Below are 53,956 nucleotides of genomic sequence, written 5' to 3'. Positions count from 1 at the left end.
TGTGCAGTGTAGTAACATAGTATACAACAGTGCAAAGACATAGTATACAGTTTTATGATAAAATAAATGGCAAGAAAATAGCAAATGAAGGAGCTGTTTTTATGCCGTGGGAGTGTAAAACTGTGGAAAAACAAAGATTAGAATTTGTTACAAAAGCATTAGAAACAAATAATTTTAGTGCTCTATGTCGGGAATATGAAATCACACGCAAAACCGGTCGCAAGTGGGTTGATAGATTTAAACAGGGACTGCCCTTAACTGATATGTCACGCAGACCATTATGTTCTCCTAACAAAACGCCTGACGACATTGAAGAATTAATCGTTTCTGTTCGTTTCGATAACCCGGGTTGGGGTGATGATAAAATTAAAATTTTTCTTGAAAATCAAGGGTATAAAAACATTCCTTGTCCAAGAACCATTACTAACATTCTTCATAAACACCAACTCATATCTGAAGAGGAATCTCTCAAAAGAAAGCCTTTTAAACGCTTTCAGAAAGAACATTGCAATGATATGTGGCAAACTGATTTCAAGGGAGAGTTTTTAACTGCCGATAATCGTTATTGCTATCCATTGACTATTCTCGATGACAGCTCACGATACTCAATCAAAATAGCATGCTTTCCTAACACTAAAAATGTCGTTATTAACGCTTTTAAGCAAGCTTTTTATGAGTTTGGTATGCCATCAAGCGTACTTTCTGACAATGGTTCTCAGTTTGCAGGTTTTAAACATGGATTTACTATGTTTGAAAAATTCCTTATGAACAATGACATTCTTCCCATACATTGCAGAATTAAACATCCGCAAACACAAGGAAAAATTGAACGGTTTCATGGCAGTATGAAAAGAGAACTTTTAAATCATAATCTATTCAAGAACTTGGATTACGCTGACAAGGCTCTGCAAGAGTGGCGAACTAAGTATAATTGCCTGCGACCTCATGAAGCACTTGGAAACAAATGTCCTGCCGATGTCTATACTCACAGCGAAAGGATTTTTGCTGACAAGGTGGAGCCGTTTGAATATGAACCCGGCTTTAAAGCCATAAAAGTAAATTCGTGGGGATATGTCCGTTTTCAGAATTTTCAATTATATCTTAGTGAAACTTTCATCAATGATTATGTTCAATTCAGACCTAATCCAAACAATGATTCATTTCTTGTTTGCTATCGCAATTTTGTTATTGCTGAGTATGACTCGTCATCTGGCAAGCGTATTCACCGCAAGATTTCAAGACTGTGAATTTGTATACCATGTCCTTGCACAGGTGGTTACCATGTTGCACTTGACATGATATCCGCCCCTACAAAGTTACTGTACAAATAATCACAAAAATACGCTCGTGCATACTTTGTTTTTGATATTATAAAGCTGTCTGTACGAATTTGGTACAGCGATTCACCGTTAAATTTAATAATAGTAATATCCTGAATTGGAAAGTCCGTTGAAGATACTGATACCGCAGGCTGCAAGTATAATTGAAATAACTACCACAAGCACAACTCCGATAAGAGCCAGGATAAGAGCGGCTCTTGCGTAGTTTTTGAGTGACTTCTTTGTTGATGAGCTGAACGCCCAGACAAAGAGCATAATGAGGTTTACAATCGGCAAACAGGTTAAAAGCATAACGCCGATCCAACCGCCTATGCTTACAGGCTGAGTATCCGGAGTACCGTATGGCGGTGCAACGGGCGGTACAGGCTGTGAGTTGTATGTCTGCTGATACTGCGTGTTGTACTGCTGATTATAGCCGTTGTTATAGCTCTGATATTGATTGCCGTACTTGCTTTGATTTGCGCCGTAATCATTGTTCGGTGAGTTTGTAAACTGCTGACCGTATGAAGTTTTGTTAGGCTGCGGTTGCTGATAATAAGTTTGATTTGGCTGACCGTACTGCTGAGAATACGGATTCTGCTGTGACTGACTGTCGGCAGTCGGCTGTGCGTTATCAACCTCAGGCTGTGCAGTCTGCACATTCTCGTAAGGGTTCTGTGCAGCATCTTCGGTTGAAGCATTTTCAACCGGCTGTGTTTCAGTCTCTGGAGTCTGCTCAACAGGTGTTCCGCAGTAAGTACAGAACATTGCTCCGTTGTCAATTTCGTGATTGCAATTTTTACATACCATATATAATCGCTCCTTGCATAATATTCTATAAATAGTATGCTATCATTTTACACTATTTGCCTTACAAAATCAACAACATTCCACGCAATAATTCAATAATATTACAAAAAGCGACAGTTTTACGGCTGTCGCTTTTTATTACACTCCCCTTTTCATAAGCTTGTGGGGAATTATTTTATTTTCTTTGAGTGACGCTTTTACATCTATAATGCGCTGATTTGACGAGCCTCTGAACGCAAGGCTTATATCGTGAAGAGCCTCAACAAATTCACCGTCAACAAGCACATCAATCATTGAAAGCATTTCATCTGTACATTCACACCTTGCTCTGCTGTCGGAAAGAAGCTCCTTGTCAAACAAATAGCCCGAATAACACCAAATTGTTTTGTTCGGAAACTGTTTCCTGACACGCTTTAAAAACGGCACTAAGGCTCTTTGATTTGAAGGTTCAAAGGGTTCTCCGCCGAGCAATGACAAGCCGTCAATATATGACGGTTCAAGCTCTTTGAGAATTTTATCCTCAACCTCTTTTGTAAAAGGTTCGCCGTAATCAAAACTCCATGTCTGCGGATTAAAGCAGTTTTTGCAATGATGCGTACAGCCGGATACAAAGAGCGATACTCTTACTCCCTCACCATTTGCAATATCGCAGAGTTTAATTTCTCCGTAATTCATCAAAGGTGAAGCACCCTTTCCTCAATTTCCTGAGTTCTGCCCTGATTCCAGAACTGAGTTCCGATATATCCACAGGTTCTTCTTGCAACATTCATCTTATCCTGATCGCGGTTGCCGCAGTTAGGACACTCCCACACAAGCTTGCCGTCATCGTGAACGATCTTGATTTCTCCGTCATAACCGCAAACCTGACAGTAGTCGCTCTTTGTGTTAAGCTCTGCATACATAATGTTATCGTAAATGAACTTGATAACCTGTAAAACAGCGGGAATGTTATCCTGCATGTTCGGAACTTCAACATAGCTGATTGCACCGCCCGGTGACAAAGCCTGAAATTCCGATTCAAGCTTCAGCTTGCTGAATGCGTCAATATTCTCGGTAACATGAACATGATAGCTGTTAGTAATGTAATTTTTATCTGTTACGCCCTTGATAATGCCGAAACGCTTTTGAAGACACTTTGCAAACTTATATGTTGTGCTTTCAAGAGGAGTACCATAAAGGCTGTAGTCAATGTTTTCAGCCTTTTTCCACTTTGCACAATAGTCGTTTAGCTTCTGCATAATTTCAAGACCGAGTTCTTTGCCCTCTTTTTCTGTGAGCTTTTTGCCGATAAGGCTGTAAACGCACTCCCAAAGACCTGCATAACCGAGTGAAAGCGTTGAATAACCGCCATGGAGAAGCTTATCAATCTTCTCACCCTTTTTAAGTCTTGCCAGCGCACCGTACTGCCACAAAATAGGAGCGGCATCCGAAAGAGTGCCTGTAAGACGCTCGTGACGGCACTGCAGTGCTCTGTGGCAAAGTTCCATTCTCTCGTCAAAAATCTTCCAGAATTTATCAAGATCCTTTCCTGCGCTGAGTCCGATATCAATAAGATTTACAGTCACAACACCCTGATTGAATCTGCCGTAATATTTCGGCTTGCCGTTTTCGTCAACATAAGGAGTAAGGAAGCTTCTGCAACCCATACAGGTAAAGCAATGACCCTCACCGTTTTTATCAATTTTGCTTTGGAGCATAACCTTCTCCGAGATATAGTCGGGAACCATTCTCTTTGCGGTACACTTTGCGGCAAGCTCTGTAAGATACCAATACTTGCTGTCCTCTGTTATGTTATCCTCCTCAAGCACATAAATAAGCTTTGGAAACGCAGGTGTAATCCACACACCCTTTTCATTTTTTACGCCCTTGTGACGCTGTTTGAGTGTTTCTTCGATAATCATGGCAAGGTCGTGCTTTTCCTGCTCGTTTTTAGCCTCGTTAAGATACATAAACACGGTTACAAACGGAGCCTGACCGTTTGTTGTGAGCAAAGTAACAACCTGATACTGAATGGTCTGAACACCACGGTTTACTTCTTTGCGAAGTCTTTGCTCAACGATATCGTTGATTTTCTCTTCTGTGGGATGAACACCGAGTTCTTCGATTTCCGCAAGAGTTTCTCTGCGGATTTTCTCACGGGAAACCTGAACAAACGGTGCAAGATGAGCAAGGCTTATGCTCTGACCGCCGTACTGGTTGCTTGCAACCTGTGCAATAATCTGAGTTGCAATGTTACACGCCGTTGAAAAGCTGTGCGGTCTTTCAATAAGCGTATCGCTGATGACCGTGCCGTTCTGGAGCATATCCTCAAGGTTTACAAGGTCGCAGTTGTGCATATGCTGTGCAAAATAGTCCGAATCGTGGAAGTGAATAATACCTTCCTTATCAGCCTCAACAATATCAGCCGGCAAAAGCATTCTCCTTGTAAGGTCACGGCTGACCTCACCTGCCATATAGTCACGCTGAACGCTGTTTACAGTCGGGTTCTTGTTTGAATTTTCCTGCTTTACTTCTTCGTTGTTGCACTCAATAAGCGAAAGAATCCTGTTATCGGTAGTGTTTGCCTTACGAACAAGCGAGCGGTTGTAGCGGTAACGCACATATCTTCTTGCAAGCTCAAACGCACCCTTTGCCATTAGCTGATCCTCAACCATATCCTGAATTTCTTCAACGGACACTGCTCTCCTGATTTTGTTGCACTTATATTCAACATAGTCGGCAACATCCTCAATCTGTTCGTCTGTAAGGAACTTGTGTTCCCCCGAACCGTTAGCTTTCTTAACGGCATTGATAATTTTTTCAATGTTGAAATCTTCTTCTGAGCCGTTACGCTTAATAATTCTCATAATCCTTCCCCTTTTTATTATTTTGCGGTACTTCCTTGGTAAAAATATCCTATATCTGTTAATCCGAATAAAAAAATAAATTTTTCAATAATGCCGTTTAAAAAATGCGTTGTGTAATAAAATTGCAAGGAACCAAACTTCCCTTGCGATGTAAGACCAATTATACAATAATTGCAATATAAATACTGTTGCACAGGCAACAATTATGTGATATACTATACTATATCTTGTGGCAAGACAAAAAACGCCACACATTATGGAGTGTTGCAAATGATAGAAGAAATAGGCGGTGCAAGGCTTAAAAAATCAGATTTCATCGGGATAAACGAGTGTTTTAAACCTATTGAAAGAGAGTATAAAAGGGGTGAAATCATAACTACATATTCACCCGAAAATGACACAATTTGCATCATAAAAGAAGGAACTGTTTATCTGACAACCGACAATGCCGAAAATCAGCGGAGAATTATTTCTTTTTATGAAAAGGGCGACATAATCGTCACCTGCATTGTACCCGAATCAGACAACAGAATTTTTTATCTGAGTGCCAAAACAAACTGCAAAATTGATTTCGTGAAATACTCAAAATTTACAGCCTGTTGTGAAAAGCATTGCAGTAAACACCAGCGGATTATAAGTGCATACATCAAAAAATCTCATAAAAAAAGTCTTGCTCACACAGACATTCTCTGTCAGCAGACGCTGAGGAGCAAGCTTTTGACTTTTTTTGAATACATTAAAACCGAAAAAGGAAAAAACACCTTTTATCTTCCTCTCCCTCTTTCCGACCTTGCAGATTACCTTTCTGTTGACCGAAGTGCAATGATGCGTGAAATAAAAAAGATGAATGAGGAAAATATTATAATCTCCGAAAAGCGAAAAATCACAGTCATTGAAGATTTGTCAGAATGACATATGACATATATATGTATAAAAAAACATAAAAAACAAAAAATATAAATGCGTGATTTCGCCGTTTTGAGCCTGCAAAAAACTTGCAGGCTTTTTTTGTACACAACAATTAATATTGTAGTATAAAAACACCTTGCAGTCAACACGCTAAAAGAATTATAGTCAAAATAATTAATTTGACTGATTTTGAATGGAGATAATCAAAAACACCAATTTTAATTGCAAAAACGGTAAAATTATACTGTTTTTAAATAACGCTCGACACTTTTTTGTTAGCTAATTTTGCTGTCTTTAATTTTTTTGAATTTTTTTGACCGATTTTGCTTGACTTTTAAGAAACGGGTGTTATAATATAGTCAAGAGGTGAGGATAATGCTTACACAGGACAGATATCGTGCAATACTTGATTTGCTCGAAGAAAAAAATTCGGTCACGGTGTCGGAATTAACAAAGTTGCTTGACTCATCCGAGTCAACAATAAGAAGAGATCTTTCCGCTCTTGATGAGATGGGAAAGCTCACCAAAGTTTTCGGCGGTGCAACTTCAATCACCAGAAACGAGGGTATTTTTGAAGATGCGGTAAGCAATCGTGAAACCGTTATGAGCGATGAAAAAGATCTGGTTGCAGAATACTGTGCAAAGCTTATCCATGACTCTGACTTTGTTTATATTGACGCAGGAACAACAACATTAAAGCTTGTTGACCACATTACAAATACAAACGCAACATATGTTACAAACGGCATAACACACGCCAGAATGCTTATCCACAAGGGTATGCAGACATATATAGTAGGCGGAAAAATAAAACCGCTTACCGAGGCTGTTGTGGGTGCCGAAGCAATAAAAAGCATAAACTGCTTTAACTTTACAAAAGCTTTTATGGGAGCAAACGGAATTGACATCAGTTCGGGATTCACAACACCTGACATTGAAGAAGGTCATATAAAGGAAACGGCAATCAACAAATCTTATATGGCATTTGTTCTTGCAGACCATTCAAAATTTCGCAGGGTGTATCCTGTAACATTTGCCCCTCTGCAAAAATGTTGTATAATCACCGACAAACTGCCTACGCCGGACTTTTCGCAGGTAACGGTGATAAAGGAGGTAAAAAATGATTTACACCGTAACGCTTAATCCGTCAATTGACTACATTGTCAGACTTGATTCGCTTGTTCCGGGAATAACAAACCGAACAACCGCCGAAGAATATTACTACGGAGGTAAGGGAATCAATGTTTCATGCGTACTTGCAGAGCTTGACCTTGAAAGTACGGCATTCGGATTTGTTGCAGGCTTTACGGGTGACGCCATTGAAAAGGGTATTCGCAACGACAGGATTATCACCGACTTTATTAAGCTTGAAAGTGGAATTTCAAGAATCAACATAAAAATCAAAGCCGGCGTTGAAACAGAAATCAATTGTCAGGGACCTCACATAAGTGAAGGCGAACTTGAAAGGCTGTTTTCAAAAATCGACAGAATATCCGACGGCGACACAATCGTAATTGCAGGAAACATTCCGAATACGATGCCTGATGATGTTTATGAAAGAATCCTTGAAAGAATCAAGGGCAAGGATGTACGAATTGTAGTTGACGCAACAAAAAAACTTTTACTCAACGCACTCAAGTACAAGCCGTTCCTCATCAAGCCGAACAGACAGGAACTTTCCGAAATGTTCGGAGTTGAAATCAACACCGAGGATGATATTGAAAAGTATGCAAAAGAGTTGCAGAAACTCGGTGCAAAAAATGTTTTGATTTCACTCGGCGGTGACGGAGCAATGCTCATTGACGAATTTGGAAAAAGACACAAAGCAGGAGTCCTCAAAGAAAAGGTAATTAACACAGTCGGTTCGGGAGACTCAATGGTAGCAGGCTTTGTGGCAGGATATGAAAAGACAAAAAGCTACCCCTATGCGCTGAAATTGGGCAGTGTGTGCGGAAATGCAACGGCATTTCTTGACGGACTTGCCACAAAAGAAAAAATAAATGAATTGCTTGCAAAATTTTAATTAAAAAGGAGAGAAAAATATGCGTATCACAGATTTATTAAAAAAATCGGGTATTGCTCTCGGCGTTAAAGTTGCCGACAAGAGCGAAGCAATTGACAAACTTGTTTCATTACATGAAAAGTGCGGAAACCTCAAGGATGTTAAAGCCTACAAAGAGGGAATCCTCAACCGTGAAGAACTCGGCACAACAGCTGTAGGTATGGAGGTTGCAATTCCCCATGCCAAGAGCGAAGCTGTAAAAGCTCCCGCCCTCACGGCTATCACAGTTCCAGACGGTGTTGATTATGACTCGCCCGACGGTAAGCCCTGTAAGCTGCTCTTTATGATTGCCGCAACAACAGACGGTGATGTTCATCTTGAAGTTCTTGCAAGACTTATGCAGCTTTTGATGCATGAAGATTTTACCGCAAAGCTTAAAGCCGCAAAAACTCCGGAAGAATTCATCTCGATTATTGACGCAAGAGAAAAAGAGAAGTTCCCCGATGAACCAAAGGCAGAAGTTCCTGCAAAGAAGGGTTACAGAGTTCTTGCTATCACAGCTTGTCCAACAGGTATTGCTCATACTTATATGGCGGCTGAATCACTCCAGAAAGCCGGCGACAGCCTTAACATTCCGATTAAGGTTGAAACAAACGGTTCAGGCGGTGCAAAGAATGTGCTTACCGAAGAAGAAATTGCAAACTGCGACGGTATCATCATTGCCGCTGACATCACAATAAATCTTGCCCGTTTTGACGGCAAGCCCGTTTTACAGTGTGCCGTTTCAGACGGTATTCATAAGCCGGAAGAGCTTATCAACAAGATTGTAAACAAAGAAGTTCCCGTATATCATCACAAAGGCGGTTCTGCAGATGCTCCAAGGAAGAGAGGCGGCGCTTACGGTCACCTTATGAACGGTGTATCACATATGCTCCCGTTCGTTGTAGCAGGCGGTATCTTCATTGCAATCGCATTCCTCATTGATATTGCATGCGGTGTTAACGCACAGGAGGTTGGCAGTGCATTCGGTACGGTAACTCCTGCAGCCGCATGGTTTAAAACACTCGGCGGTGTGGCATTTAACCTTATGGTTCCTATCCTTTCAGGCTTTATCGCAATGTCAATTGCAGACCGTCCCGGTCTTCTCGTTGGTCTTGTAGGCGGTTTCCTTGCAACATCAGGCGCAACCTTTATGGATCCTGCCGCTGCAGAAACAGTTCCGTCAGGCTTCCTCGGCGGCTTGCTCGCAGGTTTCGTAGGCGGTTACTTAATGCTCGGTATTGAAAAAATGTGCGATAAGATGCCTAAGGCTCTTGAGGGTATCAAGCCCGTTCTCATCTATCCGCTTCTCGGACTCGGCGGTATTCTCGTTGTAATGTGCGCAGTCAACCCGTTCATGGGTATGATTAACTCAGGTATGTCAAACGGCCTTAACGCTATTGCCTCTAACCCTGCAATGATGGTTCCGCTCTGTGCGCTCCTCGCAGGTATGATGTCTATCGACATGGGCGGTCCTTTCAACAAGGCAGCTTATGCATTCGCAACACTTAACCTTGCAAACGCAGACGATCAGGCATACATCATTATGGCAGCAGTTATGATCGGCGGTATGGTTCCTCCAATCGCAGTCGCTCTTTCAAACACATTCTTCAAGAATCGTTGGACAGATGAAGAAAGAAAGAATGCTCCCGTAAACTATATAATGGGACTTTCATTCATCTCAGAAGGTGCAATTCCTTACGCAGCAGGTCATCCGCTTCAGGTTATCCCTTCATGTATCGTTGGTTCTGCAGTAGCAGGCGCACTTTCAGCTCTCTTTGGCTGTAAGCTTATGGCTCCTCACGGCGGTATCTTCGTATTCGCAACAATGCAGGGTACATGGTATTTCTACCTCCTTGCTCTTGCAATCGGTGCAGTAGTTTCAATGTTTATGCTTGCACTTCTCAAAAGACCGATTAAAAAATAATTAATTTGCTATTACCCGTTTTTTGAAATGTTTTGTTCCTCGGCACCGGTGTAAAAGCCGGTGCCACCCCTCAAAACTCAAAGAACTTTCACGACATTAGATTCAAAACTTCAAAACACAAATTTATTTTATAAAGGAGATTTTATTATGGTATCAAAAGAACTCGTACTCACAAATGCGCAGGGATTCCATATGCGTCCGGCATCGGTTTTTGCAACAGCTATGGGCAAATACAGCTGTGATGTAACAATCAAATTCAACGGCAATCAGTACAACGCAAAGAGCCTTCTCAACATTATTGCAGCCTGCATCAAGTGCGGCAGCGACATTGAGATTGTTTGCGACGGAGCTGACGAAAACGAAGCGCTTGCAGAAGCAACACAGCTCATAGAGAGCGGTCTTGGCGAGTAAGACAACGGACAAACAGTTACAAGAGGTGAAGATTATGCTACACGGAACAGCTGCATCCGAGGGTATCGGAATCGGTAAGGTAATGCTTATTGAAGAACATTCGCTTGAATACACTCCACGAACCGTAACAGATACCGAAGCAGAGTCACAGCGTTTTAAGACAGCAGTTGACGCTTTTTGCTACAACACTGAAAAACAGGCAGAAAATCTTCGCAGTTCAGCCGGTGAAAAAGAGGCAGAAATTCTTGCAGGTCACATTCAGATTATCAGAGATCCGTATCTCAGCGGTGAAATTGAAAAGCTGATTGCAGACGGTCAATGTGCAGAATCTGCCCTTGAGCATATGTGCGATATGTTTATTGCAATGTTCTCGGCAGCTGACGATGAGCTTACAAAACAGCGTGCGGCTGATGTCAGAGATATCAAGAGCGGTGTTCTCGGCATTCTTCTCGGAGTAAACGAAATTAAAGTAAGTGACGCGCCAAAAGGCACGGTGCTTGTTGCAAGAGAGCTTACTCCTTCTGTTACGGCAGGTATTGTAAAAGAAAACATAGCAGGCATTATTACTGAAACAGGCGGAACAACTTCCCACTCTGCAATTCTTGCAAGAGCGCTTGAAATTCCTGCCGTACTCAGTGTTGAGGGTGTCGCATCAAGCCTGAAAAACGGCGACACAGTTGTAGTTGACGGCAGTGAGGGTGCTGTAATTGTTAATCCGGATGATAACACAGTTGCAGAATACTCCAAAAAGCGTGACGCTTTTCTTGCAGAACGCAAAGAGCTTGAAAATTACAGGGGACGAGAAACAAAATCCGCAAGCGGAGAAGTTTATGAACTTTTCTGCAACATAGGAAAACCTGAAGACGCTGTCAAGGCAGTTGACGCAGACGGCGAGGGTGTCGGACTTTTCAGAACAGAGTTTCTGTTCATGGACAGAACTTCAATTCCGACAGAGGACGAACAGTATGAGGCCTACAAAAAGGCGGCTCTTATCTTAAAGGGCAAGTCGCTGATTATCAGAACACTTGATATCGGCGGTGACAAGGACATTCCGTACCTTGGACTTAAAAAAGAAGAAAATCCGTTCATGGGATTCCGTGCAATCAGATATTGCCTTAAAAACCGTGAACTTTTTAAATCACAGATTAAAGCCATTTTGCGTGCAAGCGCATTCGGTGACATCAAGATTATGTTCCCGCTCATCACAACTATGGATGAACTTCGTGAGGGCAAAAAGCTTGTTGCAGAATGCAAAGCCGATTTACGCAATATGGGCATAAATTTCAACGAAAACATTCAGGTTGGTGTTATGGTTGAAACAGCGTCTGCGGCAGTTATCGCAGATATGCTTGCAAAAGAGGCAGACTTTTTCAGCATCGGCACAAATGACCTCACAGGCTACACAATGGCTTGTGACAGAGGCAACAACGATGTGTCTTACCTCTCTTACTCTCCCCTTCAGCCAAGCGTTCTCAGAATGATTAAACGCACAATTGAGTGCGGTGTTCAGAACGGCATTTCAGTCGGAATGTGCGGTGAGGCTGCCGCAAACAAGCTGATGATTCCGTTGCTTATTTCATTCGGACTCACAGAATTCAGCGTTTCCGCTCCGTCAGTTCTCAATGTGAGAAAAATAATTTCCACATGGACAAAAGAAGAGGCAGACAAAGTTACCGCAAAGGTGCTTGAAATGAGTACACAGCAGGAAATTGTCGAATACCTCAAATCGGTTGTGTAAAGCAACCAAGTTAATATGCGTTAACCTCAGTTAAATAATTTGCAAACACGATTAATCCCCGTCGGAAATTCCGGCGGGGATTTGTCTTTTGATGTATTAACTTAGTTTTCCTCTTCAACACTATCCCTTTTTGAAAAAACGCAACCGCAGTAGTTCTGGCGGTAGAGGTCATATTCTTTTGAAAGGATGATTGAACGCTTGTAGCCTTCACGCTTTTTGAAGTCGCTGTACAGCCACGGAACACCGTACTTCTCGGCAAGCTCCGCACCGATTGAATTGAGCAACTGCGCATTTTTCAGCGGACTGATTGTAAGCGTGGTTGTAAAATAATCAAAGCCGCGTTCCTTTGCGTAGCGTGCAGAGGATTCAAGTCGCAGTCTGAAACATTTTTCACACCGCTTTCCGCCCTCGGGTTCATTTTCAAGGCCTTTGACATAATCAAAGTAATCCTTGGGCAAATATTCGCCCTCGACCACCTTTACAGGATGTTCAAACGGCATAAGCGACACAAGACGCTTTTCTTCGTTCAGGCGGTAATTATACTCATCCGCAATCGAAATATTCGGATTGTAAAAATAGACTGTGATATCAAAATATTTTGAAAGATACTCAAGGCAGTATGACGAACACGGGGCGCAGCACACATGCAAAAGCAGCTTTGGGACTTTTCCCTCCCCCGTTATTTTGTCAATCACCCTGTCGAGTTCTTTCTGATAATTTATCTTGTTCATACTATTATATAAATTTGCAAATGTAGTCAAAAAGTTCTTCGGCTGTGTCTGCAACAAACGGCGCGCCGGCGTTCATAAGCTCGTTTTTGCCTCTGAATCCCCATGAAACACCTGCCATTTTTATGCCTGCATTGTTTGCCGTAAACACATCGACATCGCTGTCGCCGACATAGAAACATTCTTCGGGAGTTACACCGCTCATATTGAGGAGTGCAAGCAGAGCATCAGGCTCGGGTTTTGTCTTGTACTGCGGTTTCTGCCCCCATGCCTGAGTAAACTTGTGATTTGGGAATGCTTTTTTTAGCATTTTATCAACAAATTCATCGGGTTTGTTTGACAGCACACCCGTTTTAATACCTTTTTGTGCAAGCTTTTCAAGCATTTCTGCACAACCGTCATATGCGGCAGTGTGGTCGTTGCAATGGACGGCATAGTGTCTGTCGTAATCAGCCTTGACCTTTTCAAAAAGCTCGTGGTCGGTCCACGCATCTCCCATCGCCCTTCTGATGAGCATTTCTCTGCCGTTTCCGACATATGTTTTATAATTTTCAACAGGCTTTTCCTCAAGCCTGTTAAGCTTCAAGCCATAATTCACGCTTATAGCAAGATCGGTAAGAGAATTTATAAGTGTGCCGTCAAGATCAAATACTACCATTTTTACCATAAATATCACCTTAGTTTAATCCTTTTTCCTGTTCAAAAAGTATCGCCCTGCATGGCGCCGCCTCAAGACCGCCGAGCTTAATCGGGAAAGCGCACAAATCATATTCGCCGTCATCAACCCCCGAAAGATTGAGATTTTCAAGCACGGCGATTTCTGCTCTGCCCAGTTCACGGTGCGTTTTTACTTCATCAAACGGCGGAGCGATTGACTCGGCGTCCGTACCGACAAGCACCACTCTGCTTTGTGCAAGTACAATTGCGGCAGAATGTGAAAGATAGGTATCGCCGTTCCCCCTGAACAGTATCCGCTTTCTGCAATACGGCAACAGCTTGTCCATATCTTCGCCCGTCAAAACGCCCTTGACCGTTATTACGGTGCATTTTCCGTAGAAGGTGTTGAGCCTTAAATCGGTTATCCCTTTGCCGTCAGGGCAAAAGTGGAGCGGAGCATCAATATGTGTTCCGGCATGAACACACATCGAAATCTGCGAAAGATTGCATTCTTCATCATCCATACTTCTCAGCGGAGTTACAACCGTTTTCGGATCTCCCGGATATACCTCGGTTGTAAGAGTATCCTTTGAAATATCATGAATATACATATATCTTTCGCCTCTTTTCTTTTGAACATTCCTTGTAACACTTCACTGGGATTATTATAACACACATTATTACACTTTGCATCTTTATCGGCAAAATTTCCTTGTTTTATGACAAAAAATAACCTCGCAGGGGATTCCCTGCGAGGTAAAATGTAATTTCAGATTAAATCAATCAAAATTATTCAGCACTGGCAATAGGTGAACCTACATTACCTGTGTTGTTGTAACCCTTAACAACATACTTCTGAACAATTGTTGAGTCCTTAACAGAAATTCTGCCGTCTTCGTTAGCGTCGCAAACCTTGGAAGCGTCTGTGCTTAAAAGACCGATTGCAATTCTCTGAATCATTGTAGCGTCTTTAACTGTGATTGAGAAGTCACCGTCAGCATCGCCGAGAAGCGGAACACGATCGCCTTCAATTGTAATATTAGCCTTAGCGCCCTGCTTTGAAGGATAGTCAAAGCCTGAAAGGTCAAGTGTAAGTGTTACATCAATTGATGAACCCTCTGCATAACCGAGAGCTACAGTATCGAGAACCATATTCTCACCGTTGTATGTAAGGTCGAAGTCCTTACCGACAGGAGCACTGTTCTCTGTTGCCGGAAGACCCCAGTTAGCAGCCCATGAACCGTTAGCAGCAAACTTAAATTCATAGTTATCTGACGACGTTACACCCTTATATGTAATCTTGTAAACCTTGTCAGAAACCATTTCCATCTTGTTTGACTCAGCGTCTACCTTCCAGTCCTCGCCGTTGAGCCAGCTCTGGAAACCGTTACCAACTGGTAATACATAATCAACCTTAAGTTCTTTAACGATTTTAACACTGTCACCTGTTACATTGATTTCATTTGTAGCAGGATTGTATGTTACTGTTACATCGCAAGCAGCTGTTACATCGAATGTGAGGTTGTTTTCTGTGTTATCGTAACCGATCCAAGTCTGATTCCAAACTGTGTCGCCTGTTTCAGGATCTGTACCGTTAGCTACATTCTTAACAACCTTAACCTGATAGCTATCGCCGGCAGGTGTTGCAGCGAATGTCTTTGAATACATATCGCCGTCTTTTGTCATAACATTCTGAGCACCGTTTACAGGGTCACCAATCCACTTAAGACCGGCAAATTCTTCTGCACCGGCTACTACATAAATAGGATCTGTTGTTGTAACAGCTTCTGTTGTAGGCTCTGTAACAGGCTCTGTTGTAACAGGCTCTGTTGTAACAGGTTCTGTTGTAGGAGCTTCTGTCGGCTCTTCTGTAGCAGGCTCTGTTGTAGGAGCTTCTGTCGGCTCTTCTGTAGCAGGCTCTGTAGTTGTTGGCTCTTCTGTAACAGAAGGATCAACACCGAGAAGTGTAGCAATTGTTGAAAGAGGAGCACAATCAGGATATGCTTCAGGATCAGCAAGCTGTGTTGCATATACTTCAGCATAAGTGTTGTAAACATCCATCGGCTCAGCTTCAACCTCTGCACAAATATTAGCTACAGTTTCGGGAGTGTAGTGGTTAGGATTCTTAACAGCCCAGTTAAAGAGTGCCTGTGCAACCATTTCAGCTCTTGAAAGGTAAACAGGGAATCTGCCCTTTGTAACCTTACCTGTTGATGTGATTGCAGCCTTAGGACCGTAGTTGTCACTGTTATTTCTCCATGTTGCACCGTCATCAAGCTTTGATGAGTCCTCTGTGTTCTCAACCTTACCGCCTGTGAGGTAAACTGTGTCGCCAAGACAAGGCTTGCCGAGTGTTATGTTACAAGTCTGGTGAGTTGTTTTTTTGGTGTCTTTTGTTGAGAAGATTACAGCATAGTCAGCATTGTCCTTAAGACCGCCGTGGAGCGTACCGTCTTCATTCTTGATCTTTGCTGTATCAAAGTAGTAAAGACCTGTCTCCTTGTCTTTAGCGCACTTCTCAGGCGGTGTCTGCCAAGATGTTTCAGGGAATTCATCACCTGCTATTGCATAAAGATGGCAATAAACGTTCTTTGTAGTACCCCATTCTGCAGGGGCAGTACTTACATCGAAATAAATTTTTGTGTCGGTTTCTTCAGCTGATGCAGAAAAAATGGTCAAACCTGAAAAACAGGATACTGCCATAAGAACTGCAAGTACCAAACTGAGAACCTTGGATGATTTTTTCATCGCTAATTCCTCCTTTTTTGTTACTCAAATTTTGAGTAACTACATTATATATCAAAACGATTACATTTACAAGTGTTTTTTGGCAAGTTTGTAAATTTTTTTCAAATTATTATTTTCAGACCGCAACAAATGCTGTGACGAAGTCTTTTTACTTGACAACAGTTGCAAATAATTGTATTATTTTAGTGGTTATTTTTATCTATCCGCAAAGAGAGGTTAAGTTATGGAAAACAGCAAAAAAACCATGGATAAAATCGTTGCTTTGTGTAAAAACAGAGGCTTTGTTTATCCGGGTTCTGAAATTTACGGCGGTCTTGCAAACACTTGGGATTACGGTCCGCTCGGTGTTGCACTAAAAAACAATATTAAAAATGCCTGGCTCAAGAAGTTTGTTCAGCAGAACAAGTACAATGTTGGTCTTGACTCAGCAATCCTTATGAATCCGCAGACATGGGTTGCATCAGGTCATCTCGGCGGTTTCTCAGACCCGCTTATGGACTGTAAGGAATGTAAAACCCGTCACCGTGCCGACAATCTTATTGAAGATTTTGACGGCACAAATGTTGCAGGCTGGACAAACGAAGAAATGATGAATTACATCAAGGAAAAAGAGATTCCGTGTCCTAACTGCGGCAAGCACAACTTTACCGACATTCGTCAGTTCAACCTTATGTTCAAAACATTCCAGGGCGTTACAGAAGACAGCAAAAATGAAATTTATCTTCGTCCCGAAACTGCTCAGGGCATTTTCGTGAACTTCTCTAACATTCAGAGAACAAGCCGTAAGAAAGTTCCTTTCGGCGTTGCACAGATCGGTAAATCTTTCAGAAACGAAATCACACCCGGTAACTTCATTTTCCGTGTTCGTGAGTTTGAGCAGATGGAGCTTGAATTCTTCTGCAAGCCGGGCACTGACCTTGAATGGTTTGAATACTGGAGAGGTTTCTGCCGTGACTGGCTCTATTCTCTCAATATTAAGGAAGAAAATCTCCGTCTTCGTGACCATGCAAAAGAGGAGCTTTGCTTCTACTCAAAGGCAACAACAGACTTTGAATATCTCTTCCCGTTCGGTTGGGGCGAGCTTTGGGGCGTTGCCGACAGAACAGACTATGACCTTACACAGCACAGCAAAACAAGCGGCAAAACGCTTGAATACTTTGACCCGACAACGAACGAGAAGTACATTCCGTATGTTATTGAGCCGTCGCTCGGTGTTGAGCGTCTTTTCCTTGCTCTTGTTGTTGAGGCTTACGATGAAGAAGTTATTGATGAAAAGGATACACGAGTTGTGTTAAGACTTCATCCGACCCTTGCTCCGTACAAAGCTTGCGTTCTTCCGCTTTCAAAGAAGCTCAACGAGCAGGCAGGAAAGGTTTATGAGCAGCTTTCAGCTGACTTTATGACCGATTATGACGATGCAGGCTCAATCGGCAAGCGTTACAGAAGACAGGATGAAATCGGTACTCCGTTCTGTATCACATATGACTTTGAGTCTGTTGATGACGGTTGTGTTACCGTTCGTGACCGCGACACAATGCAGCAGGAAAGAGTTGCAATCGACAAGCTCAACGATTATATCGCTGAAAAGATTAAGTTCTGATTTTAATATGATATCAAAAGGACATTCCAAATGGAATGTCCTTTTTTTGCGTAGGGGCGGCTCACCGTATAAGAACAGCGGATAACCTTAAAATTCGGGTTATCCGCTGTGTGTTTTATTCAATATAATAATCTGAATTCAATCAAATTACTTTGAGAGGTTTGTGAGAACCTTTTTGATTCTCTCAACAGCCTCAATCGTGTTTTCTCTGTCACCGAATGATGTAAGACGGAAGTAGCCGGCACCGTTTTCGCCAAAGCCCTCACCAGGAGTACCTACAACATTTGCCTCGTTGAGGAGGAGGTCAAAGAATTCCCAGCTGCCCATATTGTTCGGACACTTGAGCCAGATATAAGGTGAGTTCTTGCCGCCTGTGTAGTAGATGCCGAGTTCATCAAGAGCAGATGCGATAATTCTTGCATTTTCCTGATAGTAAGAAATGTTCTCCTTGATCTGCTTCTGACCTTCTTCGCTGAATACAGCGGCAGCAGCACACTGAACAGGCCATGAAACACCGTTGAACTTTGTTGCCTGACGGCGGTACCATGTTGCATAGATATTGTGACCGTCACGCTCAAGCTCCTTAGGAATTACCGTGTAACCGCATCTTGTACCTGTGAAACCTGCTGTCTTTGAAAGTGAGCACATTTCAATTGCACACTTTCTTGCACCTTCGATTGCAAAAATTGAACGAGGGAGATCCTCTGTGATGAATGCCTCATAAGCTGAATCGTAGAGGATTATTGCATCGTTTTTGAGAGCGTAGTCAACCCAAGTCTTGAGCTGTTCGGCATTGTATGCAGAACCTGTCGGGTTGTTAGGTGAGCAAAGGTAGATGATGTCTGCCTTTACATTTTCATCAGGGAGAGCGGCAAAGCCGTTTGCCTCATTTGATGCGGCATAAACGATTTCTCTGCCTGCCATAATATTTGAGTCAACATATACGGGGTAAACAGGATCGGTTACGAGAACAATATTATCCTTTGAGAAGATGTCGCCTATGTTGCCGCAGTCAGACTTTGCACCGTCTGATACAAAGATTTCGTCAGCGCCTACTGCAACACCAAAGCTCTTGTAATAATCTGAAATAGCCTGTCTGAGAAACTCGTAGCCCTCATAATCGGGATAACCCTTGAAGGTTTCCTTGTGAGCAAGATCCTCTGCGCCCTTTTTCATTGCCTCAACAACAACAGGAGCAAGCGGAAGGGTTACATCGCCAATACCAAGCTTGATAACCTTTTTATCGGGATGAGCCGCAATATATGCATTTGTCTTTTTTGCAACATCTGCAAAAAGATAGTTAGGAACGAGATTGTCAAAATTTCTGTTAATCTTCATTAAAATCAGTCCTTTTGTCTGTAAGTTAAGTGGAATATAAATTATTTTTCAAGTGATGCCTTAATAAATTCTCTGAAAAGCGGATGAGCACGGTTCGGGCGTGACTTGAACTCGGGGTGATACTGAACAGCAACGAAGAAATGGTTGTCGGGAACTTCAACAGCTTCAACAAGAAGTCCGTTAGGTGAAGTACCTGTAATCTTCATACCTGCATTTTCAATTTCCTCTCTGAAATCGTTATTGAACTCATAACGATGACGGTGACGCTCTGAAATTTCATGCTGACCGTAAGCCTTAGCCATAAGCGAATCGGGCTCGATAACACACGGATATGCACCAAGACGCATTGTGCCGCCCATATCCTCAATGCCTTCCTGTTCAGGCATAAGGTCAATAACATTATGCTTGCCCTCTGGTGTAAACTCACCGCTGTTGGCGTCAGCATAGCCGAGAACATCTCTTGCGTATTCGATTACTGCAGTCTGCATACCGAGGCAGATTCCGAGATACGGAATATCATGCTCACGGGCATATTTTGCAGCCATAATCTTACCTTCGATACCTCTGTTACCGAAGCCACCCGGAACGAGGATACCGTCAACATCACCGAGAAGCTCGTCAACCTTGTACTTTGTAAGAAGTTCGCAGTCAACCCACTTGATTTCAACATCGGCGGAATTTTCATAGCCACCGTGACGGAGTGCCTCTGCAACGGAAAGATATGCGTCATGGAGAGCAACATACTTACCGCAAAGAGCAATCGTGCATTTCTTTGTACGGTTGTTGATACGGCTAAGCATTTCTTCCCACTCGGAAAGGTCGGGCTTTTTGTCCGTTACAATATTGAGCTCACGACATACAACATTTGAGAAATTGCTCTTTTCAAGCATAAGAGGTGCCTGATAAAGCGTTGGGAGAGTAATATTTTCGATTACACAATCCGGTTTTACATTGCAGAAAAGTGCAATCTTGTTGAAAATGCTCTCCTCAAGAGGTTCGTCACAACGAAGAACGATGATATCGGGATTGATACCGAGTGAACGAAGCTCTTTTACAGAATGCTGTGTCGGCTTTGATTTGTGTTCCTCACTGCCCTTGATATAGGGAACGAGAGTTACATGAATAAAGATGCTGTTCTCTCTGCCGACTTCAAGAGATACCTGACGGATAGCCTCAAGGAACGGCTGGCTTTCGATATCGCCCACCGTACCGCCGATTTCCGTAATTACAACATCGGCATTGGTCTTTTCACCTACATTGTAGATAAAAGACTTGATTTCATTTGTGATGTGAGGAATTACCTGAACTGTCTTACCGAGATAGTCGCCGTGACGCTCCTTTTCAAGAACATTTGAGTAAACCTTACCTGTTGTGAGGTTTGAATACTTGTTAAGGTCCTCATCAATAAAACGCTCATAATGGCCGAGGTCGAGGTCGGTTTCTGCGCCGTCCTCCGTTACATATACCTCGCCGTGCTGATACGGGCTCATTGTACCCGGATCGACATTGATATACGGGTCAAGCTTTTGAGCAACAATCTTGAGTCCTCTTGCCTTTAAAAGTCTGCCGAGAGATGCGGCTGTGATACCCTTGCCAAGACCGGATACGACACCGCCTGTTACAAATATATATTTTTTATTCTTCTTATGTTCGGTTATCTCCACGATTACACCTCAACTTCGCCTTCAAATACTTTTTCCGCATTACCTGTCATATATACCGTTTCATCAGTATAGTTGATAATAAGATCGCCGCCCTTGAGCTTAATCTTGATGTCTTCACCCTTTTTGCAGAAACCGTTTTCACAAGCGGCAACCGCAACGGCACAAGCGCCTGTACCGCAAGCCCATGTTTCGCCTGAGCCACGCTCCCACACTCTCATCTTGATTGTATGGTCATCGAGAACTGTTACAAATTCTGTATTCACTCTTTCAGGGAAAAGCTTATCGTTTTCAAACTCAGGTCCTATGGTTTCGATGTCAAGATTATCAATATCGTCCATAAATACTACGCAGTGAGGGTTACCCATTGATACGCAGGTGATGTTATAGTTCTTGCCTGCAATCTCAACAGTTCTGTCAACAACCTTGTCACCGTCAAGAGCAACGGGAATTTCCTTAGGATCGAGAATAGCCTTGCCCATATCTACTCTGAGACGGTTAACCTTTCCGCCTGAAGTATATGCCTTGAGCTTCTTAATTCCGCTGAGTGTTTCAATTGTAATTTCGTCTTTTTCGTTGATATCAACCATACCGTGGTCATAGAGGAATTTGCCTACGCAACGGATACCATTACCGCACATCTTGCCCTCTGAACCGTCAAGGTTGTACATTTTCATCTTTGCGTCTGCAACCTTTGAAGGGCAAACAAGAATAATACCGTCGCCGCCGATACCGAAATGTCTGTCGGAAAGTCTTACGGCAAGCGCCTCGGGGTTGCTGATTTCCTGATCAAAAGTGCTGCAATAGATATAGTCATTGCCTATACCCTGCATCTTAGTGAATTTTAACATAAGCTTTTCCTCTCTCATGTGGTTAATGTCGATAAGCTCCGTGCTGTGCTGTGAATAGTGGCTCTTGAGGCAATCCGCAAGCGCATTTGCCGTGTCAAGAGATGTAAGACACGGAATATTTCTTTCAACGGTCTTACGGCGAATTTTAACAGAATCTCTTGAAGGGATTCTGCCCTTTGCAGATGTTGAAATAACATACTGAATCTTGCCCGATTCAATGAGTGTAAGAGTATTGTTTGTCTTGGACTCGTGAATTTTCTTTACGCTTACAGCATCGATACCGTACTTCTTGAGTACATCCGCTGTACCCTCTGTTGCGTAGATTCTGAATCCGAGGTCGTAGTATTTCTTTGCGATTTCACCGATTTCAGCTTTATCCGAATTACGGACTGTGATGAACACACCGCCCTTTTTCTTCATCTTGTAGCCTGCACCGATGAGTCCCTTATAGAGAGCCTCCTCAAGTGTGCCTGCAACACCGAGAACTTCACCTGTTGACTTCATCTCGGGGCCAAGGTGGTTATCAACATTGATAAGCTTTTCAAAGCTGAATACAGGAACCTTAACCGCAATGTAAGGACTCTTTCTGTAAAGGCCTGTGCCGTAGCCCATATCTTTGAGCTTTTCACCGAGCATTGCTCTTGTTGCAAGGTCAACCATAGGAACGCCTGTTACCTTACTGATGTAAGGGATTGTTCTTGAAGAACGGGGATTTACCTCGATAACATAGAGTTCGTCTTTATAGATAAGGTACTGAATGTTTACAAGTCCCTTTGTACGGAGTTCGATTGCAAGGTTCTTTGAGCTTTCAATAATAATCTGAGTCATTCTGTCTGAGAGATTCCATGCCGGATAAACCGCAATTGAGTCGCCCGAGTGAACACCGGCACGCTCGATATGCTCCATAATACCCGGAATAAGAATATCTTCACCGTCACAAATGGCGTCAACTTCAAGCTCTGTACCCTGAAGGTACTTATCAATAAGAATCGGATTTTCAATATTCTGTGCAAGAATGATTGCCATATACTCTTTGACATCATCTTCGTTGAATGCAATAATCATATTCTGACCGCCGAGAACATATGACGGACGGAGAAGAACAGGATAACCGATTTTGTCTGCAACATCGAGAGCCTCGTCTGTTGTCATAACCGTTACGCCACGGGGACGCTTGATGTGATACTTTTCAAGAAGCTCATCAAAACGCTCTCTGTCCTCTGCCATATCAATGGCATCGTATGATGTACCGAGAATATTTACACCGTTGTCGCTGAGGAACTTTGTAAGCTTAATGGCTGTCTGTCCGCCGAATGCAACAACTACACCGAACGGATTTTCTGTTTTTATTATGCCCATAACATCTTCGGTTGTGAGCGGTTCAAAATAAAGTCTGTCGGCTGTATCAAAGTCTGTTGATACTGTTTCAGGGTTGTTGTTTACGATAACAACATCGTAGCCTGCCTTCTTGAGCGCCCATACGCAGTGAACAGATGCATAGTCAAATTCGATACCCTGACCGATTCTGATAGGACCCGAACCGAATACGATAACTGTTTTCTTATCGCTCTTCTGCTCTCTGATGAATTCCTCAGCTTCATTTTCCTTATCAAATGTTGAATAGAAGTAAGGAGTTTCAGCCTCAAATTCTGCGGCGCAGGTATCAACCATTTTATAAACAGGAACAAGTGGATTTTCAACCTTCCTGCCTGTGATTTTTTCAATTGTTCTGTCAAGGAATCCCTTGTTCTTGGCACGAACATAGAGATCCTCCGTAAGCTCGCCGTTCTTGAGTTCGTTTTCAACGGCAATAAGATTTTTGAGCTTTTCAAGGAACCACTCGTCAATGAGAGTGATGTTGTGAATCTGTTCTACTGTAATGCCTCTCTTGAGAGCCTCATATACGCAGAAAATTCTTCTGTCATCGCAAACGCTGAGTCTGTCATAAACCGATGCGTTTGAAAGCTCTGCAAATTCCTTGTCGTTGAGAGTATCATGAGAAATCTCGGCGCCTCTTACGGCTTTCATAATAGCCTGCTCAAATGTCGGAGCAATAGCCATAACCTCGCCTGTTGCCTTCATCTGAGTACCGAGTGTTCTCTTTGCATATACAAATTTATCGAAAGGCCATTTTGGGAATTTTACAACAACATAGTCGAGCGCCGGCTCAAAGCAAGCGTATGTTGTACCTGTAACGGCATTTTTGATTTCATTAAGTGTGTAACCGATAGCAATTTTAGCGGCAACCTTTGCAATAGGATAACCTGTTGCCTTTGACGCAAGTGCCGATGAACGGGATACACGGGGATTAACCTCGATAACCGCATATTCAAATGTTTCGGGGTTGAGTGCGAACTGGCAGTTACAACCGCCCTCTACCTTAAGCGCAGAGATAATGTTGAGAGCCGCACTTCTGAGCATCTGATATTCCTTGTCGGCAAGTGTTACCGTAGGAGCGATAACGATTGAGTCGCCTGTGTGAACGCCTACAGGATCGAAGTTTTCCATTGAGCAGACAGTAATAACATTTCCGTCGCTGTCACGCATAACCTCAAACTCGATTTCCTTCCAACCTGAGATACATTTTTCAACAAGCACCTGTGTGATAGGAGAAAGTTCAAGACCGTTTGATGTGATTTCACGAAGCTCTTCCTCGTTATCGACAATACCGCCGCCTGTACCGCCGAGTGTGAATGCAGGACGGATAATTACAGGATAACCGATTTCATCGGCAAACTTAACAGCTGATTCAACATCTGTAACAACAAGTGACGGAATAACAGGCTGACCTATTTCAATCATTGTGTCCTTAAAAAGCTGTCTGTCCTCTGCCTTGTCAATTGTTTCGGGGTTTGCACCGAGAAGCTGAACATTGTATTTATCAAGGAAGCCCTCTTTTGCAAGCTGCATTGAAAGGGTAAGACCCGTCTGACCGCCGAGGGTTGAAAGAAGGCTGTCAGGGCGTTCCTTTTTGATGATTCTCTTAACTGTTTCAAGTGTCAACGGCTCGATGTAGATTTTATCAGCCATTGCGTTATCAGTCATAATTGTAGCAGGGTTTGAGTTTACGAGAATAACCTCAAGTCCTTCTTCTTTAAGCGCACGGCAAGCCTGTGTGCCTGCATAGTCAAATTCGGCAGCCTGACCGATTACGATAGGGCCCGAACCGATTACCATAACTCGTTTGATATTCTTTTTGAGTGGCATATAATCATTCCTCGTTCAAGTAATTATTGTATCTGTTCTTATGCTGAATAGTAATCCGAATTTCGGACTCTTATTTTCTGTTGTTCTTCATCAATTCAATAAAACGGTCAAATAAAAATGCTGTATCATGAGGACCGCCGCAAGCTTCCGGATGGAACTGAACCGAGAAAGCAGGCATATTTGTGTAGTTTACGCCCTCGCAGGTGTTATCATTGCCGTTTACAAAGCTTACTTTGCCGTTCTCGGGCATACTGTCGCTTACAACAGCGTAGCCGTGGTTCTGTGATGTAATGTAAACTCTGCCTGTTTCAACCTCTTTTGCAGGCTGGTTTGCACCTCTGTGGCCGTACTTGAGCTTTTCTGTTTTTGCACCCTGTGAAAGCGCAAGGAGCTGGTGACCGAGACAGATACCGAAGGTCGGAATCCCGAAGTCACAAAGCTTTTTAAGCTCCGCAATAATCTCTGTGTTGTCCGAAGGATCTCCCGGTCCGTTTGAAAGCATTACGCCGTCGGGATTCATAGCCTTAATTTCCTCCGCTGTTGTGTGGGCGGGAACAACTGTAAGGTTACAGCCTCTCTTAACAAGCTCTCTGCCGATGTTATGCTTTGCGCCAAAATCCATAAGCACAACATTGAGGTCGCCGTTTTCAGCGTCAAAATGCTCTTTTTCTTTTATAGTAGTGCTTTCAACAGCCTCTGTAATAACATAGTTCTTAATCTCGTCAAGTTCTTCCTTTGTTACATCGGGAGAATAGGAGATTTTGCAGTTCAGAACACCGTATTCACGCACAATTCTTGTGAGCGCACGGGTGTCAATTCCGTAAATGCCGGGAATTCCCGACTCTTTTAAAAAGGTGTCAAGATCACCCTCACAACGGAAGTTTGAAGGAACTTGGCACCATTCTCGTACAATATAACCTTTCAGTGACGGAGAGTCACTTTCAAAATCGGCAGGGATAACTCCATAGTTGCCGATTAAAGGGAATGTCTGAATAACCACCTGACCGTAATAGCTGGGGTCGGTGAGTGTTTCAAGATAACCTGTCATTGCTGTAGTAAAAACAAGTTCTCCCGTAGTTTCTTTTTCGGCACCAAACGCCTTGCCCTCAAAAACTGTTCCGTTTTCAAGGATTAAGTATGCCGCACGGCTCATAAAAACACATTCCTTTCAATAAACTAAAAAATTGCAGTCAGTTCTCATATGTTCTGATAACCTGCTTTGCAACCTCAAGCTTGCTTGTTCTGAGATCCATAGCCTGTTTTTCAAGATAGCGATGCGCCTGATCTTCGGACATATTAAGGCAGGTAATAAGCAGGAACTTTGCTCTGTTTATTATCTTCATATCCGCAACCATATGCTTGAGCTTTTCATTTTCCTCAATCACACGGAACATACGCATCTTAAAACATTCCGTAAACTGCAAAAAGTGGTGAAACAGGTGCTTGTTTACAGGCTTTGCAATAACAAGAACACCGTGCTCCGTAAGTGCATCGTTCACATAATCCGCATTTCGCTGCGGAACGATAATCACAACACTTGAACGGGTTGTTCCGGCAAAGTACTTTGAAAGCTCAATGCCGTTTTCCTTTTCAAGCGGCGCATTGACGCAAATGAGATCAAAAACCTCACCCTTTGCAAGCTCCTTAGCCTCCTGTGAGGTTTGGCAAACGGAAATCTCCGTATAGCCTTCGCTCTCAAGCAATTGTGACAAAGAAACGGCACTCTGTTCAGAGTGTGAAATCAGCAAAGCATTTTTCAAGAACCTCACCACCGCATATTGTTTCATTCATCTTATTATTTTACAAGATTAACCCCTATTGTTATTTACTTAAAGGAATTATGACAATATTTTTTACAATTTTGTAAAAACATTTTCAATGCAATTTTATTTTCTTCTCTTCAACATTTTTCGCGTTTTCCGACAAGTATACCTTTGCGGCAAAAAAGCAAGCGGCAGTTTAATTCTCTGCCGCTTGTAATTATACATTATTTGTTTTTTCGGGCTGCCCGACTGTTGATGTAAAGCCGTTTTTAATTAAATCAGCCCTGCTTTTTCTGCGAGCTTACAATGTTGGCATGAGTCTTTCTGAGAGCCTCAAGCTGCGTTGCAACGCCCTCTTCCGTGCGTTTCATAATGCTGTCAACATAAACATTTGCAGCCTTTCTGATTTCCGCCGACTTCTGTTTTGCATCGTCAACAATTTCCTTGGCCTTTGCCTGAGCCTCACGAACAAGCTCGTTCTGGTTAAGCATAGCCTTTTTGCGTTCTTCCGCACCCCTGATTATGTTCTCCGATTCACGGTTAGCCTCGGCAAGAATCTGCTTTCTGTCGGCAACAATATTCTTTGCCTGTCTTACCTCTGCCGGCATAGCGTCCTGAATCTGATCGAGAATATCATAAATCTCGTCACTGCTTACCATAACCTTGCCGCCTGAAAAGGGCATTGACTTGGCAGCGCTGATAACATCCTGAAGCTGTAAAATCAAATCCTCAACTTTCATTATCTGTCCACTCCTTATATGTTTGGTTTAATCCATCTTTAATTAAAAAAACAAACGCTTAATTATTTTTCAGTCTTTCCACAATTCTGTCATGAATGCACGCAGGAACAAAGTTTCTGATGTCGCCGCCCATTGAGGCAATCTCACGAACCATACTCGAGCTGAGATACATCGAATCCGCTTCAGCAGTTAAAAACAGGGTTTCAAGGTTCGGATTCAGCTTTTTGTTGGTAAGCGCCATCTGAAATTCATATTCAAAGTCTGTCACAGCTCTGAGTCCCTTAACAATTGCGTCAACACCGTGTTCCTCACAATATTGTGCGAGCAAGCCGTTAAAGCCTACTACTTCAACATTATCAAGATGCCCGGTAACCTCCTTTAAAAGTTCAATTCTCTCTTCAATTGAGAAAATAGGACTTTTTGAAGAGTTGACAAGCACACCCACGATTACACGGTCAAAAAGCTTTGACGCTCTCGTGACAATATCAAGGTGTCCGAGCGTTACGGGATCGAAACTTCCCGGACAAATCACTGTTTTGTTCATCTTTGAAAATCCTTATGTCTGAATGTAGTTATTTTTATTTTACCATAGCGATACTGTCTGTCAAGTACAAAATCACCGTAATTCGACAAAATTTCTTCGTCAAGAGGATTTTCCGCAATGATAACACCCGTATCGTTCATCGCATCGACAACAAGCTCAAGGGCATCCTGCAGCATTCCCGTTCTGTAAGGAGGATCGAGAAACGCAATATCAAAACGCTGTGAGTTCATCGAAAGAAAGCTGTGAAAATCCATTGCAAAAACCTTTGCCGAATTTTCAAGCTTTACAGCCTTGAGGTTTCTTTTTACCGTTTCAAGCGATTTTTTTGCATTGTCAACAAAGCTTGCCGACTTTGCACCTCTGCTCAAAGCCTCAATACCCATTTGTCCCGAGCCTGCAAAAAGGTCAAGAAAATTTCTGCCCTCGGTTTCAAACTGAATAATCGAAAAAACAGCCTCTTTAATTCTGTCGGTTGTCGGTCTTACATCTTCACCCTCAAGGGTTTCGAGTCGTCTGCCTCTTGCGGAGCCTGTAATAACTCTCATAAAACACACGCAGCCTTTCCGCCTGCAAAATCATAAAACAACACCGCAAGCAGGCATACGGCATTGCCGAAAAAAGTTAAGTTTTGTGCAACCGTCTGCAATTGCAAACTTTAGTATAACACATTACAAGACATTTTACAACAATATTTTACTCTGTTTTGCTGTCATTCAGCGGATGATAGTATTTAAACACCGCAAGTGCGGCGTCTTTTGTCATTTTAGGAGCGTTTTCAAGCTCTGCAAGGTCTGCGTTTGAGATGTTTTCAATCGTTCTGAAATACTTGAGAAGCGACCTTGCTCTGACTTCGCCTATGCCATCAATGCCTGTAAGCGAGCTTTTGAATGTATTTTTACTTCGTCTTGAATGGTGATAGCCGATTGCAAAGCGGTGGACCTCGTCCTGCATTTTTGCGAGGAACGCAAACAGCGACCGTCCGGGACTGAGCGCAATTTCTCCGCCCTCGCCCGTTACGGCACGGGTTCTGTGCTTATCGTCCTTTACAAGACCGAACAGCGGAACATCAATATTCTTACTCTGCAAAACCTCTTTTACAGCCGCAACCTGACCTTTACCGCCGTCAAGCAGTATAAGATCGGGGAGTTTCCCAAAGCCCTCTTCTTCATCGGGATTTTTATAATATTCGTCAAATCGTCTTGTCAAAACTTCCGCCATGGATGCGAAGTCATCCTGTCCTTCAAAGCCTTTGATTTTAAACTTTCTGTAAGCCGATTTGAGCGGTTTGCCGTTTTTATAAACAATCATACCTGCAACATTTTCCGTGCCTGCAAGGTTTGAAATATCGTAGGATTCGATATATTCGGGCAGCTTTTCAAGTCCGAGCAAATCACGCAGTTCTTCAAGCACATTGTACTCACGAACGGTTGCGCCCTTTTTCTGTGCAAGGGTTTCTGCGGCATTCGATTTGCACATTGCCACAAGCTGCGCCCTGTCACCCCTCTGCGGAACCGTTATGCCGACCTTACTGCCGTGCTTTTGCGAGAGCCATTCGGCAATTTCTTCCATGCCGTCAAATTCCCTGTCAATTGCAATGCTCTTTGGCACACTGTCACGCAGAGTGTAATACCGCAATAAAAATTCTTCGGTTTCGGATTCACTTTCACCGCTGTCAAACACAAAGCTTTCACGGTCAAAAAGTCTTCCGCCCTCAAAACGGAACACCTGATAACAGGTTTTGCCGTCATCCGAAAAGCCTGCAATAACATCGCCGTCATCAATTTTTGTTGCAACAACCTTTTGCTTGTCGCTCATTTTACGGACGGATTTTATTATATCTCTGATTGACGCCGCCCTTTCAAATTCAAGATTTTCTGAGGCAGCTTCCATTTCTTCGGTCAGCTTTTTTATTGAATTTGTTGAACCGCCACGCAAAAATTCGAGAGCACGGTTAAGATTTTCGTTGTAGTCCTTCAGCTTTACTCTGCCTGTACACGGAGCCATGCATTGCTTTATGTGATAATTAAGGCACGGTCTGCCCTTTCTGAAATCTCTCGGAAATTGGCGGTTACAGGTTGGGAGCATAAAGATTTTGTTGGCCTCCTCAACGGCATTTTTTACATAGTAACTGCTCTTGTACGGACCGATATATTCCGCTCCGTCATCCTTTTTCTGCAATGTATATGACAGCTTTTTCCAATCACCTGAGCTGATTCTTATATAGCTGTAGCCCTTGTCGTCTTTAAGCAGAATGTTATACTTCGGGGTGTGCTGTTTGATAAGACTGCATTCAAGAATGAGTGCCTCAAACTCGCTGTCCGTGATGATATATTCAAAATCATCGACATTGTCAACCATTCTGCGAACCTTTTCGGCATGGTTATTCTGTGAACCGAAGTATTGGCTGACTCTGTTTTTAAGAGCCTTTGCCTTGCCGATATATATAATTTTTCCGCTTTTGTCGTGCATGATGTACACACCCGGCAACAGCGGAAGCGCCATTGCTTTTTTACGAAGCTGTGACATTTTCGGATTCACAAAATCACCGCCTTTTCAGATTTCGATTTGTTTGAAAGAAACAAAAAAGAGGCGGAAAACCGCCCCTTGATATTTTGCAAAATTTAAAGCTGATTATTCAGCAAAGCCTGACTCAACGAGAGAAACAAGACCCTCAACTGCTTCAGTTTCGTCAGAACCGTCAGCAATTACCTTAATAGTAGTGCCGCCGATAATACCGAGGGACAATACGCCGAGAAGGCTCTTTGCGTTCACACGGCGCTCCTCCTTCTCAACCCAGATAGTTGACTTATATTCATTAGCCTTCTGAATAAAGAAAGTTGCCGGACGAGCGTGTAAACCGGCTTTATTCTGTACTAATACTTCCTTAACATACATTTTTAAAACCCTCTTTGCCTTTAATTTTTTAACCACCAATGCCTGCAAACTGCGGCTCAATTTAATATGTATTATAATCTTTTTTCCGAACAAGGTCAATACAATAAATTAATTTCGTGTTAATATGCACCTTGAGAGAATTTATCCCCCCGTTTATTGTGCATTTTTACAAAATATTATGTTTTTATCGTAAAGATACGGTATTTCGTATGATTTTCCTTGTCTTATTTTATGTAATTACAGTTAGATTATGTCCGCAAAATTCACTTTCCGTCATATTTTTCAAGCATTTCGGGACGCTTGAGGGCAGTCACCTCTATGCTCTTTTCTTTTCTCCACTTTTCAATGTTTGCATGGTGACCGCTCATAAGCACTTCTGGAACTTCTTTGCCTCTCCAGACTGACGGCTTTGTGTACTGCGGATACTCAAGGAGTCCGTTAAAATGGCTTTCCTCGGTAAAACATTCGTTGTTGGAAAGCACACCCGGAACCATTCTTGAAAGTGCATCAGCAAATACCATTGCGGGAATTTCTCCGCCCGTGAGAACATAGTCGCCGATTGAAATTTCTTCGTCAATAAACTCGTCAAGAAGTCTTTGGTCAACACCCTCATAGTGACCGCAGAGAATACAGATATTTTCAACATCGGCAAGCTCACGAAGTCTTTGCTGTTTCAATGTTTTGCCCTGCGGTGACATATAGACAAAATGCGGTCTTTTGCCGATTTGTTTGCAGATATCCTCAAAGCAGAGGGCAATGGGTTCGGCTTTCATAAGCATTCCCATTCCGCCGCCGTAGGGAGTGTCGTCAACTCTTTTGTGCTTGTCAAAAGCGTAATCACGCAGTTGGTGACACACGATTTCAAGCACACCGCTTTTCTGTGCTCTGCCGATTATGCTTCCGTTTAAAACAGGCTCAAACATTTCGGGGAAAAGCGTTATAATATCAATCCTCATCGTCGAAAATTCCTTTCATGGGAACAATAAGAACATAGCCGTCATTAACATTGATTTCTTTTACAACATCATCAATTACTGGAGCAAGGTATGTCTTGCCGTCAGCGTCTTTGATTTCGTAAACATCATTTGCGCCTGTACGCAAAACATCGGAAATTTCGCCGTAGACTCTGCCGCTGCCGGCATCCTTAACCTCAAGACCGATAAGATCCTGAACAAAGTGAACGCCCTCCGCAAGATTGATGTCGTCACGGTTAATGTAGACAATCCTGCCTCTGTATTTTTCAGCTGCCTCGATTGTGTCAACACCTTTGATTTTTGCAAGAGCGATATTTTTGTGCGGACGGGATTTCACCTCGATGAACTCTGTTCCGTTTTCGTCAAGCCACAGCTTTTTAAAGGCACAGAGAAATTCGGGAGAGTCGCACCACGGGTCAATTCTGACCTCGCCTTTTATGCCGTGTGTACCCACGATTTTTCCCGAATCAAGAAACTGTTTTTTCATAATTACCTCAAATTCCACAAAATAAATTCAGTCGGATTTTACTTTAATTCAATGATTGTAACACCGTCTTCGCCCTCGCCGAACACACCGAGTCGCTGACTTTTGACGGCTTTGTTTGTTTTAAGATACTTGTTGATTTCACGCTTAAGCACGCCCGTGCCTTTGCCGTGAATAATCGTCATTTTGCTCACACCCGAAAGCACGGCATTGTCAATAGCCTTGTCAACAATATTGATTGCGTCAAAGGCAGTTTCACCACGGACATCAACCTCCGTTTCGGGGCGGACATCCATTCTGCTCGGCACATTTCTTGTGCTTGAAAATCTGTCCTTTGCGGGCTTGTTGTTTGATTTGAGCAAACGAAGATTTTTAATATCAACCCTCGTTTTGATTATACCCGCCTGAACAAGCACAACACCGTCCTTGTTCGGCGGTGCAAGTACAGTTGCGTTTTTGTCAATATCGTAAATGAGAACCGTGTCGCCGACCTTGAGCGGTCTTGGCAGCTTGTACTCCTCATCGGGAGTATTGCGAGCCTTGACAGGATCGGCATGAGCCTCCATTTTGTCAATATTTTTCTTAAGCTGTGTCCTTGCCTGAACGCTCATATCCTTGGCTTTTCTCGCCTTTTCAAGTTCTTCGGCAACTGCGTCGGCCTGTGCTCTTGTGCGTGAAATAATACGCTGAGCCTCCTGCCTTGCCTTTTCAATCTCACGCTCCGCACGCTGCTTTGCCTTCTGCATTTCGTTTTCTGCTTTCTGCTTTTCGGTATTAGCCTTTGCAGTAAGTCTGTTTGCGTTTTCGAGCTGTTTTTCAAGGCTTTGACGGCGCTTTTCAAGCTTTTCAACAACATCTTCAAACTGTCTGTTCTCGTTTGAAACAAGTTCGCTTGCTCGGCTGATTATCTCATCATCTATTCCGAGTCTTTTTGAAATTGCAAACGCGTTGCTCTTGCCGGGAACACCGATGAGAAGTCGGTAAGTCGGCTTGAGAGTTGCAACATCAAATTCGCAACTGCCGTTTTCAACTCCGGGAGTACGCAGAGCAAATTCCTTTAACTCCGCATAGTGGGTTGTTGAAGCGATTTTTGCGTGTTTGTCACGCAGTCTTTCAAGAATTGCAATTGCAAGAGCCGCACCCTCGACAGGGTCTGTTCCTGCGCCGAGCTCATCAATAAGGCAGAGCGAGCCTGCGTTTGCAAGCTTTATAATCTGAACGATATTTGTCATATGTCCCGAAAAGGTTGACAACGACTGCTCAATGCTCTGTTCGTCACCGATATCCACAAGCACCCTTCTGAACACGGAAAGCTCGCTGTTGTCGGCACACGGAACGAGAAGTCCGCACATTGCCATGAGCGTGAGCAGACCGATTGTCTTTAAAGTTACGGTTTTACCGCCCGTGTTAGGACCTGTGATTACAAGCGTGTCAAACTCTTTTCCGAGCATAACATCAACGGGAACAACCTTGTTTTTGTCGATAAGAGGATGACGCGCCTGTTTCAGCTCAATCATTCCTCTGTCGTTCATAATCGGCTTTGACGCTTTCATTGAATACGCAAGGTCGGCCTTTGCAAAAATCAAATTAAGCTGTGCAAGGTTCTTGTAGCTGTGGATAATGCTGTCGGCAAACTCGCCTGCATTTGCGGAAAGCTCAAAGAGAATTCTTTCAATCTCCTGTTCTTCCTTTGACTGCAAAAGCTTGATGTCATTGTTTGCCTGAACAACGCCCATAGGCTCAATAAACACGGTTGCACCGCTTGACGAGGTGTCGTGTACAAGACCCGGAACATTACCTCTGCATTCACTTCTTACCGGAACAACATATCTGCCGTCACGCTGTGTGACGATAGTATCCTGAAGATACTTTATGTATGTTGAGCTGTGAATAATTTTATCCAGTACCTCACGAGCCTTTGAGGAGGCTGTGCGGATTTTTCTTCTTATATCCGACAAAACAGGGCTTGCCTTATCGGAAATTTCCTCCTCGCTTATAATAGCCGAGGTGATTTTGTCCTCAAGAAACTTGTTGGAAACAAGTCCGCTGAAATAACCGTCAAGAGAGCTTGCTCCTCCGCCTGAGCGTGAGTGCCACTCCTTGACCGTGCGGATTGTTCTGAGCGTTGATGCAACCGACAGGAGTTCGCCTGTGGTAAGGCAACCGCCTGCCTGTGCTCTGCGTAAATGTCCCGAACAATTTCCGGCACCGCCGAATGACGGTGCGCCGAATCTTCCGCTTAACGCAACTGCGTCATCGGTTTGCTGTAAAAGCTGTTCAACCTTTTTCAGTTCAAACACGGGTTCAAGATTCAAAGCCATTTCGTGAGCGTCTTCAATCGAAGTCATCCCCGCAAGCTTTTCGAGAATTTTATCAAGTTCAAGTGTTTTGTAATGTCTGTTCATAATTCTACCAAATTCAATAATTGCAATTTTGTGACCGTAGGGGCGGATATTATCCGCCCGCGGGCGCCCAATGAGCGCCCCTACAGTTTTCAGCCATTCTGTTTCAAATAAATAAGTCATTTTCACACAAAACTGCATTGTCTGATTAACTGCTTATTGTTTTGTAAAAAATAAGCGTTTTAAAGTCTTTTTCAAATCTGTATTTAAGATAACTTTCGCTTGCCGCATTCAGCACAACAAGGTCATCCTTCGGCAGTGCAAACGAAAACAACTTGTCGTCATCGGCATAAACAGTATGCCTAAGCGCCGTGAGCGTTCCCTCGTTTAGAGCGATTGCAGGTTCTGACATATCCGTTCTGCAATTGGCACATTCAATAGCGCCTATGCGTGGCAGAAAGTACATAAGCGGAGTAATGTATTCTCCGCATTCTCTGCACATTCTCAGGTCGGGCATATAGCCCGCCATACTTGCAAGCCTCATTTCCAGACACGGCTTGATGAGGTCTGCACTGCGTTTGTCCTCCGACAAAAGGTAGAGCGAATTAAGCACAAGACTCAGAAATGAGTCTGCCTTTTGCTCACGGGGACAAATTGTCAGAGCGAGTTCACAAAAATACTGTGCAAGGCACATTTTTGTAACATCACTGCGGAGCTTTGAGAAAATGCGAATCGGCTGTGCCTCGCCGATTATGTAACTTTCCCGACCTTTATAAATTGTAAGTCGGGAATATGAGAGGAGAGATGCCGCCGCACATTTGCCGTTTTTGATGTTTTTTGCACCCTTTACAAATGCACGGATTACACCGTTTGACTTTGTGAGAGCAAAAACGAGCTTGTCCTGCTCACCGATATTCTGTTCCTTTATAATCAGTCCCTCTGTTCGGAATTTCATCGGTTTCCTCCCTGTTCACGGTGATTGCACCCGTGTCTTTGGCATCCTGAATACTTTTGTAGCGAATGTAATCAAGAACGCTTCCCGTGGTAAAGAATATTTGCCACGCACTCCAGTTATCCATAAAAACACCTCCGCAGTTAGTGTTTCACGGACGCCGTTTATTATATTATGAAAAATCTGACATTGTGTCAAATCGTGTACCGAAATCGCATAAAAATCAGATTTATCAGTCGAAATTCTTTTCGTCATAGCCGAAATTCTGAAGAATCTGGGCACGGTTTCGCCAATCCTCTTTTACCTTTACCCATGTCTGTAGGAATACCTTGCAATCGAAAAACCTTTCGATATCCTGACGGGCAAATGTGCTGATTTTCTTGAGCATTGAGCCGTTTTTGCCGATAATAATACGCTTGTGGGTTTCTTTTTCGCAAAAAATAGTAGCGTCAATATCAAGCATACCGTTATCCCTTGTTTTCATTTTTTCGATTACAACAGCCGTGCCGTGCGGAATTTCCCTGTCGCAAAGGCGGAGAATTTTTTCACGGATAATTTCGGCAACAATAACTCTTTCGGGCTGGTCTGTAAGGGTATCGTCATCAAAGAAATGACCGCCCTCGCCTGCCTGCTTTTTAAGCTCATCAAGAAGTTCGTTCATACCGTTGCCGTCCTGTGCGCTCACGGGAACAACTGCGTCAAAATCGTAGAGCAGACTGTAACGGGCAATCTGTTTCATAAGTTCTTCTTTTTCTTTGAGAGTGTCAATCTTGTTGATTGCAAGGATTGCCGGCATTTCCATTGACTTGAACTTTTCAATAAGGTTAAGTTCTGTGTCACCCGGTTCTTTTCCTGCCTCAACAACGAGCATACAGCAGTCAACACCGCCCACGGATTCATTGACGGAACGCACCATATACTTGCCGAGAGAGGTTTTCGGCTTGTGCATACCCGGTGTATCAAAGAAAACAAGCTGATATTCGCCCTGAGTAAGCACGCCTGTGATTCTGTTGCGGGTAGTCTGCGGTTTGCTTGAAACAATCGCAATTTTCTGTCCCATAAGTCTGTTGAGAATTGAACTTTTGCCCACATTAGGTCTGCCGACAATGGCAATAAATGCGGATTTATCTTTATTATCTGTATTTAACATATTACCTCACTATACAAAAATCGGGGGCTGCTAAAATGCCGCCCCTTTTGTTAATGTTTATCTTTTCTTTTGATACTCAAAATTGCATTTTTCACCTTTACGGGACCTGCACATACAAAGACGGCAGAAATCACCGCAGACAAAATAAGCAAACCCAGCATAACGGGATTATTTGCAAAATACAAAAATATTTTTCCTATTACTTCAAAATTGAGAAAGAACAGCACAGCCGTAAACACAGCCGAAAACGACACGGCAAGCACGGCTGCGGCTGCAATATCCTTGATAATCTTAACAGAAAAATCATATCTGTCACAAAGCAAATCGCAGAGCCTTTCAACACAGGTATTGACGAGTTCAAGTACAATTACAAAGCTGCATAAAACGGCGAGCAACGCCCATTTTTCGGCAGAAAAATCGTAAAAGCAGCCGAAAGCGAAAACATAAAATGTCGCAACAAGGTGAAATCTCATATGACTTTCGCTTTTTACGGCTGAACAAAAGCCTTTGAATGCACTTTTAAAACTTTTGATTTGCTTCTTCATATCCCGAAATACAACTGTTTAAACTGCATCAAGCCATATCGTCGTCAACTATGTAGCTTGATGATGCAGGAAGACCGAGCTGTTCCATAACAAGCTCTTCTTTTTCTCTCATTCTTACCCTTTCAAGCTTTTCCATATGGTCATAACCGAGAAGATGAAGAACGCTGTGAGCGGTAAGATAGCCAACCTCTCTCTGGAGGCTGTGACCGAAAAGCTCTGCCTGATCTCTTGCCTTTTCCATTGAAATTACAACATCGCCCAAAATCTGTGCGCCTGTTTCGGGATTGGTGTCATAAACACCGTTTTCGCCCATCGGGAAAGAAAGAACATCGGTTTCAATGTCCTTGTCACGATACTGCTTGTTAAGAGCCTTGATGCCCTCGTTATCCGTGAAAGTAACGCTGATTTCAGCAGAACCTTCAAATTTTTCAAGCTGGAGAACCGCATTGCAGCAGCGGCGAACCAACATTCTTATACCCGTCGGAATTTTAACTGCTTTTTGTTTGTTTGTGATAATTACTCTGATTTTATTGTGTTCTGCCATATGTGATCGTCCTTTCGTTATTTTTAATCCTAAGGTTCGGATTAGTTATACAATATTAGTTTTTGGAATTACTGCCGCGCAAATTGTTATTGCTGCTTTCAAACCTTGCGTACGCCTTGATAATATCCTGAACAAGGCGGTGACGGACAACATCCTTTTCATCAAAGAAACAAGTGCCGATATCGTCAATATTTTTTAGAATTTTTATACAATCCTTAAGACCGCTCTTTGCACCGTTCGGAAGGTCAATCTGCGTAATATCGCCTGTGATTACCATTTTCGAGTTAAAGCCGAGTCGGGTAAGGAACATCTTCATCTGTTCTCTCGTAGTATTCTGAGCCTCGTCAAGAATTATAAAGCTGTCGTCAAGCGTTCTTCCTCGCATATACGCAAGGGGCGCAACCTCAATGTTGCCCCTTTCAACATACTTTTGATATGTTTCTGCACCCAGCATATCGAACAATGCGTCATACAGGGGGCGAAGATACGGATCAACCTTACTCTGCAAATCACCGGGAAGAAAGCCAAGCTTTTCACCGGCTTCAACGGCAGGTCTTGTAAGAATAATTCGGTTAATCTGCTTGCTTCTGAAGGCCGTAACAGCCATTGCAACGGCAAGGTAGGTCTTGCCCGTACCGGCGGGACCTACGCCGATTGTTACGGTATTTTTCGCAATCTGCGAGCAATAGCGCTTCTGACCGATGGTTTTCGGCTTAATGGGCTTTCCCTTTGAAGTAATACAGATGCAGTCGCCCGCAAGCTGTTCTATTTTGTCCTCGCTGCCTTCATTGACAAGCGAAATGCAGTAGCGGATATTTTGCTCGGAAAGCGCCTCACCTCGGTTGATGAACTGCAGCAGGCTCTCAATAACCTTGCAGGCTTTTGCCGTGTTTTCCGCATCGCCCTCAACCTTCAGTTCACTGTCGCGACAGGTGACGCGAACATTAAATTCCTTTTCAATCAGCTTAATATTCTCGTCAAAACTGCCAAAAAGTGCTACAGCATTTTCCATTCTGTCGATATTTATAATCTGTTCCGTAAAGCAAAACTCCTGTTTCTTCAATAATTCAAAACAATTATAACACATTTCACCAAAAAATACACGAGAAAAATAGCCTTTTTTACTAAAAATTTAATTTTTGTGAAAAATGACGAAAACTAAACTGCACATAGCCCCCTCATTTGTAAGGGTTAGAAATATAATCATCAATCATTCGTAATTTTTGTCAAAATCACATTGTAACAGGCTCGTTTTAATTATCGGATTTCACCAAAAATTCTACAATATCGTCTTTTTTATGACACAACCGTACAATTTCTGATAGTTTTTTAAAAATTTGTCAAAATTTATTCTGCTTTTGTCATTTCGGTAAACGCATTGCAGAAATCCGCTTTAAAGGCTTGACAAACAGTCGAGCATATATTATAATATCACAGGTGTAAAGAAAATCTCTTTACAGACACAGACCAATCACGGGAGCTGTCAAATATGGAAAAAAATATTGAAGTATCCCTCTTGTTTGATTTTTACGGCGAGCTTTTAAAGCCCTCGGGCAAAAGGGCGGTTGATCTTTATTATAACGAAGATTTATCGCTTGCGGAGGTTGCCGATGAAATGGGAATAACAAGGCAGGGTGTGCGTGACAGTATCAAGCGCAGTGAGCAGCAGCTTTTTGAGTTTGAAGAAAAGCTCGGTCTGTTCAAACAGTTCAGTAAGCTTGAGCAGGGGCTTGACGAGATTTCGGCTCTTGCACTTGAAATAAAAGAACTTTCACAGGATATGCAAATCACAGAGCTTGCGGATGTTATTATCCGAAAATCAGGCTCGCTGAAGGATTAAAGGAGTTTTTATGGCGTTTGAAGGACTTGCAGATAAGCTTGGCAATGCGTTCAAAAAACTGAAAAACAAAGGCAAGCTTTCTGAAAAAGATGTTAAGGAAGCAATGCGAGAGGTTCGACTCGCACTTCTTGAGGCCGATGTAAACTACAAGGTTGCAAAGGACTTTACAAACAAAGTAACAGAGCGTGCCGTCGGTCAGGATGTTATGCAGAGTCTTACTCCCGCACAGATGGTTGTTAAGATTGTTGACGAGGAGCTTACAAGCCTTATGGGCGGCGAGGACGCACGAATTGAGTTTGCGTCAAAGCCACCGACAGTCATTATGATGTGCGGTCTTCAGGGTTCAGGTAAAACAACCCACACGGCAAAGCTTGCAAAAATGCTCAAAAAACAGGGCAGAAGTCCGCTTCTTGCGGCTTGTGATGTTTACCGTCCCGCCGCTATTGACCAGTTGAAGGTTGTCGGCGAAAAGGCAGGCGTTCCTGTTTTTGAAATGGGAAAAGCAAATCCCGTTAAGATTGCAAAAGAGGCAATTAAGCGTGCAAAAGACTACGGCAACGATGTTGTTATTCTCGATACCGCAGGTCGGCTTCATATTGATGAGGCTCTTATGGATGAGCTTAAAAACATCAAAAAAGAAGTTGAGCCAAACGAAATTTTGCTTGTTATCGACTCGATGACAGGTCAGGACGCAGTTAATGTTGCGAAGAGCTTTAACGAGCTTCTTGACATTACGGGTGTTATTCTAACAAAGCTTGACGGTGACACTCGAGGCGGTGCGGCACTTTCGGTAAAGGCTGTTACAGGCAGACCTATTAAATTTGCAGGTACAGGCGAAAAGCTTGACGATATTGAAGTTTTCCACCCCGACAGGATGGCAAGCCGTATTCTCGGCATGGGTGATGTGCTTACTCTAATTGAGGACGCACAGAATAAAATGGATGCCGAAAAAGCCGAAGAAATGGCTCAGAAGATGATGAGCAACAAATTCGACTTTAACGATTTGTACGATCAGTTTGAGCAGGTCAAGAAAATGGGACCGCTCAAGGGCATTCTCTCAAAAATTCCGGGCGTTGGAAAACAGCTTGAGGGCGTTGACATTGACGACAGACAGATTGACTGGGTTCAGGCAATTATCCTTTCAATGACCCCCGAAGAAAGAAGTCATCCACACATTATGAATCCGTCAAGAAAGCGCAGAATTGCGGCAGGTTCGGGCAGAAGCATTGAAGAAGTCAACCGACTTATCAAGCAGATTGACCAAATGCAGAAGATGATGCGTCAGATGACAAAGGGCGGAAAAGGCTCTAAGAAACGAAGAAAAATGAAAGGTCTTCCGGGGCTCGGCGGTATGCCGATGAACGGAATGGGCGGCATGGGCGGTCCTGACGGAATGCCTCCGTTCAAATAATTAACATTTATCAAACATTAAACAAAAACAAAGTTTTTCATCCAATTACGGTTGGTGAATATAAATTAACAATTTTTATGAGGTGAACATTATGGCAGTAAAGATCAGACTTAGAAGAATGGGTTCAAAGAAGGCTCCTTTCTACAGAGTAGTAGTTGCAGATTCAAGATATCCGAGAAACGGTCGTTTCATTGAAGAAATCGGCACATATGATATTCTCAAGAAGCCTTCAGAGTTCAAGGTTGACGTTGAAGCAGTTAAGAAATGGATTGCTAACGGCGCTCAGCCAACAGACACAGTAAAGGCTCTTCTCAAGAAGAACGGCGTAATTGAATAATTGCGCTTCGGAAAGGACAAACAATGAAGGATTTACTTGCAGTTATCGCAAAGGGTCTTGTTGACGATCCAGATTCCGTATCAGTTGAAGCAGATGCTCCCAACGAAGAGGGAACAGTTGTTTACCATATTCATGTTGCAGAAAACGACATGGGCAGAATCATCGGTAAGCAGGGCAGAATTGCCAAGGCTATCCGCACAATTGCCCGCAGTGCAGCTATCCGCAGTGAAGAAAAAATTATGGTTGAAATTGACTGATTAACGGTCATAACCGAACAAAAGCCCCCGAAATTTCGGGGGCTTTTAATATTGCTCAAATTTTATTGAGCAGACATCTGACATACAAAAAGCGGTCGGCTTGAACAAACCGACCGCTGATATTTTGCAATTATTAAATAAATTCAGAAATTATTTATCCTCTTTAACGACATCTCTGACAACCTTTGCGATGTGCGGCTGTGTAAGACCGAACTTGTCAAGAAGCTCAAGAGCAGGACCGCTGTAACCGAAACGATCGTTTACACCAATCTTTGTAACCTTAACAGGGCATTCTGCGCTTACAACATCACAAACAGCGTCGCCAAGACCACCGATAACATTATGTTCCTCAACGGTGATGATTCTGCCTGTTTCCTTTGCAGCCTTAATAATGATATCTCTGTCAATAGGCTTGATTGTGTGGATATTGATAAGGCGAGCGTTGATACCCTCTGCTTCAAGCTCCTTAACAGCCTTTAAAGCCTCGTTTACAACAAGGCCTGTTGCGATAACAGCCACATCGTTGCCCTCGTGAAGAGTAATGCCCTTGCCGAGTTCAAAAGTATAGGTATCGGGATCGTTAAAGCTGTCGATTGCAAGTCTGCCAAGACGGATATAAACAGGACCCTTGTACTCAATTGCTGCCTTTGTAGCAGCCATCATTTCGTAATGATCGGCAGGGTTAAGAATAACCATACCCGGAATTGTACGCATAATACCGATGTCTTCAAGGCACTGATGAGTAGCACCGTCTTCGCCTGTTGAAATGCCTGCGTGACTGCCGGCAATCTTAACATTGAGGTGAGGATAAGCAACAGAGTTACGAATCTGCTCGAATGCTCTGCCTGTTGCAAACATTGCAAATGATGCTGCAACGGGGATTTTGCCTGCCGCAGCCATACCTGCCGCAACACCTACCATATTGCCCTCGGCAATACCGCAGTCAAAAAATCTGTCGGGAAATTCTTTCTTGAAAATTCCTGTCTTTGTAGCAGCTGCGAGGTCTGCGTCAAAAACGATAATATCCTTATTTGTCTTTGCAAGCTCACAAAGAGCCATACCAAAGCTTTCTCTTGTAGCCTTTTTAATAACCTGTGCCATCAGCAGTTGCCCTCCAATCTGTCAATTTCAGCCTGAAGCTCGGCAGTAGCCTGTTCATACTGTTCCTTGTTTGGAGCAGTGCCGTGCCAGCCAACCTGATTTTCCATAAATGAAACGCCCTTGCCCTTGACGGTCTTTGCAAGAATTGCAGTAGGCTTGCCCTTTACTGTCTTAGCCTTTTCGAGAGCCGATTCAATCTGATTAAAGTCGTGACCGTCAATTTTGATTACTTCAAAGCCGAAGCTTTCAAACTTTTTATCGAGAGGTTCAATGCCTGCAACCTCTTCAACAGTACCGTCAATCTGAAGTCCGTTCTGGTCAACAATTACAACGAGGTTGTCAAGCTTGTTGTGAGCGGCAAACATTGCAGCCTCCCAAACCTGACCTTCTTCAACTTCACCGTCACCGAGAACCGTATATGTGCGATAGCTCTTGTTATCAAGCTTAGCCGCAAGCGCCATACCGCAGGCAGCCGAAATGCCCTGACCGAGTGAGCCTGTGCTCATATCAATACCGGGAGTACCCTTCATATCGGGATGGCCCTGAAGCATTGCGCCCACATGGCGGAGCTTAGTAAGCTCGTCCCATTCAAAAAAGCCCTTGAGTGCAAGTGTTGCATAAAGAGCCGGACAGCAGTGACCCTTTGAAAGAACAAAACGATCTCTGTCCTGCATATCAGGATTTTTAGGATCAACATTCATTTCCTTAAAGTAAAGATATGTGAAAATATCTGCTGCAGAAAGCGATCCACCGGGATGACCTGATTTGGCGTGGTAAGTGCCGAGAATTGCGCCCATTCTTGACTTTGCAGCAAGGATTTGGAGCTGCTTGATTTCTGAACTATCCATTTAATAAACCATTCCTTTCAGAATTTTGCGCAGTACTTGACCGTGTCTGCGCACCTATTTCAATTATACACAATTCAACGCAAATTTCAACAATTTTTTCGGATTTTCCAAAAATCGGATAAATTCCTTAAATTCACCCTTGAAGAAATAATTTTTTATGATATAATAAGCAAAGTAAAGTACGATTAAATCTAAACTTTTGTAAGAGCTTATTTATGAAAACCGTTTGGAGGGAACAGTAATGCTGCTTGCGGCCGATGTCGGAAACACCAATGTCAAGCTCGGTATTTTTGACGGAGATAATTTAAAATTCAAACTCCGTTTTTCAACCGATGAAAACAAAACAAGCGACGAGCTTGCCGTTGAGCTTTACACTTTTTTGCAGATTTATAACATCGACGCAAAAAGCATTGACGGCGCTATTATAAGCTCTGTTGTTCCGAAATTTACATATAACCTCAGAAGTGCGATTATGACCGTTACAGGCAAAAAAAGTCTGCTCATAGGTCCGGGACTCAAGACAGGTCTTGACATCAAGATAGAACATCCCGAAACCTTGGGTGCAGATATCGTTGCCGGCTGTGTGGGAGCGTGTGAAAAATACGGTGGTCCTCTCATTATGATTTTTATGGGAACAGCAACCGCAATTGTCTATGTTGACGCAAGCAACGCGTATCACGGCGGTGCAATTGCCCCCGGTATGGGAATTTCGCTTGACGCACTCACAAATCACGGTGCATTGCTGTCATCGGTTGATATGAAAGCTCCAAAGAAGGTAATTTCGTCAAACACATCCGACTGCATTCGTTCGGGAATTATGTTCGGAACAGCCTGTATGCTTGACGGAATGGTTGATATGTTTACCGAGGAATGCAGGAAAGAATGCAAGGTTATTGCAACAGGCGGTCTTGCTCCGCTTGCAATCAAAAACTGCCGTCACGATATTATCTTTGATGAGAATATTATTCTTGACGGACTCAAAATTATTTACGGGAGAAATAAAAAATAAAGACAATTTAATATACAACTTGTTTTTGAATTATTAATTTGATGCAACGGGGTTCTCCCCTTGTAAATATTATTTGCGTTTCACCTGCGGAAAATGAGCAGGGAAACAGCAGGAGGAATTTTTTATGAATAAGACAGAAACACAAAAGACTTACAAACTTGTAGGACTTGCAATTCTTACAGCGCTCATCATTGTTGTACAGGTACTTGCAAGCTTCTTCCCGATGAAACCCGTATCAATCACACTTGCACTTATCCCGATTGTAATCGGTGCGGCTATTTACGGCAAGGGTGCAGGCGCATATCTCGGAGCGGTATTCAGCGCGGTTGTAGTTCTCATGTGCATCTTCGGCGTTGATCTCGGCGGTGCAATGGTATGGAACGCAAATCCGTTTATGTGCATTGTAGTTTGTATGCTTAAAGGTACAGCCGCAGGATTTTGCTCGGGTGTTGTTTACCGTGCAATAAGCAAAAAGAACTCAATTGTTGCAGCCGCACTTGCAGGCATTGTTTCACCTATTGTAAACACAGGCATCTTTATTCTTGGCTTACTTCTCTTCTTTAGACCTGTTCTCGAAGTATGGGCAGGCGGCACAGACATTGTTTACTATGCTCTTATTTCACTTGCAGGTATCAATTTCATTATTGAACTTGGCGTAAACCTTATCGTAAACCCTGTTATTGTAAGAGTAGTCGATGTTGTTCAGAAGAACCGCACAAAATAATTAACATTCAAAAACGGGCGATTTTGTTTAGAATCGTCCGTAATTTTTTACATTATATTTTAAAATCGGTGATGTTATGCAAAAAAAAATTCTTGAACTTTTAACAAAAACAGACGGTTATGTTTCGGGCAGTGAAATTTCCGAACAGCTTGGTGTGTCAAGGCAGGCTGTGTGGAAAGCGATGAACAATCTCAAGGAACAGGGTTACAAAATCGACTCTGTAACAAACCGCGGATACTGCCTTGTTGCCTATCCCCCGCACCTCAACGAGTCTGCAATAAAAAAATACCTGAAAACCTCTGTAATCGGCAAAAACCTCATCGTCCTTGACGAGGTGGGTTCAACAAACGATTACCTCAAAAAGCTTGGCGCAGACGGCTGCGAAAACGGCACGGTTGCCGTTGCCAGAGAACAAACTCAGGGCAAGGGCAGGCTCGGCAGAGTTTGGAAAGCAAAAAAGGATGACAGCATCACCTTTTCATTCTTGTTAAGACCTAAGATTGCCCCGTCCGAGGTATCGTCAATCACTCCGCTTGCAGGTCTTGCAGTCTGCAAGGCTGTCAGAGAGTTCACGGGACTTGACTGCCGTATCAAATGGCCGAACGATATCATCATCGGCAAGAAAAAGCTTGTCGGTATTCTAACCGAAATGAGTGCCGAATTTGACGCCGTTGAATATGTAATTACAGGCATCGGAATCAATGCCGATACTCAGGATTTTCCCGATGACATCAAAGAAAAGGCAACTTCAATTTATCTTGCAACAGGCGGTCATTTTGACAAGAACAAATTCTTTGCCAGTGTACTTAATCACATTGAGGAAGAATTTATCAAAAACGGTTTAAAACTCTCCGACATTGCGTTAAAAGAATACACAAGCCTTTGCGCAACAATCGGCAGAACCATAACATTCAGCCGCAACGGCAGATCCGTAAAAGCCAAAGCCGTAGGAATTAACCGTAACGGCGAGCTTATTGCCGAGCTTCCAGACAAAACCACCAAGCTTATCAATTCAGGCGAAGTCACCGTTCAAGGCATTTATTAACGGCGTGTCGCCGTTCCCCGTTCGTGCAGACAGTTTTTCAAATGCAAAGCTATAAATGCCCGAGCGCAACATCTCCGATTACGGTAAGTCATCTATTGTCTGCGTGTCGCCGTCCCCCGTTCGTGCAGACAGTTTTACAAATGCAAAGCTATAAATGCCCGAGCGTAACATTGCCAATTATATTTCAATGTCACAAAGCTACTGCCATACAGTAGTGGCGAACCGTGTTCGCCATTTGATTCGGTTGCAAAACCAAATCAAACAAAATCAAAATACAATATTATTGCTTACTGTACCGCACAAACAACAAGGACATCCGAAAAACGGATGTCCTTAGTTTTTATATAAAATATTCGGTTATAAATTACTTGAAGTATTTTACGCCGCTTTCAAAAATCTGCTGGTCTTTTGCAAAAGGAACATTTTTGTAAAGGTTTTCGCCCTTTCTCTCGCTGTGTCCCATTTTGCCGAGAACTCTGCCGTCAGGTGATGTAATACCCTCAATTGCACAAACAGAACCGTTGAGGTTGAACTCAATGTCGCTGCTTGGGTTGCCGGCAAGGTCAACATACTGCGTTGCAATCTGACCGTTCTTTGCAAGTTCCTTTACAGTTTCAACATCAGCCATAAATCTGCCCTCACCGTGTGACACGGGAACAGCAAACACATCACCTGCGTTGACATTTGCAAACCACGGTGACTTAACGGAAGTAACTCTTGTGTAAGCCATATGTGAAATATGTCTGCCGATTGTGTTGAATGTGAGCGTCGGATCATTTGCTTTAAGCTCTCTGATTTCGCCGTAAGGAACAAGTCCGAGCTTGATAAGAGCCTGGAATCCGTTACAGATACCGAGCATAAGACCGTCACGATTCTTGAGAAGGTTGTTAACCTGCTCTGCAATTCTCGGGTTGCGGAATGTTGTTGCAATGAACTTACCTGAACCGTCAGGCTCGTCACCGCCTGAGAAACCGCCCGGAAGCATAATCATCTGTGACTTTGCAATGAGCTTTTCCATTTCGTCAATTGTTTCCTCAATGTCATTTGAAGAAAGGTTCTTGACGATGAGCATTTCAACATTTGCACCTGCTTTATCAAATGCTCTTGCCGTATCAACCTCGCAGTTTGTACCCGGGAATACAGGGATAAATACAGTAGGCTTTGCAGTTTTGATTGCAGGTGAAGATGTATTTCTCTCGCTGTAAAGCGGAACATCAACTTCGATTTCAGGCACTTCAGCCTTTGTCGGGAATACCTTTTCAAGCGGAGCAGTCCACTTTTCGAGGAGTGCGGAAAGTTCGATTTCCTTGCCGTTTACCGTAATCTTTGCATCGTTCGTAACAGTACCGAGGTCATAGTGAAGAACATCGTTTGAAAGCTCTGCACCGTCTGCAAGTTCGATAACAAGCGAACCTGAAAGCGGAGCGAAAAGCTCGTCATTTGTGAGTTCGTTTGCAAACTTAAAGCCGAAGCCGTTACCGAAGCAAGCCTTACATACGCTTGCGGCAGTACCGCCCTCTTTAACAACCGATGCAGAAAGCACCTTGCCGTCCTCGCAGAGAGCATAAACAGCGTTGTACATTTCGATAAGCTTATCCCATACAGGCATAAGTGTTTCTTTATTTTCGGGAACGGGAACAAAGATAACCTTTGAACCTGCGTTCTTGAATTCTGTTGAAATTGTCTTTGATGCCTTTGTCATTGCAACGGCAAAACTTACGAGTGTAGGCGGAACATCAATGTCCTCAAATGTACCCGACATACTGTCCTTACCGCCGATTGACGGAAGTCCGAGCTTGAGCTGAGCCTGCATAGCACCGAGGAGTGCTGCGGCAGGTTTGCCCCAACGGGAAGGAACATCTTTAAGTCTTTCAAAATATTCCTGGAATGTAAGTCTTGCTGTCATCGGGTTTGCACCGATTGCAAGCAGCTTTGAAAGCGACTCAACAACTGCATAAGCAGAGCCGTGGAACGGACTCCAGCGTGAAACACCGGGGATATAACCGTAACTCATTGCCGTTGCATCGTCTGTTTCGCCCTTCTCAAGCGGAATCTTTGCAGCCATAGCCTCCTGAGGGGTGAGCTGATTCTTACCGCCGAACGGCATAATTACCGTAGCCGCACCGATTGATGCGTCAAATCTTTCTGCAAGACCGATCTGTGAGCAAACTTCAAGTCTTGACATATTTTCAAGGAATGCCTCGTCAGCAGGCATATCTTTAAGCTTTGCGGGAGCAACCTTACGGTAGCAGCCTTCCCACTTCGGAGCCTCGATATAAGCCTTGGCAACCTGAGTAACACCGTTTGTGTTGAGGAACTCACGGCTGAGGTCAACGATTGTGTCGCCTCTCCAGTTCATTGTAAGACGAGGACTTTCGGTTACAACCGCAACGGCTGTAGCCTCAAGGTTTTCTTTTGATGCAAGTGAAATAAACTTGTCAACATCTTTTTTATCGAGAACAACAGCCATTCTTTCCTGACTTTCGGATATAGCAAGCTCCGTACCGTCAAGGCCGTCATATTTCTTTGTTACCTTGTCGAGGTCAACCGTAAGACCGTCGGCAAGTTCACCGATAGCAACGCAAACACCGCCTGCACCGAAGTCGTTGCATCTCTTGATGAGCTTTGCAACTTCGGGATTGCGGAACAAACGCTGAATTTTTCTTTCTGTAGGAGGATTACCCTTCTGAACCTCTGCACCGCAGGTTTCGATTGAGCTTTCATCGTGAGCCTTTGAAGAGCCTGTTGCACCGCCGCAGCCGTCACGGCCTGTTCTTCCGCCGAGAAGTACGATTACATCATCGGGAAGAGGAGTTTCACGGATAACATTTTCCTTTGGAGATGCGCCGATAACAGCACCGATTTCCATTCTCTTTGCAACATAGCCCTGATCGTAAAGCTCGGTTACCTGACCTGTTGCAAGACCGATCTGGTTACCGTATGAGCTGTAACCCTGAGCGGCACCTGTTGTAATTTTGCGTGAAGGGAGCTTGCCGTGCATTGTGTCCTTGAAAGGAATTGTCGGATCGCCCGAGCCTGTAACACGCATAGCCTGATATACATATGAACGGCCTGAAAGCGGATCACGGATTGCACCGCCAAGACAGGTTGCGGCACCGCCGAAAGGCTCGATTTCTGTCGGGTGGTTGTGAGTTTCGTTCTTGAACTGAACGAGCCACTGTTCTGTTTTTCCATCTATAGTAACGGGAACCTGAATTGAGCAGGCATTGATTTCTTCACTTTCGTCAAGGTCGGGAATGAGTCCTTTTTTCTTGAGTGACTTCATACCGATGAGAGCCATATCCATAAGTGAAACGATTCTCTTTGTATCCTTGCCGTAAACCTCGTCACGGGTTGCATAATACTCGCTGAGTGCATCCTCGATAACCTTGCCGAGAGCAGACTTTTCAATCTCAATCTCTTCAAGTCTTGTGAGGAATGTTGTGTGACGGCAATGATCCGACCAGTATGTGTCAATTACACGAAGTTCTGTAACCGACGGATCACGGTGATCTGTATCTCTGAAGTAATCACGGCAGAACTTGAGGTCTGCAAGTGTCATTGCAAAGCCCATTGAATCGTAATACTTCTGCATCTCATCGTCATTCCAACCGATGAAGCCCTCTACCCTCTTAACATTTTCGGGAACGGGAATTTCCATATCAAGAGTCTTTGGCTTTTCAAGAGATGCAAGACGGCTTTCAACAGGGTTGATGAGGTACTCCTCAACCTTTACAAGCTCTTCATCTGTAATATTGCCCTTGAGAGCAATTACTCTTGCTGTAAGAACCTTACAGCGCTCACCCTGAGTAAGAAGCTGAACGCACTGCTCGGCAGAGTCACCGCGCTGATCGTACTGACCGGGGAGATACTCCATTGCGAATACCTTCCAGCCGTCCTCAACGGGGAGAGTTTCTTCATAGATTACATCGGCGTTAGGCTCTGACAAAACAATGGTTTTCGCCTTGTCATATTCTTCCTTAGTAAGTCCCTCAAGATCGTAACGCACAATGTAACGAAGATCTTCGACAGACTTCATACCGAGGTTGTGGCGGATGTCCCAAAGCGTCTGCTTTGCAAGAACATTGAAGCCATCCTTTTTTTCAACAAAAATTCTGATTACTTCTGACATAATTCATTCACCTGCTTAATTAAGATATAAAACAAAATAAATCCCGTCTGATAACCTGTATCACATCACATAATACCACATTCGACTATTTTTTTATTTCATTTAAGGCATTAAAAGGTATTCTGTAAAAGTAAAATTAAATGCACACAGAAAAAGCGGTCAGACAAAGCAAAATGCCGTCTGACCGCACAATATAATCATATTTAATCGCCTTTGAGAAAATCTTTGTAAAATTCCTCAAAACTGCCGTTTTTGTAGTCTGAATAATCCTTATTATCTCTGTTCACAATTGTGTCGGTAATAAGGTATGTATCAAAGCCGAGTTTTGCACTGCACAAATCCTCGTCAACATCGTTGCCGATCATAATGCTGTCTTCGGGCTTGATATCCTGCTTTTTACAGATTTCTTCAAAATATTTGAGATTCGGCTTGCAGCAACCAAAGTTTTCATATGTTGTAACAAGTTCAAAATCGTCGGGAGAAACTCCTGCCCATTCAAGTCTGCGTTTTGTTGCAACAAACGGAAAAATCGGATTTGTTGCGGCAATAAGTCTGCCGCCGTTTTTCTTTATGAAATCAATGCTTTTCTTTGCATAAGGAGTAAAGCTTGTAGCATCTTTCGGAACGATAAACTCGTTTTCGTAATAATCGGTAAAAAGGTCATCAAACTTTTCAAGGTCGGCACCGCTGACTTTGCCTGCTGTTTCCCAGAAAACTTCACGGTTTGTACGGCTGTTATCGTTCTTTGTCATAGCGTCAGTACCTGCCCACATAGCCTTTATAAGGGCGTCGGGTTCGATTTTTATAACAGGAGTGCACCGCTTGCAGAGCGATGAAAAATACAGCTTTACGAATTTTTCCATATCCATGGGAAGCAAAGTTCCGTCCAAATCAAAAAGATAATTTTTATACATTAACATACCGTTCCTTTCAATTTATGCACAAATATTATACAAAATTTTGATTTGGATTGCAAGGAAAAAATTTTCGGTATATACTATAGTCAGTAAAAAACGAGGTGATAAGATGAAAATAGTTTTAACAGACGCACAGACTGTTCTTGACGATATTGTAAATGCCGATGTGCTTAATCGGTTCGGCGAGGTTGAGTCATTCGGTCTTTTGAAATATGAAGAGGTTGCGGAGAAAATTGCAGATGCAGATATCGTTGTGTGCAACAAAACTCTGCTTGATTCGCACACAATGCGACTTGCAAAAAATCTGAAATATATAGGACTTTTTGCAACAGGCTACAACAACATTGACCTTGACTACTGCACCAAAAACGGCATAACCGTCTGCAACGCAGGTTCATATTCAACAAATGCGGTTGCACAGCACACATTTGCACTCATTCTTGAACATTTCAATCACACTGCGGAATATAATCGGTTTGTTCAGGACGGCAAGTGGAAAAGAAGCAAAACTTTTTCACCGTTTGTATATCCGCTGAATGAACTTGCAGGCAAAACACTCGGCATTGTCGGACTCGGAAACATCGGAAAGGCTGTTGCAAAAATTGCAAGCGCTTTTGATATGAATGTAATCGCATCGAGCAGAACTCCGAAAAATATTGACGGAATCAAAGATGTTTCATTTGACGAACTTCTTGAAACAAGCGACATTGTAAGCGTTCATTGTCCGCTAAATCCACAGTCGGAAAATATGTTTGACAAAAATGCCTTTGCCAAAATGAAACAGGGTGCATTGTTCGTAAACACGGCAAGAGGCGGTGTTATGGTTGAAGAAGATTTGCTTGAGGCACTCGAAAGCGGTCACCTCGGCGGTGCGGCAATCGACACCCTCAAGGTTGAGCCTATGGTTGAGGACTGCATTCTTATGGGTGCAAAAAATTGCATCATCACCCCCCACATCGCATGGGCGCCCGTTGAAACCAGAGAACGCCTTATGGGCATAGTTTCGGACAACATCAAAAATTTTCTGAACGGAACTCCGACAAACAAAGTAAATTAACGGTGAGCCGACTTTTTATGTTCGTGAAGACAGCTTTAATTAAATGTAAAATTGAAAATTGAAAATGGAAAATTAATGTCGGGAAGACAGTTTGTAATGTCAAAAAACATATTATGCCCGAGCGTAACATTGCAACCGTTCGCACAATTCTGTAGGGGCGTTCATTGGACGCCCGCCAAGTAACGGCAGAAAATTTATGATGAAAATAAGCTGTATAAATGAGATACAGTTACCGAAATAATGTAGGGGCGAACCGTGTGTCAAGTGCAACATGGTAACCACCTGTGCAAGGACATGGTATACAAATTCACAGTCTTGAAATCTTGCGGTGAATACGCTTGCCAGATGACGAGTCATACTCAGCAATAACAAAATTGCGATAGCAAACAAGAAATGAATCATTGTTTGGATTAGGTCTGAATTGAACATAATCATTGATGAAAGTTTCACTAAGATATAATTGAAAATTCTGAAAACGGACATATCCCCACGAATTTACTTTTATGGCTTTAAAGCCGGGTTCATATTCAAACGGCTCCACCTTGTCAGCAAAAATCCTTTCGCTGTGAGTATAGACATCGGCAGGACATTTGTTTCCAAGTGCTTCATGAGGTCGCAGGCAATTATACTTAGTTCGCCACTCTTGCAGAGCCTTGTCAGCGTAATCCAAGTTCTTGAATAGATTATGATTTAAAAGTTCTCTTTTCATACTGCCATGAAACCGTTCAATTTTTCCTTGTGTTTGCGGATGTTTAATTCTGCAATGTATGGGAAGAATGTCATTGTTCATAAGGAATTTTTCAAACATAGTAAATCCATGTTTAAAACCTGCAAACTGAGAACCATTGTCAGAAAGTACGCTTGATGGCATACCAAACTCATAAAAAGCTTGCTTAAAAGCGTTAATAACGACATTTTTAGTGTTAGGAAAGCATGCTATTTTGATTGAGTATCGTGAGCTGTCATCGAGAATAGTCAATGGATAGCAATAACGATTATCGGCAGTTAAAAACTCTCCCTTGAAATCAGTTTGCCACATATCATTGCAATGTTCTTTCTGAAAGCGTTTAAAAGGCTTTCTTTTGAGAGATTCCTCTTCAGATATGAGTTGGTGTTTATGAAGAATGTTAGTAATGGTTCTTGGACAAGGAATGTTTTTATACCCTTGATTTTCAAGAAAAATTTTAATTTTATCATCACCCCAACCCGGGTTATCGAAACGAACAGAAACGATTAATTCTTCAATGTCGTCAGGCGTTTTGTTAGGAGAACATAATGGTCTGCGTGACATATCAGTTAAGGGCAGTCCCTGTTTAAATCTATCAACCCACTTGCGACCGGTTTTGCGTGTGATTTCATATTCCCGACATAGAGCACTAAAATTATTTGTTTCTAATGCTTTTGTAACAAATTCTAATCTTTGTTTTTCCACAGTTTTACACTCCCACGGCATAAAAACAGCTCCTTCATTTGCTATTTTCTTGCCATTTATTTTATCATAAAACTGTATACTATGTCTTTGCACTGTTGTATACTATGTTACTACACTGCACA

47 protein-coding genes are annotated in these 53,956 nt (G+C 43.0%); 16 read left to right on the top strand and 31 right to left on the bottom strand.

Features of this window, described 5'->3' with window-relative positions; genetic code table 11:
• Nucleotides 1-122 precede the first annotated feature (122 nt).
• Nucleotides 123-1,247 (top strand): IS481 family transposase, encoded by a 1,125-nt coding sequence (locus RBATCC27255_RS04550; RefSeq protein WP_169923245.1) that lies wholly within the window; start codon nucleotides 123-125, stop codon nucleotides 1,245-1,247.
• A gap of 168 nt (nucleotides 1,248-1,415) precedes the next feature.
• On the opposite strand, the gene RBATCC27255_RS04545 is transcribed toward RBATCC27255_RS04550, so the two are convergent.
• The 3 genes from RBATCC27255_RS04545 to nrdD all read right to left on the bottom strand — a co-directional run bounded on the left by RBATCC27255_RS04545 (nucleotide 1,416) and on the right by nrdD (nucleotide 4,975).
• Complete coding sequence (locus RBATCC27255_RS04545; protein WP_101028937.1) at nucleotides 1,416-2,129, bottom strand: zinc ribbon domain-containing protein; 714 nt, start codon at nucleotides 2,127-2,129, stop codon at nucleotides 1,416-1,418.
• Nucleotides 2,130-2,267: 138 nt separating this feature from the next.
• A complete protein-coding gene (gene nrdG, locus RBATCC27255_RS04540; RefSeq protein ID WP_101028936.1) occupies nucleotides 2,268-2,804 on the bottom strand; it encodes an anaerobic ribonucleoside-triphosphate reductase activating protein in 537 nt (178 codons plus the stop codon).
• The gene (nrdD, locus tag RBATCC27255_RS04535; protein ID WP_101028935.1) at nucleotides 2,804-4,975 is read right to left on the bottom strand and encodes an anaerobic ribonucleoside-triphosphate reductase; all 2,172 of its coding nucleotides are present in this window, start codon (nucleotides 4,973-4,975) and stop codon (nucleotides 2,804-2,806) included. Before nrdD ends, nrdG begins: the two co-directional genes overlap by 1 nt.
• Before the next feature lie 270 nt (nucleotides 4,976-5,245).
• On the opposite strand from nrdD, the gene RBATCC27255_RS04530 reads away from it, so the two are divergent.
• The 6 genes from RBATCC27255_RS04530 to ptsP all read left to right on the top strand — a co-directional run bounded on the left by RBATCC27255_RS04530 (nucleotide 5,246) and on the right by ptsP (nucleotide 12,001).
• On the top strand, nucleotides 5,246-5,887 hold the full coding sequence (locus RBATCC27255_RS04530) for a Crp/Fnr family transcriptional regulator (protein WP_021883526.1): 642 nt from the start codon (nucleotides 5,246-5,248) through the stop codon (nucleotides 5,885-5,887).
• 372 nt (nucleotides 5,888-6,259) lie between these two features.
• Entirely contained in the window at nucleotides 6,260-7,027 is a 768-nt protein-coding gene (locus RBATCC27255_RS04525; RefSeq protein WP_101028934.1) for a DeoR/GlpR family DNA-binding transcription regulator, read from the top strand.
• A complete protein-coding gene (pfkB, locus tag RBATCC27255_RS04520; RefSeq protein WP_101028933.1) occupies nucleotides 7,005-7,907 on the top strand; it encodes a 1-phosphofructokinase in 903 nt (300 codons plus the stop codon). Before RBATCC27255_RS04525 ends, pfkB begins: the two co-directional genes overlap by 23 nt.
• Nucleotides 7,908-7,926: 19 nt before the next feature.
• Nucleotides 7,927-9,852 carry a PTS fructose transporter subunit IIABC gene (locus RBATCC27255_RS04515; protein WP_101028932.1) on the top strand — a complete coding sequence of 642 codons (1,926 nt, stop codon included), beginning with the start codon at nucleotides 7,927-7,929 and terminating at the stop codon, nucleotides 9,850-9,852.
• Between the two features lie 147 nt (nucleotides 9,853-9,999).
• Nucleotides 10,000-10,263 (top strand): HPr family phosphocarrier protein, encoded by a 264-nt coding sequence (locus tag RBATCC27255_RS04510; RefSeq protein WP_101028931.1) that lies wholly within the window; start codon nucleotides 10,000-10,002, stop codon nucleotides 10,261-10,263.
• A 34-nt stretch (nucleotides 10,264-10,297) separates the two neighbouring features.
• The gene (gene ptsP, locus RBATCC27255_RS04505) at nucleotides 10,298-12,001 is read left to right on the top strand and encodes a phosphoenolpyruvate--protein phosphotransferase (RefSeq protein WP_101028930.1); all 1,704 of its coding nucleotides are present in this window, start codon (nucleotides 10,298-10,300) and stop codon (nucleotides 11,999-12,001) included.
• Nucleotides 12,002-12,102: 101 nt separating this feature from the next.
• On the opposite strand, the gene RBATCC27255_RS04500 is transcribed toward ptsP, so the two are convergent.
• From RBATCC27255_RS04500 to RBATCC27255_RS04485, 4 genes are all read right to left on the bottom strand, one after another.
• Nucleotides 12,103-12,732, bottom strand: a complete 630-nt coding sequence (locus RBATCC27255_RS04500; protein ID WP_101028942.1) for an epoxyqueuosine reductase QueH — start codon at nucleotides 12,730-12,732, stop codon at nucleotides 12,103-12,105.
• A 4-nt stretch (nucleotides 12,733-12,736) separates the two neighbouring features.
• Entirely contained in the window at nucleotides 12,737-13,396 is a 660-nt protein-coding gene (locus tag RBATCC27255_RS04495) for an HAD family hydrolase (protein ID WP_101028929.1), read from the bottom strand.
• A gap of 10 nt (nucleotides 13,397-13,406) precedes the next feature.
• Entirely contained in the window at nucleotides 13,407-13,997 is a 591-nt protein-coding gene (locus RBATCC27255_RS04490) for a cyclase family protein (RefSeq protein ID WP_101028928.1), read from the bottom strand.
• Nucleotides 13,998-14,175: 178 nt separating this feature from the next.
• A complete protein-coding gene (locus tag RBATCC27255_RS04485) occupies nucleotides 14,176-16,134 on the bottom strand; it encodes a dockerin type I domain-containing protein (protein ID WP_101028927.1) in 1,959 nt (652 codons plus the stop codon).
• A gap of 223 nt (nucleotides 16,135-16,357) precedes the next feature.
• Here RBATCC27255_RS04485 and RBATCC27255_RS04480 point away from each other — a divergent pair, with 223 nt between their 5' ends.
• On the top strand, nucleotides 16,358-17,734 hold the full coding sequence (locus RBATCC27255_RS04480; RefSeq protein WP_021883518.1) for a glycine--tRNA ligase: 1,377 nt from the start codon (nucleotides 16,358-16,360) through the stop codon (nucleotides 17,732-17,734).
• Between the two features lie 147 nt (nucleotides 17,735-17,881).
• Here RBATCC27255_RS04480 and RBATCC27255_RS04475 read toward each other — a convergent pair whose 3' ends face one another.
• The 19 genes from RBATCC27255_RS04475 to RBATCC27255_RS04390 all read right to left on the bottom strand — a co-directional run bounded on the left by RBATCC27255_RS04475 (nucleotide 17,882) and on the right by RBATCC27255_RS04390 (nucleotide 38,736).
• A complete protein-coding gene (locus RBATCC27255_RS04475) occupies nucleotides 17,882-19,072 on the bottom strand; it encodes an LL-diaminopimelate aminotransferase (protein ID WP_101028926.1) in 1,191 nt (396 codons plus the stop codon).
• 41 nt (nucleotides 19,073-19,113) lie between these two features.
• Nucleotides 19,114-20,736, bottom strand: coding sequence for a CTP synthase (locus RBATCC27255_RS04470; RefSeq protein WP_242958574.1), 1,623 nt, complete (start codon nucleotides 20,734-20,736; stop codon nucleotides 19,114-19,116).
• 2 nt (nucleotides 20,737-20,738) lie between these two features.
• Complete coding sequence (gene carB, locus RBATCC27255_RS04465; RefSeq protein WP_101028925.1) at nucleotides 20,739-24,791, bottom strand: carbamoyl-phosphate synthase large subunit; 4,053 nt, start codon at nucleotides 24,789-24,791, stop codon at nucleotides 20,739-20,741.
• A 70-nt stretch (nucleotides 24,792-24,861) separates the two neighbouring features.
• On the bottom strand, nucleotides 24,862-25,944 hold the full coding sequence (locus RBATCC27255_RS04460; protein ID WP_101028924.1) for a carbamoyl phosphate synthase small subunit: 1,083 nt from the start codon (nucleotides 25,942-25,944) through the stop codon (nucleotides 24,862-24,864).
• A 37-nt stretch (nucleotides 25,945-25,981) separates the two neighbouring features.
• Nucleotides 25,982-26,551, bottom strand: a complete 570-nt coding sequence (locus RBATCC27255_RS04455; RefSeq protein ID WP_169923252.1) for an ANTAR domain-containing response regulator — start codon at nucleotides 26,549-26,551, stop codon at nucleotides 25,982-25,984.
• A 281-nt stretch (nucleotides 26,552-26,832) separates the two neighbouring features.
• Nucleotides 26,833-27,294, bottom strand: coding sequence for an ATP synthase subunit B family protein (locus tag RBATCC27255_RS04450; RefSeq protein WP_101028922.1), 462 nt, complete (start codon nucleotides 27,292-27,294; stop codon nucleotides 26,833-26,835).
• 58 nt (nucleotides 27,295-27,352) lie between these two features.
• A complete protein-coding gene (gene coaD, locus RBATCC27255_RS04445; RefSeq protein ID WP_101028921.1) occupies nucleotides 27,353-27,838 on the bottom strand; it encodes a pantetheine-phosphate adenylyltransferase in 486 nt (161 codons plus the stop codon).
• Nucleotides 27,835-28,383 (bottom strand): 16S rRNA (guanine(966)-N(2))-methyltransferase RsmD, encoded by a 549-nt coding sequence (rsmD, locus tag RBATCC27255_RS04440; RefSeq protein WP_101028940.1) that lies wholly within the window; start codon nucleotides 28,381-28,383, stop codon nucleotides 27,835-27,837. The genes coaD and rsmD overlap by 4 nt, the downstream gene beginning before the upstream one ends.
• Nucleotides 28,384-28,531: 148 nt before the next feature.
• On the bottom strand, nucleotides 28,532-30,376 hold the full coding sequence (gene uvrC / locus RBATCC27255_RS04435) for an excinuclease ABC subunit UvrC (protein WP_242958573.1): 1,845 nt from the start codon (nucleotides 30,374-30,376) through the stop codon (nucleotides 28,532-28,534).
• Nucleotides 30,377-30,469: 93 nt separating this feature from the next.
• Nucleotides 30,470-30,733 (bottom strand): HPr family phosphocarrier protein, encoded by a 264-nt coding sequence (locus tag RBATCC27255_RS04430; protein ID WP_015523358.1) that lies wholly within the window; start codon nucleotides 30,731-30,733, stop codon nucleotides 30,470-30,472.
• A 263-nt stretch (nucleotides 30,734-30,996) separates the two neighbouring features.
• Nucleotides 30,997-31,689 carry a tRNA (guanosine(37)-N1)-methyltransferase TrmD gene (gene trmD, locus RBATCC27255_RS04425; RefSeq protein WP_101028920.1) on the bottom strand — a complete coding sequence of 231 codons (693 nt, stop codon included), beginning with the start codon at nucleotides 31,687-31,689 and terminating at the stop codon, nucleotides 30,997-30,999.
• Entirely contained in the window at nucleotides 31,679-32,194 is a 516-nt protein-coding gene (rimM, locus tag RBATCC27255_RS04420) for a ribosome maturation factor RimM (protein ID WP_101028919.1), read from the bottom strand. Before rimM ends, trmD begins: the two co-directional genes overlap by 11 nt.
• Nucleotides 32,195-32,232: 38 nt before the next feature.
• The gene (locus RBATCC27255_RS04415) at nucleotides 32,233-34,596 is read right to left on the bottom strand and encodes an endonuclease MutS2 (RefSeq protein WP_101028918.1); all 2,364 of its coding nucleotides are present in this window, start codon (nucleotides 34,594-34,596) and stop codon (nucleotides 32,233-32,235) included.
• A 145-nt stretch (nucleotides 34,597-34,741) separates the two neighbouring features.
• The gene (gene recO, locus RBATCC27255_RS04410) at nucleotides 34,742-35,488 is read right to left on the bottom strand and encodes a DNA repair protein RecO (RefSeq protein ID WP_101028917.1); all 747 of its coding nucleotides are present in this window, start codon (nucleotides 35,486-35,488) and stop codon (nucleotides 34,742-34,744) included.
• Nucleotides 35,439-35,612 (bottom strand): hypothetical protein, encoded by a 174-nt coding sequence (locus RBATCC27255_RS10440; RefSeq protein WP_021882932.1) that lies wholly within the window; start codon nucleotides 35,610-35,612, stop codon nucleotides 35,439-35,441. Before RBATCC27255_RS10440 ends, recO begins: the two co-directional genes overlap by 50 nt.
• A 105-nt stretch (nucleotides 35,613-35,717) precedes the next feature.
• A complete protein-coding gene (gene era / locus RBATCC27255_RS04405; RefSeq protein ID WP_015523353.1) occupies nucleotides 35,718-36,635 on the bottom strand; it encodes a GTPase Era in 918 nt (305 codons plus the stop codon).
• A 50-nt stretch (nucleotides 36,636-36,685) separates the two neighbouring features.
• Nucleotides 36,686-37,180 (bottom strand): diacylglycerol kinase family protein, encoded by a 495-nt coding sequence (locus RBATCC27255_RS04400; protein ID WP_101028916.1) that lies wholly within the window; start codon nucleotides 37,178-37,180, stop codon nucleotides 36,686-36,688.
• Between the two features lie 28 nt (nucleotides 37,181-37,208).
• On the bottom strand, nucleotides 37,209-37,724 hold the full coding sequence (gene ybeY, locus RBATCC27255_RS04395) for an rRNA maturation RNase YbeY (RefSeq protein WP_101028915.1): 516 nt from the start codon (nucleotides 37,722-37,724) through the stop codon (nucleotides 37,209-37,211).
• Between the two features lie 55 nt (nucleotides 37,725-37,779).
• Nucleotides 37,780-38,736, bottom strand: coding sequence for a PhoH family protein (locus RBATCC27255_RS04390; RefSeq protein ID WP_101028938.1), 957 nt, complete (start codon nucleotides 38,734-38,736; stop codon nucleotides 37,780-37,782).
• A 477-nt stretch (nucleotides 38,737-39,213) separates the two neighbouring features.
• Here RBATCC27255_RS04390 and ylxM point away from each other — a divergent pair, with 477 nt between their 5' ends.
• The 4 genes from ylxM (at nucleotide 39,214) to RBATCC27255_RS04370 (ending at nucleotide 41,569) form a co-directional block, all read left to right on the top strand.
• Entirely contained in the window at nucleotides 39,214-39,564 is a 351-nt protein-coding gene (gene ylxM, locus RBATCC27255_RS04385; RefSeq protein WP_101028914.1) for a YlxM family DNA-binding protein, read from the top strand.
• Nucleotides 39,565-39,574: 10 nt separating this feature from the next.
• Nucleotides 39,575-40,975, top strand: coding sequence for a signal recognition particle protein (gene ffh / locus RBATCC27255_RS04380; RefSeq protein WP_101028913.1), 1,401 nt, complete (start codon nucleotides 39,575-39,577; stop codon nucleotides 40,973-40,975).
• A 91-nt stretch (nucleotides 40,976-41,066) separates the two neighbouring features.
• Nucleotides 41,067-41,312, top strand: a complete 246-nt coding sequence (gene rpsP, locus RBATCC27255_RS04375) for a 30S ribosomal protein S16 (RefSeq protein WP_101028912.1) — start codon at nucleotides 41,067-41,069, stop codon at nucleotides 41,310-41,312.
• Between the two features lie 23 nt (nucleotides 41,313-41,335).
• The gene (locus RBATCC27255_RS04370; RefSeq protein WP_015523346.1) at nucleotides 41,336-41,569 is read left to right on the top strand and encodes a KH domain-containing protein; all 234 of its coding nucleotides are present in this window, start codon (nucleotides 41,336-41,338) and stop codon (nucleotides 41,567-41,569) included.
• 150 nt (nucleotides 41,570-41,719) lie between these two features.
• Here the strand turns inward: RBATCC27255_RS04370 and RBATCC27255_RS04365 are convergent, their stop codons facing one another.
• Together RBATCC27255_RS04365 and RBATCC27255_RS04360 are read right to left on the bottom strand one after the other, a co-directional pair.
• Nucleotides 41,720-42,670 carry a transketolase family protein gene (locus tag RBATCC27255_RS04365; protein ID WP_101028911.1) on the bottom strand — a complete coding sequence of 317 codons (951 nt, stop codon included), beginning with the start codon at nucleotides 42,668-42,670 and terminating at the stop codon, nucleotides 41,720-41,722.
• Nucleotides 42,670-43,518, bottom strand: a complete 849-nt coding sequence (locus tag RBATCC27255_RS04360) for a transketolase (protein WP_101028910.1) — start codon at nucleotides 43,516-43,518, stop codon at nucleotides 42,670-42,672. The genes RBATCC27255_RS04365 and RBATCC27255_RS04360 overlap by 1 nt, the downstream gene beginning before the upstream one ends.
• Before the next feature lie 241 nt (nucleotides 43,519-43,759).
• Here RBATCC27255_RS04360 and RBATCC27255_RS04355 point away from each other — a divergent pair, with 241 nt between their 5' ends.
• From RBATCC27255_RS04355 to RBATCC27255_RS04345, 3 genes are all read left to right on the top strand, one after another.
• Complete coding sequence (locus tag RBATCC27255_RS04355; RefSeq protein WP_101028909.1) at nucleotides 43,760-44,527, top strand: type III pantothenate kinase; 768 nt, start codon at nucleotides 43,760-43,762, stop codon at nucleotides 44,525-44,527.
• Nucleotides 44,528-44,651: 124 nt separating this feature from the next.
• The gene (locus RBATCC27255_RS04350) at nucleotides 44,652-45,251 is read left to right on the top strand and encodes an ECF transporter S component (protein WP_101028908.1); all 600 of its coding nucleotides are present in this window, start codon (nucleotides 44,652-44,654) and stop codon (nucleotides 45,249-45,251) included.
• Nucleotides 45,252-45,327: 76 nt separating this feature from the next.
• A complete protein-coding gene (locus tag RBATCC27255_RS04345) occupies nucleotides 45,328-46,296 on the top strand; it encodes a biotin--[acetyl-CoA-carboxylase] ligase (RefSeq protein WP_101028907.1) in 969 nt (322 codons plus the stop codon).
• Between the two features lie 364 nt (nucleotides 46,297-46,660).
• Here RBATCC27255_RS04345 and RBATCC27255_RS04340 read toward each other — a convergent pair whose 3' ends face one another.
• A complete protein-coding gene (locus RBATCC27255_RS04340; protein WP_101028906.1) occupies nucleotides 46,661-50,428 on the bottom strand; it encodes a phosphoribosylformylglycinamidine synthase in 3,768 nt (1,255 codons plus the stop codon).
• Nucleotides 50,429-50,631: 203 nt separating this feature from the next.
• Entirely contained in the window at nucleotides 50,632-51,342 is a 711-nt protein-coding gene (locus tag RBATCC27255_RS04335) for an HAD family hydrolase (protein WP_169923250.1), read from the bottom strand.
• Between the two features lie 112 nt (nucleotides 51,343-51,454).
• Here RBATCC27255_RS04335 and RBATCC27255_RS04330 point away from each other — a divergent pair, with 112 nt between their 5' ends.
• Complete coding sequence (locus RBATCC27255_RS04330) at nucleotides 51,455-52,402, top strand: D-2-hydroxyacid dehydrogenase (protein ID WP_015522813.1); 948 nt, start codon at nucleotides 51,455-51,457, stop codon at nucleotides 52,400-52,402.
• 307 nt (nucleotides 52,403-52,709) lie between these two features.
• Here RBATCC27255_RS04330 and RBATCC27255_RS04325 read toward each other — a convergent pair whose 3' ends face one another.
• Nucleotides 52,710-53,834, bottom strand: coding sequence for an IS481 family transposase (locus tag RBATCC27255_RS04325; protein WP_169923245.1), 1,125 nt, complete (start codon nucleotides 53,832-53,834; stop codon nucleotides 52,710-52,712).
• Nucleotides 53,835-53,956: the final 122 nt, after the last annotated feature.

Source organism: Ruminococcus bromii, assembly GCF_002834225.1.
GTDB classification, from domain to species: domain Bacteria; phylum Bacillota; class Clostridia; order Oscillospirales; family Acutalibacteraceae; genus Ruminococcoides; species Ruminococcoides bromii.
This window is presented reverse-complemented; position numbering and strand designations above follow the sequence as displayed.

What these genes read in the sequence shown, in the direction of transcription:
- RBATCC27255_RS04545 (WP_101028937.1), bottom strand. Translation starts at nt 2,129, where the DNA reads ATGGTATGTAAAAATTGCAATCACGAAATTGACAACGGAGCAATGTTC.
- nrdG (WP_101028936.1), bottom strand. Translation starts at nt 2,804, where the DNA reads ATGAATTACGGAGAAATTAAACTCTGCGATATTGCAAATGGTGAGGGA.
- nrdD (WP_101028935.1), bottom strand. Translation starts at nt 4,975, where the DNA reads ATGAGAATTATTAAGCGTAACGGCTCAGAAGAAGATTTCAACATTGAA.
- RBATCC27255_RS04530 (WP_021883526.1), top strand. Translation starts at nt 5,246, where the DNA reads ATGATAGAAGAAATAGGCGGTGCAAGGCTTAAAAAATCAGATTTCATC.
- RBATCC27255_RS04525 (WP_101028934.1), top strand. Translation starts at nt 6,260, where the DNA reads ATGCTTACACAGGACAGATATCGTGCAATACTTGATTTGCTCGAAGAA.
- pfkB (WP_101028933.1), top strand. Translation starts at nt 7,005, where the DNA reads ATGATTTACACCGTAACGCTTAATCCGTCAATTGACTACATTGTCAGA.
- RBATCC27255_RS04515 (WP_101028932.1), top strand. Translation starts at nt 7,927, where the DNA reads ATGCGTATCACAGATTTATTAAAAAAATCGGGTATTGCTCTCGGCGTT.
- RBATCC27255_RS04510 (WP_101028931.1), top strand. Translation starts at nt 10,000, where the DNA reads ATGGTATCAAAAGAACTCGTACTCACAAATGCGCAGGGATTCCATATG.
- ptsP (WP_101028930.1), top strand. Translation starts at nt 10,298, where the DNA reads ATGCTACACGGAACAGCTGCATCCGAGGGTATCGGAATCGGTAAGGTA.
- RBATCC27255_RS04500 (WP_101028942.1), bottom strand. Translation starts at nt 12,732, where the DNA reads ATGAACAAGATAAATTATCAGAAAGAACTCGACAGGGTGATTGACAAA.
- RBATCC27255_RS04495 (WP_101028929.1), bottom strand. Translation starts at nt 13,396, where the DNA reads ATGGTAAAAATGGTAGTATTTGATCTTGACGGCACACTTATAAATTCT.
- RBATCC27255_RS04490 (WP_101028928.1), bottom strand. Translation starts at nt 13,997, where the DNA reads ATGTATATTCATGATATTTCAAAGGATACTCTTACAACCGAGGTATAT.
- RBATCC27255_RS04485 (WP_101028927.1), bottom strand. Translation starts at nt 16,134, where the DNA reads ATGAAAAAATCATCCAAGGTTCTCAGTTTGGTACTTGCAGTTCTTATG.
- RBATCC27255_RS04480 (WP_021883518.1), top strand. Translation starts at nt 16,358, where the DNA reads ATGGAAAACAGCAAAAAAACCATGGATAAAATCGTTGCTTTGTGTAAA.
- RBATCC27255_RS04475 (WP_101028926.1), bottom strand. Translation starts at nt 19,072, where the DNA reads ATGAAGATTAACAGAAATTTTGACAATCTCGTTCCTAACTATCTTTTT.
- carB (WP_101028925.1), bottom strand. Translation starts at nt 24,791, where the DNA reads ATGCCACTCAAAAAGAATATCAAACGAGTTATGGTAATCGGTTCGGGC.
- RBATCC27255_RS04460 (WP_101028924.1), bottom strand. Translation starts at nt 25,944, where the DNA reads ATGAGCCGTGCGGCATACTTAATCCTTGAAAACGGAACAGTTTTTGAG.
- RBATCC27255_RS04450 (WP_101028922.1), bottom strand. Translation starts at nt 27,294, where the DNA reads ATGAAAGTTGAGGATTTGATTTTACAGCTTCAGGATGTTATCAGCGCT.
- coaD (WP_101028921.1), bottom strand. Translation starts at nt 27,838, where the DNA reads ATGAACAAAACAGTGATTTGTCCGGGAAGTTTCGATCCCGTAACGCTC.
- rsmD (WP_101028940.1), bottom strand. Translation starts at nt 28,383, where the DNA reads ATGAGAGTTATTACAGGCTCCGCAAGAGGCAGACGACTCGAAACCCTT.
- RBATCC27255_RS04430 (WP_015523358.1), bottom strand. Translation starts at nt 30,733, where the DNA reads ATGTATGTTAAGGAAGTATTAGTACAGAATAAAGCCGGTTTACACGCT.
- trmD (WP_101028920.1), bottom strand. Translation starts at nt 31,689, where the DNA reads ATGAGGATTGATATTATAACGCTTTTCCCCGAAATGTTTGAGCCTGTT.
- rimM (WP_101028919.1), bottom strand. Translation starts at nt 32,194, where the DNA reads ATGAAAAAACAGTTTCTTGATTCGGGAAAAATCGTGGGTACACACGGC.
- RBATCC27255_RS04415 (WP_101028918.1), bottom strand. Translation starts at nt 34,596, where the DNA reads ATGAACAGACATTACAAAACACTTGAACTTGATAAAATTCTCGAAAAG.
- recO (WP_101028917.1), bottom strand. Translation starts at nt 35,488, where the DNA reads ATGAAATTCCGAACAGAGGGACTGATTATAAAGGAACAGAATATCGGT.
- RBATCC27255_RS10440 (WP_021882932.1), bottom strand. Translation starts at nt 35,612, where the DNA reads ATGGATAACTGGAGTGCGTGGCAAATATTCTTTACCACGGGAAGCGTT.
- era (WP_015523353.1), bottom strand. Translation starts at nt 36,635, where the DNA reads ATGTTAAATACAGATAATAAAGATAAATCCGCATTTATTGCCATTGTC.
- RBATCC27255_RS04400 (WP_101028916.1), bottom strand. Translation starts at nt 37,180, where the DNA reads ATGAAGAAGCAAATCAAAAGTTTTAAAAGTGCATTCAAAGGCTTTTGT.
- ybeY (WP_101028915.1), bottom strand. Translation starts at nt 37,724, where the DNA reads ATGGCAGAACACAATAAAATCAGAGTAATTATCACAAACAAACAAAAA.
- RBATCC27255_RS04390 (WP_101028938.1), bottom strand. Translation starts at nt 38,736, where the DNA reads ATGGAAAATGCTGTAGCACTTTTTGGCAGTTTTGACGAGAATATTAAG.
- ylxM (WP_101028914.1), top strand. Translation starts at nt 39,214, where the DNA reads ATGGAAAAAAATATTGAAGTATCCCTCTTGTTTGATTTTTACGGCGAG.
- ffh (WP_101028913.1), top strand. Translation starts at nt 39,575, where the DNA reads ATGGCGTTTGAAGGACTTGCAGATAAGCTTGGCAATGCGTTCAAAAAA.
- rpsP (WP_101028912.1), top strand. Translation starts at nt 41,067, where the DNA reads ATGGCAGTAAAGATCAGACTTAGAAGAATGGGTTCAAAGAAGGCTCCT.
- RBATCC27255_RS04370 (WP_015523346.1), top strand. Translation starts at nt 41,336, where the DNA reads ATGAAGGATTTACTTGCAGTTATCGCAAAGGGTCTTGTTGACGATCCA.
- RBATCC27255_RS04365 (WP_101028911.1), bottom strand. Translation starts at nt 42,670, where the DNA reads ATGGCACAGGTTATTAAAAAGGCTACAAGAGAAAGCTTTGGTATGGCT.
- RBATCC27255_RS04360 (WP_101028910.1), bottom strand. Translation starts at nt 43,518, where the DNA reads ATGGATAGTTCAGAAATCAAGCAGCTCCAAATCCTTGCTGCAAAGTCA.
- RBATCC27255_RS04355 (WP_101028909.1), top strand. Translation starts at nt 43,760, where the DNA reads ATGCTGCTTGCGGCCGATGTCGGAAACACCAATGTCAAGCTCGGTATT.
- RBATCC27255_RS04350 (WP_101028908.1), top strand. Translation starts at nt 44,652, where the DNA reads ATGAATAAGACAGAAACACAAAAGACTTACAAACTTGTAGGACTTGCA.
- RBATCC27255_RS04345 (WP_101028907.1), top strand. Translation starts at nt 45,328, where the DNA reads ATGCAAAAAAAAATTCTTGAACTTTTAACAAAAACAGACGGTTATGTT.
- RBATCC27255_RS04340 (WP_101028906.1), bottom strand. Translation starts at nt 50,428, where the DNA reads ATGTCAGAAGTAATCAGAATTTTTGTTGAAAAAAAGGATGGCTTCAAT.
- RBATCC27255_RS04335 (WP_169923250.1), bottom strand. Translation starts at nt 51,342, where the DNA reads ATGTATAAAAATTATCTTTTTGATTTGGACGGAACTTTGCTTCCCATG.
- RBATCC27255_RS04330 (WP_015522813.1), top strand. Translation starts at nt 51,455, where the DNA reads ATGAAAATAGTTTTAACAGACGCACAGACTGTTCTTGACGATATTGTA.